The organism is Aquabacterium sp. A7-Y (genome assembly GCF_026153205.1).
Taxonomy (GTDB): Bacteria; Pseudomonadota; Gammaproteobacteria; order Burkholderiales; family Burkholderiaceae_C; genus Caldimonas.
In genome coordinates, this window is the sequence record NZ_JAPFBW010000024.1 from 57,672 (window position 1) to 110,967 (window position 53,296).

Here is a 53,296-nt window from a genome sequence, read left to right on the forward strand (position 1 = left end):
CGCTGCTGTGGATCGAGATACGGCGTCTCGCGCGGCGACAGCCCGAAGTAGTGCGGATCGAAGCCATCCACGTCGTCGAGAAAGCCGCCCCAGCGGGTGCTCATCGTGCCGGGCGTCGCGACATCCGGGTGGTAGAGCGCGTCGATGTTCCAGCGCTCCCGCGGCACCTCGCGCACCGCGTCCACGCCGTTGCGCAGCAGGTTCCAGAAGGCCTGCGGCCCGTCGGCGCCGGGGAAACGACAGCCGATGCCGACAATGGCGATGGGCTCGCTCGACGGCAGCGCGGCGGGCGACGGCAATGGCGCAAGCGCGGCGGCCGCCTGGGGAACGCCTGTGAGATAGGCCGCCAGCCGCCCCACCGACGGGTGGTCCCAGAACAGCGTCGGCGGGCAGGGCCGGCCGAGCCGGCGCTCGAGCTCGCCGCTCAACACGATCGCCTGGCTCGAGCTCAAGCCATAGCGTGCGAAGGGAACCGCCGGGTCGATCTCCTGCGGCGCCGCGCCGACCGTGTCGGCCAGCGCCTGCACCAGCCAGTCGGCCAGCTCGCGCGGCCCGCTGCCGTGCGCCACCGCCGCCTGGCTCGGGGCCGAGGGCGCCGGCGCTGTGGCGGCCTGCGTACGTCGCCAAATGTGCAAGGCCTGCAGGCGATCCTGCAGGAAAGCCTGACGGCTCGCGCGCCGCTGTATCTTGCCGCTGGAGGTCTTGGGCAGGGTGCCCGGCGGGATCAGCGCGACGGCATGCACCGGCAGCTCGTGCTCGGCCGCGACCGCCTGGGCCACACGCGCGGCGATCGCGTCCAGGTCGGGCGCCCCGTCGCCCCCCTGCCGGTTGAGATCCAATTCCTGCACGATCACGGCCTGCTCGCCGCCCTCGACCTCCACCGCGAAGGTGGCGCCGCAACCGGGCTTGAGCCTCGGGTCGCAGCGCTCGACCGTCATCTCGAGGTCCTGCGGGTAGTGGTTGCGCCCATCGATGATGAGCATGTCCTTGTGCCGCCCGGCCACGAACACCTCACCCTGGCGCAGGAAGCCGAGGTCGCCGGTCCTCAGGAAGGGACCCTCGCCGGTGTCGGCCAGGCAGGCGGCGAAGGTGTGCGCGGTCTCCTCGGGGCGCTTCCAGTAGCCCTGCGCGACACCGCGGCCGCGCATCCAGATCTCGCCGATGCGGTCGGGGGCACAGCGCAGGCGGGTCTGCGGGTCGACGATCAGCACCTCGGTGCCGAGCGCCGGGCGCCCGCAGCCGACCAGCCGGCGCGCGTCGGCACGTCCGGGGGCCGGCATCACACGGTCCTCCAGCAGCGCCTGCGGATCCAGCTCCAGCACCGCGGCTTCTTCGTCGACGGCACGGGTCGAGACCTTCAGGGTCGCCTCGGCCAGGCCGAAGCCGGGCGTCAGCACGGTCGGTTTCAGGCCAAACGGGGCGAAGGTCTGGTTGAAGCGTTGCAGCGTTTCGGCGCGGATCGGCTCCGCCGCATTCAGCGCCAGCCGCCAGCTGCCGAGGTCCAGCGCCTGCCGCTCCGCCGCGGTGGTGCGCCGCACGCAGAGGTCGAAGGCGAAGTTGGGCGCCGCGCTGTGGGTGCCGCGAAAGCGCGAGATCGCCTGCAGCCAGCGGATCGGGCGCTGCAGGAAATCCGACGGTGTCATCAGCACGCCGAGGTGGCCGACATACACCGGCTCCAGCACCCCGTAGATGAGCCCGAGGTCGTGGAAGATCGGCAGCCAGCTGACCGAGACGCTCTGCTCGGTCTGGTCCCAGCCGACGATCATGTCCTCCAGCGTGTGCAGCAGATTGGCGTGCGAGACCATCACGCCCTTGGGCGTGCTGGTCGAGCCCGAGGTGTACTGCAGGAAGGCCAGCGAGTCCGGCGCGGGCAACTCGGCCGGATGGGGGGCGGCGGCCCCCGCGGCCAGAGTGTCGAGCGCGATCCAGGCCTCCGCCGCCGCGTCCGCCGCCCCCGGCCGGGTCTCCAGATCGCCGGCCGCCTCGAGGAAGCGGGAGTTGCACAGCACCGCGGCGGCGCCGGCGTCCTCGATGATGGCGCGCAGGCGGGGCAAGGCCCGCTCCAGCCGCGCCGGGTAGGCCGCCGGCACGGCGACCATGCCGGCATACATGCAGCCGAAGAAGGCCGCGATGTAGTCCAGCCCGGCGGGCAGCATCAGCAACACGCGCGCGCCGGCGGGCGCGCGGGCGCCCAGGGCGGCGGCGATCTCCAGGGCACGCTGCTGCAGCTGCCCGTAGCTGAGGCGCTGTTCGTGCGCCTCGCCGTCCCCGAGGAACACGAAGGCCTCTCGGTCGCGCTGGTGCTGGGCGCGCCAGGACAGGATCTCGACCAGCGTGCGGGGATGGAACGTTCCGATATGCATTGTTGAACCCGTCGGTGAGAGGTGCGCCTTCAGGCGCCCGAGTCAAAGTGCGTGCGGCCCTGCTGTGGCAGGGACGCACGCGCCACCCGTCGCGGACCCGCACGCCTTCACGCGACGCCGGGCATCGCGGTCGAAGCGGCGCGTCCGGCGCCGGCCGTCAGTCAGTCAGTCAGTCAGGAATCCCGCCGTCGCTCAGGCCGACGAGGGCCGCAGCGGCGGCATGAAGGCATCGACGCTCGCGGGGTCGACGCGGAAATGCGCCCGCACCTCGGCGATCGGCGTGTCCCACAGCTCGGTCCATCGCACGCCGAACAGCGGCCGCGCGCGTTTGCCCATCAGCCAGCCCCTCACGATGGCGCGCATGCGGGCATCGCCTTCGGCATACGGGTGCTTCAGGGTCTGGATGATTCCGCCGCCGAGCATCAGGGGCGCCAGCCGGGTCGGCATCTGCGCGAGATAAAAACCGTGCAGCCCGAGCTCGCCGGCGACGTCGGCATCGAAGTCGGCGACGGTGTGCCAGATGTCGTGGGTTTCGAGCAGGTGGGCGCGGGCGTAGGAGGTTGCGTCCCGGGCCGGATGGATCGGGATGTCGTCAGCGTCCAGGCCGTTGCGGTCCAGGTGCTGGACGAAGGCGTGTGCCAGCGTGCCAGCCGGCTTGGCGCGCAAGGCCGGCAGATCGAGCGGCCCGAGGCGGGGCCGGTCTCGCAAGGCGGGCGCGAAGTTCGGGTCGTCGCCGATCTCGTCGGCCATGGCCTTCAGCAGCGCGGGTGTGAACACCGCGTCGCCGATGGCGACCACCGCGCCCAGATTGGACGGCTTGCGGAACAGCACGCCCATCGAATACACGACGCGCAGGACCCGGCGCAGCCTTTCCCGCCGGGTAAGACGCGCACTCAGATCGGGCAGAGGAGGGTTCACGCCGGCCAGCGTGACGCCATTTTGTGCGGGTGAATGTGAATATCCGTTCATACTCAGCTCATTGGCAGTGACGCAGCCCTGCCCCCGCAAATCCCGCACCGGCGACCAAATATCGACCGGAGGCGACTCGCGATGACAAAGCGATAAACCGAAACGAAAACATCGCGCGGCGCACTGATGCGCCGCATTCTTCCGGACGGGCCCGCGCCGAACGACTTGTTTTTGTCATCCTGCGTCCTGCACGACCCGCACGCTCACTGATGCACCCACTCCATGCACCGTCGCTGCACCCCACCGGGGCGCGGCCGACTTTCATCGCGGAGAAACTCTTGTTCTTGTGCGCCCGATGCCGCCACCCGCCTCGACAGCAGACAGCGAAAATCACCTCCGCACCGACGTGCGAAATAAGCGACAGCCCAGCGCCAAGCCCCAGCCGCATCCCCGTCACGCTGCCTGCGCAACCGCGACGGACGAGGCGCCTTACCGTGGCAAGGCCGTCATTTATTCGACATATTTACTCCTGCGCACTTTCGGTGTTGCCTCCGAGTGCGATACGAAGTTGATTCTAAATAAGTAAACGAAACGCCAACCCCTGGAAAGTCTGACAGCTTTCCGAGATGGCGGCTGATGAAATCCCCAAAAAGGCCCGAAAGGGCAGGTTTTGAGGCCAAGGCGCCCGGCGTCAGCAGACTGTAAGTCCGCGGCTGATTATCGAGCCGAACGGGCGGGGGCGCCCATTTTCGGGCGGGAACCCCGGCGGAGCGCCGGCGGTTCACCGCAAGGGTGCATATTGGCGAAACCGCGGCCCCGACCGAGGCCGCATTTCTTGAGGGGGTCGAGACCGGAGGATTCAGCGCAGAGGTGCGCGGAGATTCAGCGCAGACCGGACGCGGCGCGGGTCGGCTGCGCCGGATGCCGCCTTATGCCCAGCAGAGGGCAGCGACCGCGGCCAGCGCCGGCACGGCCTGGACGAAAAAGATCTTGCGGCTGACCGTCAGCGCGCCGAAGACGCCGGCGACCACGACGCAGGCCAGGAAAAACAGCTTGACTGCCGTGCCTGCCGGCCCGAGCGTCAGGCCCCACACCAGCCCGGCCGCCAGAAAACCGTTGTACAGCCCCTGATTGGCGGCCAGCGCCTTGGACGCGGCGGCGAACTCGGGCGTCAGGCCGAAGGTGCGACGCCCGAAGGGCTTGTCCCACAGGAACATCTCCAGCACCAGGAAGTAGAGATGCAGCAGGGCCACCAGGCCGACCAGGATCTTTGCGAGCACCATGCGCCTTGTTTGAAAAACACTTTTGTTTCTATTTGGCATGTTATTGTTTTTCGATCATGAGCACAACCAGCAAGACAGCAGCGCCGCGAAGCCCGGCCGGGCGCTCGCGCGCGGCGCCGCAGAAGCTGCCGCGCGGTGGCCGCCACCCGCTGACGCAGGCGGCGGTCGCCGCCTCGCAGCGCGAGCGCATGCTGCGCGCCATCGTGAAGGTCGTCGCCGACAAGGGGTACACCGCGACGACGGTCGCGGACGTCATCGGCGTGGCGGGGGTCTCGCGCCGCACCTTCTATGAACAGTTCGCGAGCATCGAAGCCTGCTTCCTGGCCGCCTATGACGACGGCCTGCAGGAGCTGCTGGCGGCCATCCGCGAGGCGATGCGCGGCGCGCCGAAGGGCGACTGGCGCGAACGCAGCCGGCTGGGCATTGCCGCCTACCTCGACGCGCTGGCGGCCGGCCCGCCGGGCGCGGCATGGACCTACACCGTCGAGGTACTGGGCGCGGGCCGCAAGGCGCTCGCGCGCCGGGCGGCCGTGATGGCGCAATGGACGGCGCAGTGGCGCGCCTTGCAAGAGATGCGGCGAGCCACCGAGGCCGAGGTGCCCGATGTGGAGGACGCCTGCCTGCTGGCCCTGGTCGGCGGCATCGAGGAGCTGGTGCGCGAATGCCTGCGCAGGAGGGGCGTGCGGCATCTGCCGGGCTTGGTGCATGTGGCGACGGATCTGTCGGTGCGGGTGCTGGGTGGAGCGCAGCCGGGCGGCTGACGGCTCCAACTCAAGGCGGGACTGAAGCAGATGCGGAGTTTCTATCTGGCCTACCGGGATCTACTCCGGAAACGTCACGCGGTGCGTGACCTTTCCAGCGCGGCGACCCTGATGGGTCGGCCGGACCCAGCAGGGATCCGGCTGCAATCCACGCTCGGGAAAACGCGGATATATCCACCCTCGCATGTCAAAGAATGTCAGACTTTGACAATAGGCCTACAATTTCAGGGTAGTCTGCTACCGAGAGGTTTGTCATGGGCATGAACGTGAATTTGACGCCGCAGCTGGAGGAACTGGTGCGACGCAAGGTCAGTTCTGGCATGTACACGTCGGCGAGTGAGGTCGTCCGGGAGGCCTTGCGGCTGATGGACGAGAAAGACCAGCTCCGCGAAGCCCAACTCGATCAACTGCGCCAGGACATCCGGGAGGGTCAGCACAGTGGGCCAGCGACGGCGTGGGATCCCGAGGACATCAAGCGAGCCGGCCGAGCGCAACGCACAGCCAGCGTCAAAGTCAGCGCGGGATAACCGTCGCGAGGTGCGAGTTCGTCCAAGCGGTCGCGCCGACATCGAGCAGTTGTGGCACTACATCGCGGACGACGACATCCCTCAGGCAGACCGCTTCGTCGATCGATTGGACGAGACCTTTCGTCTGCTCGCGCAACAACCCTTGATGGGAAGAGCCCGCGACGAGTTGGGGCAGGCAGTGAGAAGTCACCCGTTCCAGAGGTACGTAATCTTCTACGAGCCCTTACCGAGCGGGATCGCCGTCATACGGGTTCTGCATAGCGCTCGGGACGTAGTGACGCAATTCACTGCTGCGGACGAATAGCGCCTCCGCGCTCTTGAGCAACCAAACGCTCGCCGTCTTCCGCCGTGCTCCTAGCAGCAGCGGATCGCCGCCTCAGTCCGGCACCCGCTCGAACAACTCCCCCACACCCACGCCGAAAAACTTGCAGAGCTTGTCGATGGCGTCCAACTCCACCCGGGCGGCAGTCTCTTGGTAGAGCAAGGTGATGGTGTTGCGGTTGAGCCCGGTTTCCCGGGCCACATCGGCGATCTTCAGCTTGCGTTCGCCCATGAGCCGCGAAAGGTGGCACTTGATCAAGAGCCACCCCAAATGGAAAAATTAGATCCAGGATAGAAGAATTTGCTTGACACGCTCGTTCTGGGTTCCACAATGTCATCCTAGACATCAAAACGCCGCGCAAGACGACGTGAGCCGCTGCATTGTGACCACTTTCGGGAGGCCCGAGAAGTGCCAGAGCTTGCTTTTGCCTTTTCGGTAAGCGTGGACCATGGGCCCAACGCCGTCGGCCACGGTTTACCCGGCTTTGCCCACAGCGGCGGCCCGTTCACGACAGGGCCCATGCCTCAACCGGCCTTCTGGTTCCACCCCACCCTCGACCCCACGCTGTCACTGCCCACGCGCCGCGCGTGGTACCGCCGCCTGCAGCATCAACTCGCCGCCCTCGACCTCGCGATCGGAACGCACCGGGCCGTGTCGGTGGTGATCGGCGGCCGGCACGTGCTCGGCTCCAACGACCGGCAGCAGGTGTTGAGTTGGCTCATGAACGAGTCCCCGGTGTGGGCCGTGCAGAGCGGTGAGCTCCTGCTGCTGCAGCCCCAGGCCGGCCTGCTCGCCGGCACCGCGGCCCTGAACCTCTGGCTGGTCAACGGCCTCTCGCACTGCTGGCTGGCAGGCACCGGCCGCACCACGCTGTGCCGCATCGGCCAGGGCGCAACGCTCGCCCGTCGCATCGGCGAAGCACGCCGCGCGCTGCGCGCACGAAGATGACAGCAAGCTTAAAACACACCCCCCATTGGAGGGTGGCGATTAGCCATGGGGCGAATTAGCATGATTGCTAATGAACGAGATTTTCAAAGCCCTGTCGCACCCGACCCGCCGCGAGATCATCGGCCTGTTGCGTGACGGCCCGATGGCCTCGGGCGATATCGCCGGGCTGTTCGACATGAGCTGGCCGACCATCACGGGGCACCTGAACGTGCTGCGCGATGCCGGGCTGGTGGAGGTGGAGCGGCTGGGTGTCTCGATGCGCTACCGGCTCAACATCTCGGCCATCGAGGACGCGGTGGGTTTCCTGATGGACGTGCTCGGCACGGGCAAGGCCCGCGCCGGCGCCCGCCTCAGGCCGAAACGAAAAGGAAACGTCACGCCGTGACTCAGCCGCCTTCCGCTCCCCCGCCCCTTCCACCTGCTTCGTCCACGCCCCCGCGCCCATCGCCCCCCGGCCCGCTCGATGCCGCGGCCTGGGCCGTCGCCGGGCTGCAGCTGGTGTTGGCGCTGTGGGTCGCCGGCTGGGGCCCGGACGGTCCGCTGCCAATGCACTTCACGGGGACCGGCGAGGTCGACCGCTGGGGCCACCGTTATGAAGCCGTGGCCGTGCTGCTCGGTTTTGCGCTGCTCAACCTGGGGGTGCAGATCGGCTTGAGGCACGGGGCCGCGGGAAGCCTGCCAGCAGGCGGCCCCCCGCTGCCGCTGAGGGTGGCGCGTGTGGTCCTGCTGGTCGTGCTGACCCTCGTCAGCGCACTGTGCGGGGCGCTGGGACTGGGCCTGCTGACCCCGGGCGAGCCCCAGGTGCGGCTGATGCATGGGGCGCTCGCGCTCGGCTGGGTGGCGACGCTGTCGCTGGGCGCCGTGGTCGGCAAGGCGCGCCCCAACCCGGTGGTGGGCGTGCGGGTCCGCTGGACGCGGCACAGCCGCCTGGCCTGGGACAAGGCCAACCGCCTGCTCGGTCACCTCTATTTCCTCGGCGGCTTGACCGGGCTGCTCTTGATGCCGCTGGTCGACGTGTTCGATGGCTTCACGCTGCTGATGGTCGTCACGCTGGGCGGCGGCGCGCTCTCGCTCTTCGAGAGCTGGCGCGTCTGGCGCACCGACCCCGAGCGCACCGGCTGAGGCCGGGGCAAGACTGCTTGCCGTCCCTCCTGCCGGACCTGCGCCGCCGGGCATGCCGTGTGCCGATGCCTGGGAAGTGCCGCCGAGCGGGCCCGGCTGTTCTGGCCCTGCGCTGCGGTGTGTCCCCAACCCGGAACCCGACGCATGGGCAAGGAGGAACAATGAACAACGACGATGTCATCGGTGTACTGAACGACCTGGTCGAAACCAGCAAGGACGGTGAGTACGGTTTCACCTCGTGTGCCGAGCATGCCAAGTCGCCCGAGCTGAAGAGCTTTTTCACCGCACGCGCGGGCGAATGCCGCCGTGGCGCCGAAGAACTGCAGGCCCAGGTGGCCTTGCTGGGCGGCAAGCCCGACACCTCCGGCACCGCCGCCGGCGCGGTGCACCGCGGCTGGGTCGCGGTGCGCGGCGTGTTGAGCGGCTACGACGACCACTCCATGCTGGAGGAGTGCGAACGCGGCGAAGACGTGGCCGTCACGAAGTACCGGGCCGCGCTGGAAAAGCCGCTGCCGCCGGACCTGCGTGCGATCGTCGAACGCCAGCTGCAGGGCGCCCAGCGCAACCACAACGAGGTCAAGGCGCTGCGCGATCGTTTCCCCAGGAAAGCCTGACGAACCGACGGGGCGGGCCGGGGCCGGCCCGCCCCTTGTTTCATCCCTTGCATCTCGCGAAGTCGGCCTGCCGGCGCCACACCGTCAGCAGGATGCCGGCCACCAGCAGCCAGCCCGACGCGGGCTCGGGCACCGGTGTCATCAGGAAGGCGCGCACTCCCCCGTCGCGCATCACGCCGTCGCCGACGATCTGCCCGTGGTCGTTGATCGCGAAGGCCGACAACTCGCTCCAACTACTACCCGGCGGCAGCAGATCGCGCAGGAAGTTGAATCCTTGCTCCGTGGTATGGAGAAACCCGCCGCCTTCAGTGGAGCCCGGCTGCAGCTGGGCGTAACCCACCACCTGCCCGCGCGCATTGAGGTCTTCGCCGAAGAGGGTGTAGGCGTGGGCCGGCCCGACCGGCCGGGCGATGCCGTCGCTGCCGTAGAGGTAGGGCCGCAGATAAGTGTTCGCATCGATGTCGCGCACGTTCACCAGCACATCGCCCCGCTGGTTCACCGCGACGGCCGAACTCTCGCGGCCGCCGAAGCTGCCCAGATCGCGAAAACCGCCCGCCAGGGTGCCCACCACGGCGTGCCGGCCCGTGACGTTGTCCACCTCCGCATGCCCCACGATCAGGCCACTGTCGTTGATGGCGCGCAGGGCCACCCCTTGCGCACCGGGCAGGCCCGGCAGCTCCGACATGCCGGACAGCGCACTCCCGAGCCCGCCGCTGTAGACGAAGGCGGCGCTCGATCCCGTGTCACCCACGAGGTGTCCGACCACATGGCCGTGGTTGTTGAGGGCCTCGGCCGTGACCTTCACGGGCCTGTCGCTGGAACCCAGCGCCTGCAGGCCGGCGCCCGGGCTGTAGAGGAAGCCGCGGTGCCCACCGTCGTCTCCGGTCCGCAGGAGGCCGGACACCTGGCCGCGTTCATTGATGGCACTGGCGCGACTGCTCGGACCGCCCAGCGTGCCCAGGTCCTGCAAGACGCCACCGGGCGAGTGCAGGAAGGCATGTCCCGGGTCGCCGGGGCTGAACTGGGCCTCGCCCACGACCTGGCCCAGGTTGTTGATGTCGCGCGCGCGGCTCCACAGGCCAGGCGTGCCCAGGTCGTGGATGCTGTAGCTCGCGGCGGCCGCAGCGCTTGCGGCCGCCGCTGCCAGGCTCACCGGTCCGAGCACCCGGCACAGGCGGCCGGCGAGCCGACGCGGCGGAGGCCGGAAGAGCGCGGACGGTGGGGCTGTCGGGGCCCGGGGGCGCGGGCCGAAGTTGCGGGGAAAGTCAGGGAGAGGGGTCACGGAATCCTCCTGCGTCAGCACCGCCCCGTGCGGGGGCACGCAGGCGTCCGGCGGGGGGCGGCAGGGTCAGGGGAGACCGGTGCGAAGGCCGCAAGGCGGCCTTGCCTCGGCGCTCGGGGCGGGCCTCAGCGGGGGTCGCTGCGGCGCAGCCTATGGTGCTTGGTGTACGCAGCCAGCAGCCCTAGCCCCAAGGCCATCAGGACATGGCCGGGTGTACCGGGCAGCTCGGGCCCGGCAGCGGCAGCCGTGCTGCCGCACAACACGATGGCCGCCACGAGCCAGCGTGCCACCGGGTGGCATCGCGTGAAGCGGGGGCCGTGTCGGCGCGGAACGATGAGGGACGAACCCATCAGGTACTCCTGGGGAAGGTGGCGCAGGCTCGTGCGCCGGCCGGGCCGTGAAGCCCACTGCCGGCCGGCACACCGGGAAGGGCAGCACCACATGCGCCTTCCTATCGTTAACCCTAGCCCTTCCCAAGGAGGCCCGCCTCCCCTCCGGTGAGGGGTCGACCGACAGCAAGGACGCGACATGCACAGCAAGTCGGGATGCGGCCTCGCTGCCGGTCCTTCAAAGGTCGAAGAAGACGGTTTCGTGCGGGCCCTGCATGCGGATGTCGAAGCGATAGACGACACCCGACACATCGGTTTCGCGCCGTGCGACGAGCGTCGCGCGGCGCTCGGCGGGCACGCTTTGCAGCAGCCGGTCTTCGGCATTCGCCGCGGCTTCGTCGTCGAAGTAGAGGCGCGTGAAGGCATGCGAAAGCAGCCCGCGCATCAGCACGATGACCTCGATGTGCGGCGCCTCGCCCGGACCGGCGGAGCCGGGCTTGACGGTGCTGAAGTGGAAGCGCATCCCTGCATCGGTGCCGGTGCCGCAGCGACCAAAGCCGCGGAAGTCGAGCGCCGCGGCCTGCTCGGCCGTGGTGATCTCGCGGCCCAGCGCGTCGAGCTGGCCGATCTCGATCATCGCGTCCTTGACCGGCTGGCCCGCACCGTCGAGCACCTGCCCCAGGATGCGGATGTGCTCGCCGGCGGCCTGCGGCCCGGCCAGCACCGGCGTGTAGGCGCTGCCGTGGTCGTAGCGGTATTGCTGAGGGGTGAGCGCGACGGCGAAATAGGGACCGACGGTCTGCGACGGGGTTTGCGGCAGCAGGGTCTCGGGCGTGCTCATCGGCGAGCCTCCATCGGCGTTTCGCGCGCGCCGCGCAGCACGATGTCGAATTCATAGCCGAGCGCAACACCCGGCTCGGCGAGGTCCGGCTTGAAGCGGCTGACGAGCCGCTCGCGGGCGCCAGCCGGCGTGCCTTGGAAGATCGGGTCAAGCGCCAGCAGGGGGTCACCGGGGAAGTACATCTGCGTCACCAGCCGGCTGCCGAAATGCTCGCCAAACAGCGAGAAGTGGATGTGCCTGGGGCGCCAGGCATTGCGGTGGTTGCCCCAGGGGTAGGCGCCCGGCGTGAGGGTGAGGAAACGATAGCGCCCGTCGGCGTCGGTGACGCATCGGCCGGCCCCGAGGAAGTTGGGATCCAGCGGGGCATCGTGCTGGTCGGCCTTGTGCACATAGCGGCCGGCGGCATTGGCCTGCCAGACCTCAACCAAGGCCTGGCGCACCGGCCGGCCGCGCTCGTCGAGCACGCGACCAGTGACGATGATGCGCTCGCCCAGCGGCGGGCCGTTCCTGGCGGCGTTGCGCGTCAGGTCGTGGTCCAGCGCGCCGATGACCTCGGGCCCGTAGACGGGGGCGCGCAGCTGGCACAGGCGCTCCGGGACCGGCTGCAGCGGCAGGCGCGGGCCGCGCAACAGCGTGGACTTGTAGTCGGGCTGGACATAGGGCGGGTGGCTGCTCCAGTCGCGCGGCCCGAGCTCGGGCAGGCGGTCGGTCATCGGGGTCTCCTCATCGGTACGGGCCACTTGAATGATCACTCTCGGTCATGTACGTTCACGACGGCACCCTGATCCCTCATGCCACCGACACCCTGCTGAGCCCGCATCGTGTTGAGGCGCAGGGCCTGGCCGCTCAAAGCTTGCGTCGACGCGCCACCTTCTGCAGCAACTCGAACAGCATCGCGCGTTCGGCCTCGCTCAGCCCGCCCAGCGCTTCGCGCTCCATCGTCAGCGACAGCTCCTGCGCCTTGCGCGCCAGCAGGCTGCCCTTGCGCGTGAGTCGGACGTGCTGCGAGCGCCGGTCGACCTCGCTGCGGGTGCGGGTCAGCAATTCACGTTCGGCGAGCCGATCGAGCACGATGGTGATGTTGGGGGCGGACACCGACAGCGCTTGTGACAGCTGCTTCTGGGTGACGTTGTCGTTGTGGGCGATCAGCACCAGCAGGCTGAACTCCACCGGCCTGAGCTGCAGCGGATCGCCGATGTGGCGGAAGAAGGCCTTCTTGGCCGGCACATCGGCCTGCGCGAGATGGTGGCCGAGCAGGTGGCGCAGGCTGGAATCGTCCAGGATGGCTGAGGCGGGCCCGACGTCGGCGCTGGGAGACATGGGCGCGAGGCTTCAGGCGGCAGCGAGGAAATCCACCAAGGAAGCCGCGAAGCGGTGATCCCGCAGCGCGCTCATGTGGTCGCCGCCGACCAGGGTCAGCTGGGCGCCGGGGATGGCCGCGGCGACCACCTGCGGGCGCGCGGCCAGCGGATCGTGCCGGCCCGCCAGCACCAGCGTCGGCGCGCGGATGCGCTGCAGGGGCAGCGCCGCGGTCTCGACGGCCCGGGCGTGGGCGGCCATGGCCTTGTGGTCGGCGCCGTAGTGATCGGCGAAAGCGCGGAAGGCGGCCACGCCCGGGTTGCCGATGAAACGTGCATCGGGCGCGAGCATGCCGGCGGCCAGTGCCTTGCCGGCCAGCAGGCGAGCATGCGGCGTGGCTTCGATCAGGGCCGCGCCGACACCGCCCACCACCAGGCGCCTGACGCGGTGGTCGCGAGCGGCGGTCAGCAAGGCCACCGAGGCACCCATCGAGTAGCCCGCCAGGTCGATGCGATCCTCGCCGATCAGGTCGAACAGTTCGCGCAGGTCATCGGCCATGCGGGCCTCGCCATACCGCTCGCTGTCATGCGGCTTGTCCGAAGCCCCGTGGCCGCGCGCGTCGGGTGCGAAGACACGGCGGCCGGCAGCCACCAGGGCCTGCACGATGCCGGGCTTCACCCAGTTGCGGGCGGCATCGAGGATGTAGCCGTGCTGCAGCACCACCGGGGGCCGGCTGCGGTCGTTGCCGAACACCTGGTAGGCGATCGCGACGCCGTCGGACGAGACCAAACGGTTCATGTATTGCCTTTCTTGCCCAAGGCCGGTTATAGCTCAACCCCCTGGATATCGGGATAGGCCGCTCCCGGCGGTCCGGCGTAAAACCGCGCCTTCGCCCCAGGGCCCTGGCCCGGGTGCCGGCACAGCTGAAGAACAGCTCGCGTTCCGTCAAGGTTCTGAAACACTCCTTGCCGCCGGGCGCCAGGTAAAACCGGGCTGCACAGCACGCCCCGGCTGCGGCCGCAGGGCTGCGCGAGGGCCTGTCCCCTTGTCGGGGTAGACGCCCCATGCCGGCGGCCTCACCATGCCGCATGGCTGCCCCATCGTCCACGCCGGTGCTGATCGTCGGCGCCGGCCCCACCGGCCTGATGCTCGCCTGCCAGCTGGCCCGCCACGGCGTGGCGTTCCGGCTGGTGGACGGCAAATCGGGGCCGACCCGCGAGTCGCGGGCCCTGGGTGTGCAGGCCCGCACGCTCGAGCTCTACGACACCCTGGGCATCGCCGGGGAAGCGGTCTCCCAGGGACGCCCCACCTACTCGGCCAATCTCTATGTCGGCCTGCAGCGGGTGCAGCGCATCCCGCTTGGAGATGTGGGCCAGGACGCCACGCCCTACCCTTTTCTGCTGATCCTGGAACAGAGCCGCAACGAGGCCCTGCTCTACCAGACCCTGTGCGCCAGCGGCGAGACGGTCGACTGGGGCTGCCGGCTGGAGCGCTTCGAGCAGGACGCGGACGGTGTGGTCGCCGTCTTGCAGCCAGCCGGTGGCGGTCGGCCACAACAGCTTCGCGCCGACTGGCTGGTGGCCTGCGACGGCGCCCGCAGCACCGTGCGCGAACAGCTCGGCCTGGCGTTTTCCGGCGGCACCTACGAGCAGGTGTTTTACGTCGCGGACACCGCCGTCGACTGGCCGCTGCCGCACGGCGAGCTGACGGTCTGCCTGTCGCACCGCACCTTCGCCGCCCTCTTCCCTATGCCCGGGGAGCACCGCTACCGGGTGGTCGGCGTGCTGCCGCCGGGGTACGAAGGCAACGAGGCCGGGCTGCGTTTCGAGGACATCGAGGCGGCCGTGCGCCAGCAGATGGACGTGCCGGTGTCCTTCTCGGACACCCGCTGGTTCGCGAGCTACCGGGTGCACCACCGCTGCGTGGAGCGGTTCCGCAGCGGCCGCTGCTTTCTGGCCGGCGACGCCGCGCACGTGCACAGCCCGGTCGGTGCCCAGGGCATGAACACCGGGCTGCAGGACGCCTGCAACCTGGCATGGAAGCTGGCCCTGGTGGTTCGCCGGCAGGCCCCTGCCGCCTTGCTCGACAGCTATCACGAAGAGCGCTGGCCACTGGCGCAGCGGCTGCTGCGCACCACCGACGCGGCCTTCCGCTTTGTCGTCAGCAGGGAACCGCTGATGCGGGCCCTGCGGCTGCAGGCGGTGCCGCGTGTGCTGCCCGGGCTGCTGAGCCTCCCGGCGGTGCAGCAGCGGGTCTTCCGCGCCCTCTCGCAGATCGGCCTGAACTACCGCGGGCGCAGCCTGGCGGTCACGCTGGCCAGCGCCGGCCTGCAGGCGGGCGACCGCCTGCCCTATGTGCGCATCGAGCCGCCGCTGGCGTCCCGGGCGATGTCGGTCTACGCCTGGCTGCGGCCAGCCCGCTTCAACCTCCTGCTGCTGCAGCGACAGTCGGCCGGCCTGGAGGCCGAGGCCGGCCAATGGCAAGCCGAGCTGGAGGCGGCCTGCCCGGGCTGGTTCTCGGTGCACGCGCTGCCCGCCGAGCTCGGCGGCGCCGGGCTGCTCGCGGCGCTGAAAGTCGGCGACCGCGCGGTGCTGCTGGTCCGGCCCGACCACTACATCGCCTGGCTGGCCGACCGTTTCGACCGACCGGCGCTGCGGTCCTACCTGGCCGAGATGCTCGGTCTCCTGGCCCGCCCCTGACCCGGGCCCTCTTGTCGTAACTTCCTCAGAGGCGACTTACCGTCTGTCGCATGACTTTTCGCGAATCGCTCTTAGGCTCCGTCCGCCGCCCGCAAGCGGGTGGTGGAGGACAGGTTCGTTCCTATAACAGAAGGAAAAGCATGCGTATTCATCCGAAGCCGAAGCCGTCGGCATTGACACGTGCCCTGGCGGCGCTGGCCCTCGGCGGCCTCGCCTTCGCCGCGGCGCCCGCCCATGCCACCGCGGCGGCCTCGGCCAGCGCAGGGCCGCTGGAGTTCGAGGTGGTCGACCTGCGGCCCGACGACGGCCAGGCCGCGTCCTACCGGGTCGACCGCGGGACCTGGCGCCCGCTGGGCAGCGGGCCCTTTGTGTCGGGCACGCACGGCATCGTCGAGCACTGGGACGCGAGCCAGGAGATGCGGCATACCTACGAGTCGGATGAGGACGATGCCTTCCTCGCGCCGGTCGCGATCGAGAAGTCAGGCGCGGGACACTCGAGCTCGGCCTCGGCCAGCGAGACGGGCCTGAAGGTCAGCACCTCGCTCAGCAGCGCCGGCTCGTCGATGGCCTCGGCGGGCACCTGGATCGGCTTCTACCCGGGTGAGGTACCCGACGGTTACTTCGGCCTCGAACTGGCGCCGCACAGCCAGCTCACGGTGTCCTTCGACGCCGTGGTGCGCATCAGCGACGGCGGCCTCACGGACGGCGCGAACGAAAACGCGAGCGCGATGGTCGACTTCACCTTCGAGCCGGTCGAGCCCGGCGCCGGAAGCGGTCCTCACTGGCAGCGCCTCGCCGTGTCCTCGGGACGCGACGGCCTCTCCGAAGTGCAGCAGAAGAAGCAGCGCATGAGCCTGACCATCCTGAACGACAGCGACACCTTCATGCACGGCTCGCTGGACATCGACCTGGTTACGCTGGCCAACGTCGGCATATCGCCGGCACCCGAACCCGGCACCTGGGCCCTGATGCTCGCCGGCCTGGGCGGGCTGGCTGCCGTGGCCCGCCGGCGTCGCGGCTGAACCGGCTCGCGACCGGCGCATGCCGCCGTGTCGACGTAGTCGATCGAAACGGATGCATCGGGATATGGGCCGGCGCAGACCTGGTCCGAGCCCGGCAGCGCGTGCCGATGTCACAGCAGCAGCGCCTGGGTCGTCATGACTCCTGTCAACACCCGGGCCGCACGGTGCGGCCCGGCAAGCTCAGGAGATCCCTCATGACGTCCGCTGCCCGACTCGATCACCCGACCCTCGCACCCAAGGCCTACCAGGCCCTGGTCGCCCTGCACGCTGCGCTCGAAGGCGGCAGCCTGGGCACCCGGCTGCTGGACCTCGTCTACTTGCGCGTGTCGCAGCTCAACGGCTGCGCTTTCTGCATCGACATGCACTGGCGCGACCTGATCGCGCATGACGAGGACCCGCGCCGGCTGAATGCCCTGCCGGGCTGGCGCGAGGCGCCTTTCTTCACCGCACGCGAGCGTGCAGCGCTGCAATGGGCCGAGCGGCTCACCGGCCTGGTCGGGCGCGACCCGCATGCGCCCGAGGACGCCGAGTTCGCCGAGCTGCGCCAGCACTTCAGCGAGGTCGAGGCGGCCGAGCTGTGTTACGCGATCGCCGCCATCAACGCCTGGAACCGCCTCGGCGTCGGCCTGCGACCGCCCATCAGCGCCTGATCGTCAGAGCGGAACACCGCTTGCTGCCTCGGAAGAGTCGTTCCACAAGGAGACCTTCCGATGCACGAGACGGTGCAGAAGATCGCGGTGTTCCGGGCTCTCAAGCTCGGCGACCTCGTGTGTGCCACGCCCGCGCTGCGCGCGCTGCGCGAGCGTTTCCCGGGCGCGCACATCACGCTGATCGGGCTGCCCTGGGCGCGCGACCTGGCCAAGCGCCTGTCGGCCGACGAAGCCCGCTGGGTCGATGACTTCGTCGCCTTCCCGGGCCACCCCGGGCTGCCGGAGCAGCCGTGCAGCCGTGCCAGCTTCGAGGCCTGGGCAGCGCAGATGCGCGAGCGCCGCTTCGACCTCGCGGTGCAGATGCACGGCAGCGGGCGGATCAGCAACGGTGTGGTGCAGGCCATCGGTGCGAGGCGCACGGTGGGTTTCCATGCCGACACGCCGGCCGGCGAGATCGGCGATGCCGGCCGGCGCCTCTGGCCCTACCCCGAGGACCTGCACGAGATCCACCGCAACCTCTGCCTGGTGAAACACCTGGGCGGCCATGCACAGGACGACCAGGTGGCCTTCCCGCTGCTGGACGAGGACTTCGATGAACTGGCCCGGCATGCCGACCTGGACGAACTGCCTGTCGGTGGCTTCATCTGCCTGCACCCGGGCGCCCGCATGGCGAGCAAGCGCTGGGACCCGCGCCGCTTCGCAGCGGTGGGCGACGCGCTGGCCTGCAACGGCTGGCGCATCGTCCTCACCGGCGACGCCTCCGAGCATGCGCTGGCCGCCCAGGTGCAGGAGCACATGCACGCTCCAGCGCTGAACGCGGCGCGTGCGCTGTCGGTCGGCGCACTGGCGGCGCTGCTGTCGCGCTCACGCCTGCTGGTGAGCAACGACACCGGGGTGTCGCACATCGCCTCGGCGCTGCAGCTGCCCAGCGTGGTGATCTTTTTTGCCACCGACCCGAGGCGCTGGGCGCCATTGGACGGGTTGCGCCATCGTTGTGTCATGCGGGCAGAGGACCGCCCGGGCGGGGGCGTGAGCCCCGAGGAAGTGGTCGAGGCAGCCTGGCCCCTGTTGGCCCTGCCAGCGCCCTTGCGCGCTACAGGCGCCGTGAAGCGCCCTCGGGCGCGGGCCGCTCGTACAGAGGCTCAGCCAGTTCGATGACCTGCTGCGGCGTGACATCGTCGACGAAGGAGTCAGGGTGGCCGCAGTCCACCCCGATGCAGTGGCGGCCACAGGCGGGGCAGTCCAGCCGCCAGGACACCGCGGCGGCATGCCGCTCCACGCTCACGGGACCGTAGCCGTTGAGGTTGCCGATCCAGTAGACCACGGTGGTCGGCACCCCGAGCGCGCGGGCCAGATGGGCCGGCCCGGTGTCGTTGGAGACCAGCAGGCGGGCCCGCTCCAGCAGCCCCAGCAAGCCGCCGAGCGAGAGCCGGCCGGTGAGGTCGCTGGCGCGATATTGCATGCTTTGCAGCACCGCCTGCACGGTGTCGCCCTCGGCCTGGGTGCCGTTGACGGCGACCTCCGCGCCGAGCCGGGCGAAGTGGTCACCGACGCGGGCGAAATGCAGCGGCGACCAACAGCGTCGCGGGTCGCTGGCACCGGGCTGCAACACCACCAGAGGCTGCCGGCTGCGGGGCAGCACGGCTTCGGCCTCGGCACGGTCGCGCGGGGTGGCGACCAGGCGCGGCTCGACGTCCAGGCCATGCGCGCCGACCAGCGCGACGCCTTCGAGCAGGCGCAAGACCTCCGGATGCAACTCGCGCCAGGGCAGCGTGCGGTCCAGCGGAGCAGCGTCGGGCGACTGGAAACCGGCGCTGACGCGGGCCTGTAGGCGCCGCACGAAGGGATTGCTGTAGCGGCCGCCACCGTGCAGCTGCACGGCGACGTCGAACCGGCGCGCCTGCATGCGGGCGAAAAAGGCCGCGTGCCGAGCGCTGTCGTCCGGGGCGTCGTGCGGCACGCTGACCCCGGCGATGTCGGGCAACACCACGACCTCGTCGACCGGTGAAGGCCGGCCCGCGAGGAAAGCCGCATGCCAGGCCCGCCCGAGCAGCGTGATGCGCGCATCGGGATAGGCCAGACGCAAGGCCTCCAGCGCCGGCAAGGTCAGCACGTAGTCGCCCACCGCGTTGGCGCGCAGCACGGCGATCGAACGCACGTCGGGGACCCAGGCGCCGCGGCCCGCATAGAGGCCCTCGGAAGGTCCCGGCAGAGCGGCCGTCGGGCGCTCGGGCAGGCCGGCGGAGCGTTCCTGCGCGCTCATTGGGTAACCTCCCGCGCGGGGCTCATTGGATAACCTCCGTGCTGCGCACTGCGGTGCGAGCCCCTTCGGGCGGCCGGGCGGGGCTCATTGGATAACCTCCGTGCTGCGCACTGCGGTGCGAGCCCCTTCGGGCGGCCGGGCGGGGTTCATGCAAGCCCTTCGGCTGGCGCATGCGGCGCCAGCGCCCGGGGTGCGTCCACCTCGCGCACCGGCACCGTGGTGGGCAGCTCCTGGTGGTAGGCGCCGGAGGGCATCAGCCCGCAACCGCCGTAGCGGGCCATCACGCGCAGCTGGGCCAGCACGTCCTCGCCGCAATGCACCTCCGGCAGGTCGCGCCAGAAGCCGAAGCCGCCCACCGCGCACAGCTTGTCCCGGTCATACAGCACGCAGCCGCCGGTCCAGGCCACCTTGTAGAGGCGCGACGTGCCGGTGTCCGCGCACAGCCGGCGCTGCACGTGCCAGAGATTGGCGGCGTTGTGCAGCAGGTGACGCTGCCATTCGGGCGTGCCGGCCTCGATGCGCTCAGGCTGCACCGGCCCGTCCCAGAACTCCACCGCCTGCTGCTGCGGACGCACGTCGTCGCGGTAGGACAGCCCGATCACTGCGCTGCCCACGAAGCCGCAGCGCTGCTGCTGCAGTGCCGCCACCATGCGTCCGAGCAGGTCGGGCTCGAGCAGCACGTCGTCGTCGAGAAACAGCACCAGGGGCGCCGAAGCGCTCTCCAGCAGCACCTGCCGCTGCTGTGCCAGGCCGCGCCGCGGGAGGTTGCGCAGCAGCCGAACCTGGTGGCCGCGCGCCTCGAGCAGGCGCACGATGGATTGCGTCTCGCCGCAGTCGTAGCCGGCAGCCCCGTCGGACTGGTCGGAGACGACGACATCGAACGCGCGGAAGTCCTGCCCCACCAGAGTCGCCAGGGTGGCGGCCAGTGCCGTGCGCCGGTTGCAGGTGGGGATCAGGACATCGACCCGGGTGTCCGCCGTCATGAATTCAGCGGCATCTGGGCCGCCTGGCTGTCCTTCATCCCGCACAGATAGGGATTCAGCGCGGGGTCGTTGTACATCTTGAACTGCCGGTAGATACGGTAGGTGCAGCTGCCTTCCTGCATGCCGCGCAGCAGGCGGTCCAGGCACTCCAGCAGGTCACTCCGCTGGATCCGCAGCCGCTCCAGCTTCGAGGTACAGGCGACACGGTGGGCCTGGGACACCCCGACCCGGTCGAGTTGCAGGCCCATGTGGTGCTGCTTCAGCGCATTGATGGAGAGCCGGTCGATCATCGATCCGGCGGTTTCGCTGTTGACCCAGGCGTCCTCGCGCGGAGGATGGTCCTGCAGGCTTTGCAGCACGACTTCGTCGATGGCTTCGATCGCATCGTTGCGCAGCTGGTTGTAGCGGTCGATCGCCCGCTTGTTCTTCGCGATCTCGGCATCGGGAACGTCGGTGCGGCGCGCCTGGTCTTCCTCGTCCCAGAGCAGCGAGTTGTAGCGGTGGTTGGCAGCCACCCAGCGCAACACGCCGTCGGGATGCAGAGACTCGGGCCAGCCGGAAAGCTGGAAGGACGAGCACTGCAGCTGGTCGACGTCGTCCGCAGTCAGGACGATATCGGCCGCTGGCAGCCCCTGGTCGGCACGGGCAGCACGGTGCTGCGGTTCGGACCAAACGGATGCGGACATGCAAGAACCCCTTCACGGCAGCGGAGGTTGAAAAAGCAGACGGGCCAGCCGCGGCAGGCCCGTTCGTCTTCAACTCCTCAGCAAGCGTGATGCCGGGGCGAGGGAAGTCGCCCCGGGCGGGGTCAGGAGCTGGCCTGAGGCGTCAGTGGCCGCGTTCGCGGCGGCACGATGGTGGTGCGAGGCCCGAGCGCCGACAGGCTGATGCCGCCGGTCGCGAGCTTCTGCCGGAAGTCGCCCGGGCTGGTGTCGTACCAACGCCGAAACGCATGCTGCAGCGCGCTCGGCTCGGAGAAACCGAGCAGCACAGCCACTTGCGAGATCGACATGCCCTGCATCAGGTAGCGTGCCGCGGCTTCGCGGCGCACCTCGTCGAACAGGTCGCGAAAACGCTGGCCCTCGGCCTCCAGCACCTGCCTGAGCCGGCGCGGCGACTGTTTCAACAGCTCGGCAACACGGTCGAGCGTGACCTCCTCGCCACGCGTCAGCAACAAGGAGATCGCGGCGACCACGCGGTTCTCCACGCGCGCCTCCTGCTCGAGGCCGGCCTTGAGCTCGTCGGCCTTGGCGACCAGGAAGTGGTGCAGGTAGCTGTCAGCGGTGCGGAAGGGCAGGTCCAGGTAGCTGGCGTCGAAGGAGATGCTGTTCTCGCTGGCGCTGAACTCCACCGGGACCTGGAAGGTGCGTTCGTGTGCCGCACGAGAAGGCGGCGGCCCGTGCATGAATCGGGCGCCGGTGAGCTTGAGCGTGTGGCCGGTGAAACACTTGGCGAACCACAGCGCGAGCGACAGGAAGTGCTCGGCGAACCAGCGCGCCGTGTAGCGCGGGTCACGGCAGCTGTAGATGAAACGCGCCGTGTTGCCTTCGACGATGTAGTCGACGTCGTCGATCTCGGACACCAGGAAGGCGTACTTTCGCCAATGCTCGATGGCCGAGCGCATGTTGGCGCAGCGCATGCCGAGATGCGCCACGAAGTGCAGCTTGTTCTCGGGATAGTGATGGTGCAGTTCCAGCGCGATGGTGGGATGGTGCAGCCGGTCGGCCGCCATCTGCCAGAGCCGCTCGATCTGCGATACCGGCACCCGTGCATCGGGGTGACGCGTATTTTCCAGCGACATGCCGGTGGTGGCCTCGATCTCGGCTTCGGAAATGCCGTGACGCATCAGCAGGCGTATCAAGGTCACCGCGGATTCGTAGACCGCTGCCGTGGGTTCCCGGCTGCCGGTGGCACCGCGCCACCCGTTCGGCGTGCCTCTGGCCCGGGTGGGCCCGATCGGAAAGTTAGCTCGCATGGACGTTTACCTCGAAGCGGACTGCAAAGCATGTGAAGGGTCGGGGTGCGCTCACATCGGGGATTACCTGAGTGGACGAGCCGCGCCTGAATCCAGTCAGGCGGCACCCTCTCACCCAGGCTTTCCGCAGCGGGACACCGCACCCCTCGGACTCCGTCTCGCCGGCGGCCCACGGCCGCCGCAATGCTCAGAACGAATAGCCCACGCTCAACAAGACGACATAGGGATCGAGTTCCGACTTGATCTCGCGCCGGAAGGTCCCCAGGCTGCCTCCACGTCCCGCCGCTACCTGTTCAACGAGATTGTCCATCGCTTCGCGGGACACCTCGTCCGAGGGAATCTGGTTGACCGGATAGGGGTAGTCGTTGAGAACCGGGGAACTGCCGGACAGCATGGTGTTGCTCGTTGTCATCGTTGCCGTCGTGCGGACACGAACATAACCGAGGGTCAGTTTGACGTGCAGCCTTTCCGTAAGCGCATATTGCGCACCGGCGAAGAGTCCCAGCCCCCAGGACGGCTTCATCTTGATCTTGGTCGGCCCGCCGGTGTAGCTCTCCAGCGCCGGGGTGGCCTTGGCCTCGAAAAACTTGGTGTAGTTGAGGCCGATGCCGATCGACGGGCGGAATTTGTCGTCGAAGTCGCCGAAGTAGCGGTGCAGGATCAGGGTCGGCGGCAGCTGCTTGACGGTGGCCACCTTGCCGAGCCGCTCTATCGTGCCCTTGCCATAGATGTCGTGCTTGAAGGGCAGCGCCAGCAGCAGCCCCTCGACCGCCCAATGGTCGTCGAGAAACTTGCCGACGCTGCCGAAAACGGACACCGCGTTCTTCACGTCCACGGTCACGCCGCCCGGCGTACCGAACGACTCCACGCCGGGCGCCAGCAGCGGCAGGATGGGATGGTCGGAGGAGCGCAGTACCGGGCCGCTGAGGTCACGCACGTGGCCCGAGTTGTCGTTGAGCTTGAGCCCCGCCACGCCGGCGCGCACGAACCACCGCCGGCGCGGCTCGAGGCTGAGTTGCGGTGCTGGCTGGGCTGCGACCGACGCGGACGGGTCGACACCGGCCTGCGCCAGCGCCGCGGGCCGCCAGGCCTCCATGACGGAGTCGGATCCGGCATGGGCACCGGCGGCAAGGGTGGCAAGCGCCGCCAGGGCGAGCGCGTGAAATCCGGGCGTCGGGCGCGGCGAGGCGCGGCGCGGCAGGCGTGTCATCTCGGTAGTCTCCTGTTGTCGTGAATCGGATCGCGCCGCCGGGGCCTGCGCCAGCCCCGCCTTTTGGGCAGGTCTGACGCAGGAACCTGAAGCCGGCCTCGTTCGGGCCAGTGGGTGCCGGGTTGCGGTGCAGCGAAAGCGCTGGCGACCTGCCTGCCCCGGGAAGGGCTGCGGCCCCCTTCTGCTGCGCGGTCGAGGATGTCGGAGGCCTCTGGGAGCGGCAATGATCGAGGTGTCGGCGGCATCTGGGGCCACGACACTCGAATCACCGCGGTGGAGGCCCGTCCGGCGCGGACGCAGGCCGCTCAAGGGTTAGCAAATGTCGCCCGCGCTGGCGGGCCGCCTCCCAGCCTGCACGCCTGGACGCCCGGGCAAGTCGATTGCTAAAGAACCAAGGGTTGTCCCGAGGTACACCGCGGGCCCTTCCGGGTTGATGGTGGATGTGTCCTCGGGGGACGCACGCCCGACCTTGCATGAGAGGAAAGCTTCTGGATGAAAGCCCTGTCGCTGCCGCTCGGGCTCGCTCTGGCGAGCCTCGCCGGATTCCCGCAGCCCTCGTCGGCAGCGCAGCTTCTCGCGCAGACCGCCGTCGATCTGCGCAGCACCGGTGAAGCGCCGGCGCTGCCGCCCTCGACGACGCTGGACCTGCGGGCCTCGCTCTTGATCGGCAAATCGGTGCGCAACCTCCAAGGCGAGCATCTGGGCGAGGTGCGCGACCTCGTGCTGGATGTGAACAACCAGCGGGTGCATTACGCGGTGCTGTCGTTCGGCGGCTTCCTGGGCCTCGACCACCGGTTGTTCGCCTATCCGATCGCGCTGTTCCAGTCCAGCGGCCCCGGGAAGGAACTGCTGCTCAATCTCGACCGGGACCAGCTGCGCAAGGCGCCCGGCTTCTCACGCGAACACTGGCCGGATTGGGCCGACAAACGCTACCGCAGCGCCGTCGCCAATCATTTCGGGCCCACCGTCTCGCCGCTGGACCTGCCCGACCAGCGTCTGGTGCGCGCCAGCGAGCTGATGGACCGAAGCGTCGACGACGCCAGCGGTCAGGAGGCCGGCGAAGTCGAGGACATCATCGTGGACCTGGGCAATGGACGGGTGCGCTACGTCGTGCTCGAGGTCGAGGAACGCGGCTCGCACGACCGTCTGCTGGCGCTGCCCCTGCCGGCCTTCGCGGTGCCCGACAGCCAAGGCGATGACCTCAGGCTCAGGCTTCGGCGCGAGCAGCTGGAGGGGTCGGCCGAGCTGGGCGAAGGCCGCTGGCAAGAGCTGATGAACGACCCTGCCTACCAGCGTCAGCTCGACCGTTCACTGGAGGCGCTGACACCTGCGTCCTTGCCATCGCCGGCCTCCAAACCACGTCGTTGAGGCGCCGCGGCGGCGGTGCCCGCAGGCCGGCCATGGGCATACCGCATGCACATCCTCTCTGGCGACCGGGACTGAAGCCCTCAGGGTCGCTGCAGTGCCGGTCCGTCCACCCAAGAGGAGTACGTCATGCAGATGAGCGAAATGAAGCAACACATGGATCGCATCGAGCAGTGGCTCAGCCAGGCCGCACACGCCTGTGAGGCCTCGGACCACGTGCCTCAGGACTTGCGCAACTGCATCACCGAACTCGACCGCCGTTCCCACGAAGCGGTCCGGATGATGGAGACCGACGAGGACGAGCAGCACGTCCGCGAGTGGGTGACCCGCCTGGAAGCCCTGGGTGACCGGGCGATGTCTGCGTGCCGCCGCGCCGGCGAGATGGACGGCGAGATGAGCCAGGCGATCCAGCAGGCCCACGACGAGCTTTCGCAACTGAAGCACCAGCTTCATTGACCATAGCGCGGCCTCACGGCCCGCACTGAAGGAGAAAGATGCCTATGCACATACAGCTGAATACCGACAACATTCTCAGCGCGAACGAGTCCTTGGCACGAGATGTCGAAGCCATCCTCGACAGCGCCCTCGGACGTTTCGACGCGCGGCTGACCCGCGTCGAGGTCCATCTCAACGATGTGAACAGCAGCCAGAAGACCGGCCCCGCAGACATCCGGTGCATGCTGGAAGCGCGCGTGACGGGCAGTGAGCCGGTCGCCGTCACCGACCACGGTCCTACGGTGGACGTGGCGGTGCGGGGCGCCGGCGGCAAGATGCAGCGCGCGCTCGACTCCGCGCTCGGCCGTCGCAACGACCACCGCCACGACAAGCCGGATCTCGCTGCCGAGGTTTGAGGCGCGTACCCGGACGCGAGGAAAAAAGCAGGGCGGCCTCGGCCGCCCTGCTGTCCTTGTTTCAGGCCTGCGGCATCAACCTCGCGCGCCCTGCTGCGAGGACGATGCAGATGACTGTCGCTGATACGCGGAGTAGCCTTGCCCGGCCGGCTCGGTGCGCTGCGCCTCGCGCCCATCGTCCCGGGCACGAGGCGACCGGCCCTCACCGCTGCGAATCTCGATGCGGCGCTGTCCCCCGTCCTGCATGGTCGGCACCCTGATCTCGAGCACCCCATCGTTCATCGTGGCCTCGGCTCCTTCCAGGCTGATGCCCTCCGGCAAGGGCACCGTACGCACGAAGCGCCCGTACATGCGTTCAACGCGACGCAGGTTCTGGCCGTTCTCGCGGGTCATCTGGTCGCGCTCGGCGCGGCGCTCCCCGCTGATGGTGAGCTGGCCGTTGCCGATCTCGATCTCCACGTCCTCCTTCTGCACGCCCGGCAGGTCGGCGCAGATGCAGACCTCACCCTCCCGCTCGCTCACGTCGATGCTGGGCGACCACACCGGTGCCGCCTGCGCCGCCAGCGCGCGCCGGGTGGTGCCCGGAGCGCCCCACATCAGCGACTCCATCTCGCGGTCCATCTCTTCCGACATGCGCCGCATCATGCTCAGGGGCGCTTCCAGCGAGTGGAAGAAGTGCGTGAAGAAGGGCCCGGTCCCGAAGCCCATGGACATCGGGATGGCGCCCAGCGACCGGCTCATGATGTCGCTGGTGAAGCGCTCGGCCTCGCGGGTCATCGCGCCTGCGGTACTGCCGGCCCAGCGGGCTGCGAACTGGTGCGGCTCGCCCCGGTCTTGTCGCTGCTGCGAGTCGCGCCTCTCCTGCTCGCCCTGCTCGCCAGCCTGGCCCTGGTGCACCTCGCCGCGCCATGAGCCGCTCGCCTGACCGCGCCCCTCGATGAAGTGAGCGAAGCGCTGCAGGTCCTCTTCGGTGCGCGAGCTCAGCTCCTGCTCCTTGATGTTCTTGCCTGCGATGGTGCCGTAGTCCATCGTGAAGGCAACGCGGGTCCGCTGCTCGTCAAGCGGCGTGAAGCTCACGGTGGTGCTGCTTTTCGTGCCGTTGTTGCTGCGCCATGAAATGCTTTGATCGGGGATCTGCTCCGTGATCTCCGTGTCCCACTCGACGGGCTTGCCGCCGAGATCCATCGACCAGTGCAGATGGGTGTCGTCGATCTGCCTGACCTCGCGCACGTTCTGCATGAAGCGGGGGAACTCCTCGAACTGCGTCCATTGGTTGTAAGCCGTGTGGACCGGTACACCGACCTCGATGGATTTTTCAATCCTGGGCATGGTCACTCCTTTCCTGGGCTGCACAGGGGTGCGTGGAAGAAAAGTTCGAAAGCGACCCGAGCCTGGACGGTCGGCGTGACTGCAAGGCCACCGCTGTGCCGGCGGAGCAGGAGCGTGCCGCCATCCAGCGCCGCCACCGAACAGCGAGGTTTGCGGCAACTAACGTTCCGCGATGCACGGGACAGGCAGCCGGATAACGAGGCTCGGACCCGTAGCCGACCGGCAAAAGCGGGCACCGTTGCCGGCAGCTTTTACCGACAAGACAGAAAAATGGTGGAGAACTGCGCTCGCTGCAAGACGTCGGGCCGAGCGTGTCGCGGGCCTCAGGCGCCGCCAATGGCGGTGATCACCTTGCCGGTGCCGCTGCAGGCAACGCAGGGACGCCCGTCGAGAACGCCGCTGCCGCCGCATTCCCTGCAGACGTTCTCGCCCGTGCCGGGAGTGCCGGGAACGGCTTCGTCAGCAGGACGTCCGGTGTCGGACGAAGTGGGAGAAGATGGTGTGGATGACATACGGAAAACCCCTTGCTGAGTTTCAGCAAGGGGTGCACCCGTGAAGTCCCTCGCGCCGCCAAGGCGCAGAGGCCGGCGCTTCAGCGCGCAACGGCGATGCGGGAACTCTGCTGCTGACGCAGCACGCCGGGATCGGTGAGCGTCTCGCTGCGCGAAGGCAGTTCCTGCTTGACGGCCAAGGCCTGTGCGGTTTCGCTCCGCAGCGTCAAGCGCGTCAGTGCGTACAGCGGATCGGCGTCTTCACGGCAGAGCTCGAAGGTCTCCATGGCCGCGAGCATCGGGCCCTGGTAGCGCATCAGGCAGGCCGTGATCGACGACTCGACCGAAAGCTCATAACGGCGCAGCGTCTGACTCAGATGCGGACGCACGCGGGTGATCTGCAGAGAAGCGCCGGTCCATTCCGGCAACCCGACGATGCGCGGCGCGGGCCGCTCTTGCCCGAACAAGCCCTGTATCGACGCCTTGATGGCAAGCACCGCCAGGCTGTCGCAGCCGCTGGCATAGCGGGCCGGCAAGACGTTCTGGGCCGACGTGCCGAGTGTCGGACTTCTCAGGACGATCTCCAGCTTTCCGCTGGCGTCGCCCAATGGCCCGATCTGGATACGGTACTGGTCCGTTTCCTGTTGCTGGCCTTGCCCATAGCGCACGGCCAGCTCCACCACCAGCATCTCATGTCGATCAGATACAAATTCCACGAGTCTTCCCACAGCCTCCGGGCTGCCCGCGCCTTGAACCACACTCAATCACCGGTGCAGCGCAGAACTACCAGTGATTGCAAGATTTGCAGCAATTCGGTAACCGCCTCCACACGGTTCACGAAAAAATTGCCCCGAGTCCGGGTTGCCCAAAGAGGGGTGAGAGTCGGAAAGGAGGCACAAGCAACTCGGTAACGACACTCGGGGCAGAGCATAGGCAGCAAATGGCGTGCCTAACCCGCACAGTGCCTGGGTAGCCTGCCCATTCAGGTGGAGAGTTGTAACGCCGGTGCTGACGGGACCGGATTTCAGAAGCTCAAGGAGAAACCTGCTGCCTTGGATATAGGCCGACGGGGCCGGCCATGGAAAGCTTGTGGGTTGCTACAGGATAAGCAGACAGCGCGCCCGAGGGGCGCCCTCGACGCCTGTACGGACGCGTGAAGGCCACCGGCGCAACGGCCGGGTCTGGGTCGGGAAACGGGCAGGGAGGATGCGCAAAGCGGCAGGGGCGCCGCCTTGGAAGTCGCCCCCAAAGCGACATGGCCGCCCGGGGGATGCCGAAGAACTTACTTCTTCTGAACGGCGGCCTTGAGCGAGGCGCCGGCGCTGAATTTCACGCCCTGGCTGGCCTCGATGGTGATTTCTTCACCGGTGCGGGGGTTGCGGCCGGTGCGAGCCTGACGCTCCGTCACGGAGAAGCTGCCGAAGCCGATCAGCGCGACGGTGTCGCCAGCTGCCAGGGCCTTGCTCACATTGCCGATGAAGGAGTCGAGCGCACGGGCGGCAGCGGCCTTGGAGATATCCGCGTCGGCGGCGATGGCATCAACGAGTTCTGCTTTGTTCATGAGGGTCTGACTGGAATGAACGATGAAAATCGCGCGTCCCGGAGGGCGCACCGTAGAACCCCGCAGTCTAGCCGCTTCCGGCCCTGCCTCGGAAGTTCACTGGTTAAGAAGCTGTGAGACTGTTAAGCGCCAATGACGGCCTCCCAGGCGGGCTGGCGGGCTGCGCGGGGGCTAGCGCCCCCTCGCTCCCGCCCGCGCGGCACTCAGTTCGACAGGCCCTCCAGCGCGCCCCGCATCGCTGTGAGCGCCGTCATGTTGACGATGCGCCTGACGGTGGCCGAGGGGGTCAGGATGTGGGCCGGCGCGGCCGAGCCCAGCAGGATGGGGCCGACCGTGATGCCCTGGCTGCCGGTCATCTTCAGCACATTGAAGAGGATGTTGGCAGCGTCGAGGTTGGGCAGGATCAGGACGTTGGCCGTGCCGCTGAGCGTGGTCTCGGGCAGGAAGCTGTGGCGCACCGATTCGCTCAGCGCGGCATCGCCCTGCATTTCGCCGTCGGCCTCGACATCCGGCATGCGAGCGCAGAACAGCTCGCGCGCAGCGCGCATCTTGAGCGCCGACGGCCGCGTGCTGGAGCCGAACATCGAATGTGAAAGGAAAGCGACGCGCGGCGTCAGGCCGAAATGGCGCACCGACTCAGCGGCCATCGCGGCGATCTCGGCCAGTTCCTCTGCGCTCGGATCCTCGTTGACGAAGGTATCGGCGATGAACAGCGTGTACTGGTCCAGCACCAGCGCGTTGAGCGTCGCGAGCGAGCGCACGCCGGCGCGACGGCCGATCACGTCGCGCACGTGGTCCAGGTGCTGCTCGAAGCGCCCGACCAGCCCGCACAACATGCCGTCGGCATCGCCGAGGTGGACCATCAGAGACGCGATCAGCGTGTTGGAACGCCGCACCGCCGCCTTGGCCATCTCCGGCGTGACGCCGTCGCGGCCCTTGAGCCGATGGTAGGCCTCCCAGTATTGGCGGAAGCGCGGGTCGTCCTCGGGGTCGGTCAACTCGAAGTCCACCCCGGGCTTGAGCCTCAGCCCGGCGCGTTCGATGCGCTGCGCGATCACCGCCGGACGGCCGATCACGATGGGCTTGGCCAGGCCTTCCTCGAGGGCGATCTGGACCGCGCGCAGCGTGCGCTCGTCCTCACCCTCGGCGAAGGCGATGCGCTGCGGCGCACGCCGTGCCGCCATGAACACGGGGCGCATGAACAGCCCGGTGTGCGTCACGAACTTCAGCAGCGATTCGCGGTAGGCGTCGAGATCGGCGATAGGCCGGGTCGCCACCCCCGACGCGGCGGCGGCACGCGCCACGGCCGGCGCGATGCGCAGGATGAGCCGCGAGTCGAAGGGCTTGGGGATCAGGTACTCGGGCCCGAAGCGCATCTCCTCGCCGGGGTAGGCGCTCGCCACCTCGTTGCTGATCTCCGCCTTCGCGAGGCTGGCGATCTCCTGCACGCAGGCAACCTTCATCTCCTCGGTGATGCGGGTCGCACCGCTGTCGAGCGCGCCGCGGAAGATGTAGGGGAAGCACAGGACGTTGTTGACCTGGTTGGGATAGTCCGAGCGACCGGTGGCGACGATGCAGTCGGGCCGCGCGGCCTTGGCGATCTCGGGGCGGATCTCCGGCTCGGGGTTGGCCAGCGCCAGGATCAGCGGTCGGGCGGCCATGGTCTTGACCATGTCGGCGCTCAGCACGCCAGCCGCGGAGCAGCCGAGGAACACGTCGGCATCCTTCACCACGTCGGCCAGCGTTCGGGCATCCGTGCGTTGCACGTAGCGCCGCTTAGACTCGTCGAGCCGATCCTCGCGCTGGTGGTGCAGCACCCCCTTGGAGTCGCACATGAAGACGTTGTCGCGATTCACGCCCAGCCGCACCATCAGGTCGACGCAGGCGATGGCCGCGGCGCCGGCGCCGGAGACCGCCAGTTTGACCTCGCCGAGCTTCTTGCCCACCAGCTCCATGCCGTTGATCAGCGCCGCGGCCGAGATGATGGCGGTGCCGTGCTGGTCGTCGTGGAAGACCGGGATGTTGAGGCGCTCCTTGAGCTGGCGCTCGATGTAGAAACACTCGGGCGCCTTGATGTCCTCGAGGTTGATGCCGCCCAGCGTCGGCTCCAGCGCCGCGATGATCTCGACCAGCTTGTCCGGGTCCTTCTCGGCGAGCTCGATGTCGAACACGTCGATGCCGGCGAACTTGCGGAACAGGCAGCCCTTGCCCTCCATCACCGGCTTGCCGGCCAGCGGCCCGATGTCGCCCAGGCCCAGCACCGCGGTGCCGTTGGTGACGACCCCCACCAGGTTGCCGCGGGACGTGTATTCCGCCGCCAGCGACGGGTCCTCCTCGATCGCCAAGCATGCATAGGCCACCCCGGGCGAATAGGCCAGCGACAGGTCACGCTGGTTCACCAGCGGTTTGGTCGGCATCACCGCCACCTTGCCGCGCGTCGGCAGCCTGTGGTATTCGAGCGCGGCTTCGCGCAGCGCCTGTTCGGCGGGTGAGAGATCGGAGCGGGCCATGCTTGCCTCCTTATTGGATGTCTGCAACGGTTCCCGCCCGGCCTGCCAGCCGCTGCCGGCCGGGCGCCGGGCCGGGCGGGAGAGGCGTGCAGTCTACCGGCCCCGACAGGCCGCTCCGTGTCGCCGCAGTCACACCGGGAAGTCAAAAGACCTTTCGCGCTCCGCCCAGCAATCGCGCCTTCCGGGCCTGGCCCGGCGCCTCGCGCGTGCCCCCCGCGGGCACCGCGGCTGCTGGACAGCCAGGGATGACACCGTCCGCCCTCCCCGTCCAGCCCGGGCTGCCCGACCTTCCACGGCTCGGCCCGCTGCAACGCTCTGCCGCCTCGCGCCTGGCCTTCCAGTGGCGGCCTGCCAGCGAGGCCGCCGCCGGGCCCCGCCCGCTGCTGGTGCTGCTGCATGGTGCCGGCGGCGACGAAACCAGCCTGCTGCCGCTGGCGCAACGGCTGCCAGCGCATCTGCACCTGGTGCTCGTGCGGGCGCCGCGGCGCATGCCGCGCGGCGGCTTCTTCTGGTATCCGGTGCACTTCCAGGACGGCGATGCCGAGATCGACCTGCAGCAGGTCGAGGCGGCCCGCGTGAGGCTGATGCGCTTCATCGACGAGTTGCAGCGCCGCCTGCGCTTCGATGCACGCCAGCTCTACCTGCTGGGTTTCAGCCAGGGCGGCGCGCTGGCATCGACCTGCGCGCTGACGTCGCCGGAGACGGTACGAGGCTTCGGCATGCTGAGTGGGCGCCTGCTTTCTCACCTCGAACCCCGGCCCGGCGAAGACCAGCGCCTGGCCCGGCTGTGCGTTTTCCTCGGTCACGGCCGACAGGACCCGGTGCTGCCCATCGCTCATGCCGAACGCGCCGCGCAGGTCCTGCGCCGCTGTGGCGCGCAGGTGAGCTTCCATCCCTACGAGGGCGGCCACGAGCTGTCCCGGCCCATGTTCGACGACATGGCGGCCTGGGTGGGGCGGCAGTGCCTGCCGCCGGCCGGTTCAGTGCAGCCTCAGCCCTGAGGTATAGGGCAGCAGGCCGCCCAGCCAGCGCCGCAGCAGGTGAGCCGGCCGCGCCGCGAAGTCCAGCAGGGTCGCATCGATGCCGCCGGCCGATCCGCCCCGGCGTCCGTCCGGCGACAGCCGCTCGACCCGCCATTGCAAGGGCATGAGCCCGCGAAAGCGCACCTTCCAGATCGTCTGGGGGTCGAAGCGGGCCCGGTAGGTCAGCGCAAAGCGGTCGGTGCCGGGATCCGCGCTCAGCTCCAGGCTCTCCGGCACGAAATCGTTGACGCTCACTCTGCAGCGGTAGTGCTCGCTGATGTAGAAGCCGGCCTCGCTTTCGAGGTGGCGGCGCGCATCGAGATCGATGCGGTCGAGCAGCACCAGCGTTGCCAGCACGACCTCGCAGGCCAGCACCGTCGGAGGCTGCTCGGGTAGTGCGCTGAACAGGCGCAGGCTGGCAGTGACGCCGAGTTCGCGCAAGGGACAGGTCCAGGCGCCGACGGCGGGGTCCCACGCAAGGTTCAGGTGTTTATAGGTGAAGCGACCGGGCGCGGCCGGCGCTTCGGGCGGGGGGGTGGCGGTCATCGAGCAGTCCTCGGGGTCGGACGCCCGCGCGTCCGCTGCGGCATGCTACGAAATGTACGACCCGATTGGCATCCCCACTAGGGGTGATGTGAGCCCGCACCATCCGCGTCAACTGGGTGACAGCCGAAGCTCGATCACGGCTTCAGAATCCAGGCCATCGGGATGCCTCGCACTCCCCGCCAAGGCCAGCGCCACTGGAGTGCAGCAACTCAGGACAGGTCGACCCCCTGCAGGCTGACGCGCGTCTGCTGCGCATCGGGGTCGGTGACCACGTGGATCTCGGCACCCGAGCTCAGCCGGTACACCGAGTGCACCGGCAGGCCGTCGGCGACGGCCTGCCAGTTCCGCTCTTCCTGCTCGGCCGAGAGGTCGCCGAAATCGCCGCGCTCATGCCGCTGGATCAGGCTGGTCTCGGTCGTGCGGGCCGCGATCAGCGCGACCATGGCCGCCGGGGTGCGCACCACGAAACCGCTGTCGATCACCGGCCTGAAAGCGGGCCTCGTTCGAACACAGGCAGGGCCTGAGACTTGGGATGCGGTCGCGGCGTCCATGGCGGTCTCCTCGAGGGCTATTTCCGGACGCGCCGGAACAGGCTGCCGCCGGCGATCAGAGCGAGCACGAACAGCACCAGGAACACGAAAAACAGGATCTTGGCGATGCCTGCGGCACCGGCCGCGATCCCGCTGAAGCCGAGTGCGCCGGCAACCAGGGCGATCACGGCGAAGATGACGGCCCACTTCAACATGATGAGCTGCTCCTCTGGACGTTGCCGCGCGGAGTGCGCGGTAACTTCATCATCTTCCCGGCGGGCCCCGGGAGCTGTCAGCCGCCGTAGCTTGGTGCGTCGGCCCCGTCCTACAGCGCGGCCCTGCCTGCATCAGGCCATCTCGCGCTCCAGCTCCAAGCGATAGCCCACGCCATACACCGCCTGGATGCGCGGGCCGCTGCGAGGGTCGGCAATGAGTTTGCGGCGCAGCTTGTAGATGTGCTGTTCGATGGTGCGCTTGCAGACCTCGCTGGAACGTCCCCACACGCGTGCCGACAGCGTGTCCACCGTCACCACCCGCCCCTGGTTGACGAACAGGGTCCAGGCCAGTGCGAACTCTCGGGCGGTCAGGCTGATTTCGCGGCCCCCCTTCTTCAGCACCAGGCTGCAGGCATCCAGCGAATAGTCCCTGACCTTCAACTGCGTCTCGCTGAGGGTGCGCCGGCGCAGCTGCACATGGGCTCGCACCCTCGCGACCACATCAGCCGCACCGTCGCTGAGAAGCGCATAGTCGTGGGCCCCATGATGCAAGGCCCGTGACAGGCCTGCGCCCAGCCCGGTGCCCACGACGATGCGGGGCAGCTGGCTGGTGCTGTGGAGCTGCAACATGGCCAGCCAATTGGGCAGTTCTTCCTCGCTGTCCTCCAGCACCACGGCATCGAAGGGTTCCTGGCGCAGCGCCCCGATCAGGGCCGCAATGCCGCGGAAGCCCGCAGGCCGCATGCCGCCTTCCTGCAGTGCCGTCAGCACGATGGTCTCGACGCTGGCACCGACGAACAAAGTGGCGATCTTCATGGTCTCGTCCGAGTCTGCGCCGGACCTTCCGCCGTCAGGGCGGGCCGGTTCGCGGCGCTCGTGAATGCTTCAGCCTCCTGCATGCATGCGTGCATGCTGCAGCTACATCCCACGGTGTCCGCCGCACCGCCTCTGGCTCCTCCTGTTCTTGATGTTGTTAGACCTTCATGCAGATCTGCACGATTGGTGGGCCCAGACTATGGACTCGTCCCATCAGCGTCAAGCCGTATCTGTGCAGTTTTGTTCCCTCCATCCACAAGCCGACACAAGGAATGCAGACCGGTTGCGATGGCTTATCCGAAGCTGACAGCGACACCCTGCAAAGAGGGATGAACGGTCGTACCGCAGCGGGCCCTTCGGCTCAGCGTTGCGCGTACCGGGTGCCGTACAGGGAGAGGATGCGACGCACGTAGTCGCGTGTCTCCCGATAGGGCGGGATGCGCCGTCCATAGCGGGCCACGGCGCCCTCGCCCGCGTTGTATGCGGCCAGCACCAGCTCCAGGTCGCCGTCGAAGAGCCGCGTCAGGTCGCGCAGGTAGCGTGTGCCCACATCGATGTTGACCGCGGGGATCAGCAGCTCGGCGATCGAGTGCACGCCATAGCGGGCACCGGTGGCCGGCATGATCTGCATCAGGCCGAGAGCGCCCTTGGGCGAGCGCGCCGTCGCGCGGTAACCCGACTCGACATGGATCAGCGCCGCCACCATGTCGGGGTCCAGCCCATGCCGGCGGCTCGCGTCGAGCACCAGCTCAGAATAGGCCGCGGGCACCGTGAGCCTCGAGACGCCCGGCCCACCCGTCATCGACGAGGCCTTCGCCCGCACCGACGCGCGCAGGCGCGAGGCGGTTTCGCTCCAGCCCGGCAGCGCCTCCAGCGCATCGCGCGCGCTCACCGGCGCAGGAGCGGGCGGCGGCAGTGCCTCAGCCACCTGAAAGGCCACACAACGCGGCGCTGCGTGTCCGAACATGCGTGAAAGATCCTGCGCCACCACACGCTCGGTACCGTCGAGCATGGTGCAGAGATAGCGTGTCACGGGCTCGCCCGCGTGCGCCTGCAGGTGCGCGTGTGAAGCGATCGCGAGCAGCGGCCACGCCAGCCAGCTGCAGCGGCGCCGGGGCCGGGTCTGCGTCATCGTCGACTCTCCTGTGCAAGGCGCAGCCGCCGAGACGCTGGCGCGTCGGCGCTTGCCCGAGGCCACTGTGCAGGGCGCCCGGGTCGCGGGCGCGCGGGCGCCGAAGCTGCGTCGGGCCCGGCGAAGGCCGCTGTGCCGGCCGCGCCGATGCGGCAGTTCGTTGCGGCCCACGGCGCTTCGCCAGCACGTCCGGGCGCGAGCCGGGGCGCTCCTAAGGTTGCGGCCATGACGACCCAGGAGCGACCATGAGCATCCCTTCCTTCCGCCCCGCAGCGAGCCCCTCCGTCGGCCCCGTGACGCCGGCCCAGCCCGGCGCCCCGGCACAGGCCTTCGACCCCTCGGCGCAGCCGCAGGCGGGCGGCGCGCCCGACCCGGCGCTGCAGCAGAACTTCCAGCAGTTGATGATGCAGACGGCGCAGGGTTTCTCGAGCCAGATGCAGAACACGATGCAGGAGACCATGCAAAAGCTCGGCGGCGAGGAGGACGAACCTGACGAAGGCGATGAGCCGCTCTGAGGGGGTGGCCCGCATGAGCGCAAGCACCTTGAGCCGCCGCGCACGCCGGGCCACCCTGGCCCTGCTCGGTGCCGGCACCTTGGGCCTGGCCGCCGCCGTGCTGCCCGGCCCCACCGAGGCCGCACCTCGCGAGACGCAGAGCCAGAACGCAACCCGCCGCTGGGGCCAGCCGCGTTTCGCCTACCGCGCCGAAGGCAAGCGTGTGGCCGAGGTGCTGCAGGACTTCGCCGCCAGCCAGGGCTTGCCGGCCGTCATCGCCGAAGGCGTCGACGGGCTGGTCAACGCCAACTTCGACACCACCCCCGAGGTGTTCCTCAACGCGATGTCCAAGGCCTACGGGCTGCTCTGGTACCACGACGGGACCGCGCTCTACTTCTACCCCGCCAAGGCGGTGCAGAGCCGGCTGTTCCGCCTCAAGGGCTTCAGCCAGGAACAAGTGCAGGAGCTGCTGGACTCGCTGCAGGTCGGCGACCGGCGCTACCCGCTGCGCTTCAACGAGGCACAGCAGACCCTGCTGGCCTACGGCCCGCCGCGCCATGTCGAGCTGGTGCGCGCAGCGCTGGAGACGCTGGACACCGGCGCGCAGGAAGGCAACCGCATGGTGGCGCGCGTTTTCCCGCTGCGCTTCGCCTCGGCCAGCGACCGGGTGCTCGGCGACGCCACCATCCCCGGCGTCGCCTCTACCCTGCGCTCGTTGTTCGGCGCGCCGCCCACTCCGGAGGCCGACCCTCGTGCGGCCGCCAAGGACCCGCGTGCGATGGCCGGCAAGGTCAAGGCGATGCGCTCGATGTACGGCAGCGACCGCCTGGTCCCGGAGCTGGAGCACAAGACGCCCGACCCTGCGGCGGCCGATCCCAGCGGCAAGCCGCCGCTCGGCTCCTCCACGCGCGGCCTGCGCAGCCCGGTGGACTTCGAAGAGGACCAGCCCAGCTTCGAGGCCGACGAAGGCACCAACGCGGTGGTGATCTACGGCCGCGCCCATCGCATGGACGAGTACGCGGACGTGATCCGCAGCCTCGATGTGCGGCCCAACCTGGTTGAGCTCGAAGCGATGATCGTCGACGTCAGCCACGACAGCGTCGAGTCGCTCGGCATCGACTGGTCGGTGCGCGGCAGCAAGGGCAGCTTCTCGGTCGACGCGCCCGGCGGCGGCATGCCGGACGCCAGCCGGGGCGCCGGCCTCAGTCAGGGTGTCTTCAACATCCAGACCCTGCTGACCGACGCCGGCCGCGAACTGCTGATGCGCATCCACGCGCTGCAGGCCCAGGGCAAGGCGCGTGTGGTCGCCAAGCCCAAGGTGCTGGGCGTGGCGAACCGGCCCGCGGTGATGAAGGAAAAGCGCATCGCCGCCGTGAGGGTGTCGGGCAACCTGGAGGCCAACCTCTTCCAGGTCGAGGCCGGCACTCTGCTGCAGGTCACGCCCCAGATCACCACCCAGAGCGGCGCCCCGCAGATCAAGCTCTCGCTCTACATCGAGGACGGCAACTTCGAGGCGCGCCAGGTCGACGACATTCCGGTCGTCAAGCGCACCGAGATCCGTACCGAGGCGCATGTGGCCGACGGCGAGAGCCTGCTGATCGGCGGCATCACGATAGAGGCCGATACCACCGATACCAGCGGCGTGCCGGTGATCTCCAAGATCCCGGTCATCGGTGGGCTGTTCCGCTGGCAGGGCTCGCGCAGCACGCGCAGCGAACGCCTGTTCCTGATCACGCCCAAGCTGGTGCGCAGCATCGACCAGCTGCCCTCGGCGCCGGCCGGTCCCATCGATCCGCTCGCGCTGCCGCCCGCGGCGCCGGCCTCCGCCGTGCCCGCTGCGCCCCCCGTGGTGCCGGTGCACGCGAACGAGCCGGGCGCCTCCACCCCCTTGCCCGGGGCTGCGGCCTCGGGCCCGGCACCTCGCTGATTCGCACGCCATGAAGCAGCTTCGCATCCTCACCGGACGTCACGCCGGCGCCCACATAAGGTTGACCCAGACCCGCTACCGCATCGGTCCCGACGACGAGGCCGACCTGCAGATCAGCGACTGGAACAGCCCGCCCCTGGTGGCGACTCTCGAAGAAGGACAAGCCGTGACCCTCCTGTGTCTCGATGCCTCCGGCGCGACCACGACGCCCGCCGGCACGCTCGAGGACCTGCAACCGCGCCGCTTCGGTGACGTGGTCCTGTGCATCGGCCCGGAGCAGGCGCGCTGGCCGAGCGACATGGCGCTGCTGGAGCGCCTGGTGCAGGAGGGAGCGAAGGCGGCCGCTGCGGCGCGCCCCAAGGGTCGTCGTGGCGCACTGATCGGCGTGGCGGCGCTGGGCGCAGCCCTGCTGGCCGGTGGGCTGGCGCTGGTCGGGCAAACCGCCCGCGATGCCGAGGCCAAGGCGCCGCCCGAGCCGCTGCTGCGGCGCGTCGAGCGCGCGGTTGCCCACAGCGGCGTGAATGGCGTCGGGGTGCGCGCCCTGGGCGGCCAGATCGAGGTCGACGGGCTGCTGCCCGGCGCGGCCGAGGTCGCGCGGCTGCGTGCCGCGCTGGCCGGCTTCAGCGGTGAGCCGATCGCGCACCGCTACGCCTCGGCCGCCGACGTGGCGCAGTCCATCGCCGATGCGCTGGGTGACAAGCGGCTCTCGGTGGCCTACGCCGGCGACGGCGTGTTCGCCATCGACGGTCAGGCCGCCGACCTGCTGCGAGTGCGCGACGCCGCGCAGCGCATCGCCACCGACCTCGGGCCGCTGGTGCGCCGCCTGGAGGTGGCCGCCACCGAGCTGCCCTCGCCTGAGCGGGTGCCGGTGGGCTCGATGCTGGCCGGCGACGACCTGCAGTACGTGCAGACCCGCGACGGCGTCAAGCACCTGTCGCTCAAGCCCCTGTCTCTGCCCGAGGAGACACACCGTGAACGGACCGGGAGCGGCGCTTCGACGCCCCGGTCTCCATCCCTCAACTGAACGGAGGACCTTATGGAAGCACAAGCAGAGAAGACCGTGTTCGACGACCTCGCCCAGCTCGAGAAGACCCTGACCGAGGACACCAGCGGCGATCGCGCCCGCGCGATGCTGGGCTATTTCGACGAGGTCGCGCGCGCCAGCGAAGCGATGCTCTCGAAGCAGGTCGTCGATGCCGAGCGCCAGCTGGTCTCGCACCTGATCGAGGGCTTCCGCGCCGCGCAGCGCATCATCCGCCACGTGTGGGAGACCCTGCACACGGCCTCGCTGGCCGCCTGAGCGCGCAAGGAGCACGACCATGCAAGCATCCCAAGGCGGCACGCCGGCCACCGGCGACTACCCCATCGTCTACCGCAACCTGATGGCCGTGGCCCTGCTGGGCGCGGTCTACAAGGCCCGTGACGACGCCGAGACGGTGAGCGCGGCGGTCGAACGCACGCTCGACGACCCGCTGCAGTTCCGCCTCTACCGCGCGATCGCGCAGGGCATTGGCGGCGATAGCGAGTTCGCCAGCAGCACCCTGGGCCACCACCTCGAACAGCACCCGGAGGACGACGGCGCCAAGGTCGCGCTGGCGGTCTCGATGATGCTGGCCGGCAACCCCGACTGGAAGCAGTGGATCGACAACGTGCTGGCCACCAGTTCGGACCAGACCGCGCGTGAGGCGGCCAACGGCGTGATCGGCTACCTCCGCGCGCTGAAGCTGCACTGATCCCCCGAGGGGCAGGTCCCGCGCGCGGGGTCGGCCTCGAAGTCGGCGGCACCTGGCCACAGGTCCGTCCCCCGGAAGCTTTGCTTCCACATCCCCACCCACTGAAAGGAAACACGATGGGTATCAGCACGAGTTCCGGCGTCAACGGTTTCATGGGCGGCGCCACCCAGCTGAGCTCCGCGGCCACCGGCCAGGCCGGCGACGTCGGCGGAGACATGATGGGCCAGATCCAGCAGACGGCTGCGATGCAGATGAAGTTCCAGACCGAGATGGGCCTGATCCAGATGATGGTCAAGATGAACGAAGCCCTGGCGAAGATGTTCAAGTCCATCGGTGAAGCCATCAAGGGTCTGGCCTGACGCGGCCTTTTGATTGAAAGGAACCGTCATGGGACAACCTGCAATCGAGGGCGTCGGAGGCCCGTCCAAGCTGGGCGGCGCCGAACGCTACGCCGCCAATCTCATGCTCGACATGATCGAGCAGGCCATGCAGCAGTCCGGCCTGCCGCAGAGCGACCAGACCCGCAGCGCGCTGCAGGGGCTGCGCGACGAGCTCAACGGCAACCAGAAGAGCGCCAAGGGCCAGGTCGAGCCCAAGGGTGGCGAAGGACCGGGCGGCCCCAAGGGCCCTGAAGGGGCAGAAGGCCCGAAGGGCCCGGGCGAGGCCGAAGGCGAAGAAGGCAAGGGCCTGATCGACATGCTGATGAAGCTGCTGCAGATGCTGATGCCCCTGCTGCAGCAACTTCAGCAGGGCAAGCAGGGCGGCGCCAACGGCACCGCCAGCGAGGTGGCCAACGGCCTGCCCGGCGGGTCCGGTTCGCCGCTGGGCGGCTCGGGCAACTCGTCAATGGACAGCCTCGGCAATCTCTTCACCAGCTACGGCGAGATGTTCGAAGGCATGAACAAACAACTCAAGCCCATGCTCGGCAACGCGGCTTGGAACTGAAGGAATTGAACATGAGCATCAATGGACTCCAACAGAATCCCGCGGCCCTGATGATGCAGGCCGCGACCACGGCGTCTCCGCTGGGCCAGGCCAGTCAGCTGGCCGGCAGCATGGCTCAGGTCCTGCAGTCGCTCAGCGGCCTGCTGCAGGCGCTCGCACCGCTGCTGCAGAAGCTCGGCGGCGGCCAGGCCGGCGGCATGGGCATGGCCCCGGGCGCCGGCGCGCTGGGCCAGGGCATGCCGGCAGCACCGGGCGGCCCGCTCGCGGGCGGCGCCCCGACCATGATGCCGGCCCTGCCCGGCGGCATGCCGGGCGGCGGTTTCCCCGGCACCGGCATGCCCCCCGGCGGCTATGGCGGCGCGCCCAACACCGGCCTGCCGAACGGCGGCATCCAGGCCGGCACCGGCTTCGGCGGGCAGCAGGCGGCGATCCCGATGGACAACGACCGCGCGGTGCGCGAGCTGGCACGCAACTTCAGCACGCTCAAAGGGGGTGACGAGAAGATCAGCGTGAAGGACCTGAAAGCCATCGCCCAGGGCAACATCCTGGACGGCAAGCTGTCGGCCAACCACACGCCCGAGCTCAAGGCCGCCGCGCAGCACATCCTCAACAACCCGGCCCTGCTGCGCCAGCTCGACACCGCCGACTCGGTCAACTCCAAGGGCGTGGGCAAGGCCGACGGCAAGATCGGCCTCGGCGACATCAACGCGATGCTGCAGCGCACCGGCCCGGCGGTGGGCGAACAGCAGACCCTGCAGACGCTCGCGAAGTACGGCGACCAGCTGTTCAACAACAGCAGCAAGACCTTCAACAAGCAAGACATCCAGACCATCGCCAGCACCGGCAAGATGCCCAACGGGGCCACCGCGCCGGCCGACCTGCAGGCCGCCGCCAAGGACCTGATGGCGCGCCCCGAGCTGTACAACAAGCTCGACAACGCGCTGAAGATCCGCACCGAGGGCAAGGCCGATCAGCGCGGTGACGGCAAGGTCAGCGTCGAGGATCTGAAGCTGGCCATCTCCGGCCCGCAACAGATGACCACCGCCCAGGTCAAAGCCCCGGTGATCGGCCAGGTCGAAGTCGGCACAGCCCGGAGGTAAGGCCATGAGCATCACCGCAATGAATGGCGGCGGCATGGCCCTGGCCAGCGCCGGCATGCAGCTGGCGACCAGCGCGATGGACGTGATGTCCAGCGGGCTGCAGCTGGCGGCCCAGCTGAAGCAGAACCTCGGCAATGCACAGTCGCAGCTGCCCTATGGCGGCAACGGCACGCAGAGCGCCTCGCAGATGCCCTCCGGGGCACCCGCGATGGCAACGCCGGCGCTCGGCGGCCCGGCCCAGGGCGGGCCGGCCGGCGCAATGAACGGCATTGCCGGCATCCTGCAGAGCCTGATGCAGTTGCTGCAGATCCTGACCCAGATGCAGGGGATGGGCCAGGGCGGCGGCATGGGGGCCCCCGGCATGGGCGGCGGCATGAACGCGCCGGCGCTCGGTGTCGCCAACCAGTTCCCGCAGGCTGCCGCGATGCCACTGGCCGCGCCGCAGATCGGCATGCCGCAGGCGGGCATGCCGATGCAGCAGGGGTATGCGATGACGCCCGACACGGGCATGGCCGGCATGCCGTCGGCCCAGCAGCAGTCCTACAACTGGGCCATGGGCTATGCCAACGCGTTCACCTCGCAAAGCGATATGAAGAACCTGATGCAGCTGCACATGATCTTCAACACCGGTCGCAATCACCTGTAGCGACCTCGGCCCCGGACGGCCGGCGGGCCGTTCCGGGGTTCTTTCATCAGCTGTGCCGCTGCAAAGGAGGAGCGCACCATGGACGCAAGATTTCAACGCAAGGACTTCGTCGCCGGCCTGGTGGAGATCATCAGCCAGGGCATCTCCAACAACCGCCTCGAGGACGCCGAGGCGGTGCTGTGCGCGGCCCGGGCGCTGCGCCCGAGGCTGGCCGAGCTCGACACCTTCGACGCCTGGATCGCGATCAAGCGCGGCTTCTGGCCGGACGCCATCCGGCTGCTGCGCAACCTCGACGCCACGGCCAGCAACTGGGGCCTGGGCAAGGCACTGCTCGCCTTCTGCCAGTTCGCCACCGGCGACGCGGCCTGGAGCATCAGCGCGCACGAGGTGCTGCAGAACAGCCAGAACGCCGAGGCGGTGGGCCTGGTCAAGCTGCTGCTGAACCAGGAGGACACACCGGCCGACCCGGCGCCCGAATCCACGCTCGCGGCAGGTCAGCCGCCGGTGTCCCAGGCCGCCTACCTGCGCGCCTGAGTCTTGCCCCGTCCCGAGGTAGCCAGGAGACATCTCATGATCGAAGCGATCCCCGCCACGCTGGCGGCCGGCCCGGTGCTGGACCAGGCGGCCGCGCACAGCCCCGGTACGCAGGCGCTCTCCGAGCGCTTCCAGCACCTGATGCAGCAGGCGCCGGAGGCGGCGGCGCCGGTGCCGGCGTCGCAGGGGCCCACCCCGGTGAGCCAGTTCATCCGCGCCCAGGAGGAGGTAATGCGCCAGACCTATGCCGACGTGCGCGCCTTCACCGCCCAGGCCCCCGGCATGGACATGCACGAGATGGCCTCGCGCCACATCGACCTTTCCTATCAGCTGTCGATGGTGCAGGTGCAGTTCAACGCCGGCGTCTACGTTGCGCAGAGCGGCAAGAGCGGCCTGCAGACCCTGATGAAAAACCAGTGAGATTCGGGAGCCCGCCATGAACCGCCGCTGTCCCCGTCCCGCGAGCCTGGTGCTCGGCGCCTGCCTGCTGCTGGCGCTGGCCGGCTGCAAGACCGACCTGTACACCAAGCAGACCGAGGCCGACGCCAACGAGATGGTCGCGGCGCTGCTCGAACGCGGCGTGCGCGCCGAGAAGAAGACCCCCGATGCCGGCAAGACCTGGAGCATCGTGGTGGAGCAGGACGAGGTGGTGCAGGCGCTCGCGGTGCTGCGCGCCAGTGGCCTGCCACAGGACAAGCGCGTCAGCCTCGGCGACATGTTCAAGAAGGAAGGGCTGATCTCCACGCCCACCGAGGAGCGGGTGCGTTTCATCCACGGCGTCTCCCAGGAGCTGTCGGACACGCTGTCGCGCATCGACGGCGTGGTGATCGCCAAGGTGCACATCGTGCTGCCGAACAACGACCCGATGGCGACCGAGACCAAACCCTCCAGCGCCTCGGTGTTCGTCAAGTACCGGCCGGAGGCCAACCTCAGCGCCCTGACCCCGGCGATCAAGAACCTGGTGGCGCGCAGCGTCGAAGGCCTCGCCTACGACAACGTGACCGTCACGCTGGTGGCCGGCGCGCTGCTGCCGCCGCCGCCGGTGCAGCCGGCCGACCGCGGCCCCTCGGCCTGGACCTGGGGCGGCGCAGCGCTGCTGCTGCTCCTGCTCGGCATGGGCGCGCTGGTGGCACTGCGGCCCGCCTGGCTGCCGGCCGGGCTGGCGCGCCGCCTGCCCGGCGGCCGGACCGATGCGGCGGCGCCGGGGGCGGCATGAACGCCCTGGACCCGGCAGCCCTGGCGGACTGCGCGCTTGCCTTCGAGGCCAAGCTCGACCGCCTCGCCGAGGACCTGCATGCGGACTGGCAGCGTGAGGAGGACGCTCCCTGGCCCTTGCTGCGCCGCCTGCCCGAGGGACCGGCGCGCCGCCACGCCGCGCGCCGCCTCTTCGCGAGCCGGTGCGGCGGCCCGCCGGCACTGCCGCGCCTGCTCGACAGCGCCGGGCGCTGGGCGCTGCTGGCCCGGCCGGCCTTGACGCGCCGGCTGTGTGCCCTGGCCATCGTGCGGCGGCCCGGCGTGTTGCGCTGCTGCATCGAGAAGCCGGCCCGCCAGGGTTTGCGTGCAGCGCTGGGCGAGTGGTTCGAGCGCATCGAGCAGACCGCCGAAGGCGGGCGCAGCGTGAGCGCCCGGGTGGCGCACTGGTCGCCGATGCACTGGGCCTGCGTGGGCTACTGGGACTGGGTGGGCCAGCTGCAGGCCGATGACGGCGCCTTGCGCCGGCTGGTGCGCCTGTCGCTGCCGCGCGGCCTGCTCGGCACCGCCAAGGCACGCGAAGCGGCACCGGCCGAGCTGGCGGCCGGCGCGGCGCTGGCCTGGATCGAGCAGCAGGAGCAGGAGCAGGAGGACCCGGCCATGGAGGACGATACGCCATGCTGATCTGGTTGAAACCCGGGCCGGCCGGCCCCGCCGGCGTTCCCTACGGCATCCTCAAGGCCGCCACGGTGCAGACCACGCTGCGCCTCAACAAGGCCCGCGAAGACCTGGAAGCCCAGCGCCAGCGTGTGCTGGCCACCGCCCGGGAGGAAGCCCAGGCCCTGCTCGCCGCGGCGGGCGAGGAGGCGGTGCGCCTGCACGCCGAGTCGCGCGAACGCGGCTACCAGGACGGGCTGCGTCAAGCCGCGCTCGACTGGCACGAGCAACAGACCGGCCAGTCCTTGCAACAGGCCCGCTCGGTGCAGACCCTGCACGCCCGGCTGGCCGAGCTGGTGACCTCGGCGGTGGAGCGCATCGTGCACACCGAACAGCGCGGCGCGCTCTACCAGCGAGCGCTGAAAAACGTGCAGCAGCTGACCCGCGGCGCGACCTCGCTGACGCTGCGTGTGGGTCCGGCCGACTACGAGGAGGCGCAGGACGGCATCGCGGCGCTGTCGTCGCTCGCGATGGACGGCCTCTCGGTGGAGGTGCAGGTCGACGCCGCCTTGCGCCCCGGCAGCTGCATCTTCGAGTCCGAGCTGGGCGTGCTGGACGCCAGCCTGCAGACCCAGCTCGACGGCCTGCGCGCCGCGATGGAGCGCGCGGTGCAGCGCGCCGTCGCCGACGGCTCGCCCGACACGCCCTGAGGCCCACGCCGATGAACTTGCAGGAGCTGACCCAGTGGATGGAGGCCGAGCTGGCCAGCGCGAGCATGGTGACGCGCGCCGGCAAGGTCAGCGAGGTGGTCGGCACGCTGATGCGCGTCAGCGGCCTTGAAGCCAAGCTGGGCGAGCTGTGCCACCTGCTCGACGCAAGCGGTGAGGTGATGCAGGTGGCCGAGGTGGTGGGCTTCTCGGGCGGACGCACCATCCTCTCGCCCTTCGGCTCCATCCTCGGCGTGAGCGCCGGCAACACCCGTGTCGTCGGCACCGGGCAGGTGCTGTCGGTGCCGGTCGGCGACCGGCTGCTCGGCCGCGTCATCGACAGCCTGGGGCAACCCATCGACGGCAAGGGTGAGATCCGCTGCAGCGAGCAGCGGCCGGTGTTCGCGCTGCCGCCCAGTCCGATGGACCGGGCCCTGATCGAGCACCCCTTGCCCACCGGGGTGAAGATCATCGACGGCCTGCTGACCCTGGGCCAGGGCCAGCGCATGGGCATCTTCGCGCCCGCCGGCGTCGGCAAGTCCACCTTGATGGGCATGCTCGCGCGCGGCACGCAGTGCGACATCAGCGTGATCGCGCTGATCGGCGAACGCGGCCGCGAGGTGCGCGAGTTCATCGAGATCATCATGGGCGAGAGCGGCATGGCACGCTCGGTCGTGGTGTGCGCAACCTCCGACCGCTCGTCCATCGAGCGCGCCAAGGCCGCCCATGTCGCCACGGCGGTGGCCGAGTACTTCCGCGACCGCGGCCTGCGGGTGCTCCTGATGATGGACTCGCTGACGCGTTTCGCGCGCGCCCAGCGCGAGATCGGCCTGGCCGCCGGCGAACCGCCGGCCCGGCGCGGTTATCCGCCCTCGGTGTTCGCCGAGATCCCGCGCCTGCTGGAGCGTGCCGGCATGGGCGCGACCGGCTCGATCACCGCGCTCTACACGGTGCTGGCCGAAGACGAGAGCAACAGCGACCCGATCGCCGAAGAGGTGCGAGGCATCCTGGACGGCCACATGATCCTGTCGCGCCGCATCGCCGCACGCAACCAGTACCCGGCCATCGACGTGCTCGGCAGCCTGAGCCGGGTGATGTCGCAGATCGTGCCCGCCGAGCACCAGGGGGCCGCCGGCAAGCTGCGCAAGCTGATGGCCAAGTACGACGAGCTGGAGACGCTGTTGCAGATGGGCGAGTACAAGCCCGGCAACGATCCGCTCGCCGACGAGGCAGTGCAGAAGATCGAGGCCATCCGCGCTTTCCTCAACCAGGCCACCAGCGACCTCTGGCCCTTCGAGAAGACCTTGCAGGCGCTGACTTCGATGGTGCAGGCATGAGACATCCCCCCCCGGCCGCGGCGCCGGGCCGTCCTGACTTGGAAGGTCGCGGGGCGTACCCCGCCAGCGGAGTGCGCTCATGACCACGGCGAAGTCCCTGAAGACCTTGCTGTGGGCCAAGCGGCGCCGCGTCGAGCAGGCCGAGGCCGCGGTGCAGGCCCAGCAGGCGGTGCTGGGCGCCTGCCGGACCCGCCAGGCCGAAGCGGCCCAGCACGAAGTGGACTGCGGCCTGGAGCAGCAAGCCTGCTATGACAAGCTGACCACCCACTGCTCCGGCGAGGCCGGCTTCGACGCGGCCGACCTGGTCACCTATCAACATCTGCTGGACACGCTCAAGACGCGCCGCAACCAGGCCGTGCAGGTCCTGCAGCAGGCGCAGCAGCAGACCGCCGAGGCCGAGCAGCAGCTCGGCCTGCTGCGCCAGGCGGTCAAGCGGGCGCAGCAGCAGGTCGAGCACATCGAAGCGCGCCGGCAGGCCCTGCTGCAGGCCGAGGAACTGGCGCAGGAAGACAACCAGGACGAGGAGTCCGAGGAAGCCGCCGTGGCACGCCTGCTCGCCGCGCGCGCGCAGGAGGCGGCGTCGGGAGCATCACATGCATGACCTGCTGTCGCGGCCGGAGTCCATCATCCAGTACGGCGAAGCCCTCAAGAGCCTGATGACCCTGCTGGCGCTGTGCAGCCTGCGCGGTTATGCGGCAATGCTCGTCATGCCGCCCACCAGCGACCAGAGCCTGCAGGGTGTGGTGCGCAACGGCCTGGCGCTGATGCTCGGGCTGTTCGTCGCCTGGGGCCAGCCGCTGCACGTGGTCGAAGGCATCGGCACGCCGATGCTGCTGGCCCTGCTCGCCAAAGAGGCGCTGCTGGGCCTGCTGCTCGGCTTCGCTGTGTCGGTGGTGTTCTGGGTCGCAGAGGGTGTGGGTGCGCTGATCGACAACCAGGCTGGCTACAACAACGCCCAGCAGACCAATCCGCTCAACGGCGAGCAGAGCACACCGGTGGGCAACCTGGTGTCGCAGCTCGCGATCGCCGGCTTTTACCTGCTGGGTGGCATGGTGGTGCTGGTGGGCCTGTTGTTCGAGTCCTTCCTGTGGTGGCCGCTGGACGGACTGGCGCCGACCTGGTCGGACGCGCTGGAAACCTTTCTGAGCGCGCAACTGGGCCGCTACATGGAGTCGGTGGTCAAGATCGCGGCGCCGGTGCTGCTGGTGCTGGTGCTGATCGACCTGGGCTTCGGCATCATCGGCAAGACCGCCGACAAGCTGGAGCCCAACAGCCTGGCCCAGCCGGTCAAGGGCGCGGTCGCGCTGCTGATGCTGTCGCTGCTGGTGGCGATGTTCTTCGAGCAGACCCGCCCCGCCCTGGCCCTGAAGCCGCTGGCGCAGGAGCTGGCGCACTGGCTGAAGGCGCGGCCTTGAGGCTCGCGGTCGCCGAGGGCCGGCGCTGTTTTTTCAGCCGTTCGGCGGGGCCAGCAGCCCGGCGCGGATCTGTTCCTGCAGCCACTGCACGAACAGCACATCCGTCAAGGTGTAATCGCCGCGTCCCTGCTTGATGATCCACCCCTTGTCGGCCAGGGATCGAAGCGCCCGCTGCATGAGCGTCTTGGCGATGGGCTCGCCGGTCAGCACGCTGCCGATGGCCTTCAGCGTGTCTTCGGAGAAGAGCTGGCTCTGCCCCGAAACGAGGGCCACGAGGATGGTCTTCTGCAGGGGAATCAGCCGCGCGAACTGGTCTTCATAGCCGCTTTCACGAGCGGCTTCCGCCACCGCCTCCTGCATGGCCCCGGCATGGCTGAGGGCGGGATGGAGGATGCGAAGGTTCAGGTAGTCGCGCACGAACTTCGGGCTGTGCCCGAGCTCGGCAAAGGCTTGCCGGATGTCCGGCAGGGCGATCGCGTGCCTGGGGAAGTGCTGGCGGACGATCGCCGCGAGGTGCTCGACGAAAGCATCGCCGAGGGGTGGCAGCGGCACCCGCGTGAACCAGCGGTTGAAGGCTTTTTTCTCGCCGGTCACCAGGACCTCGTAGGAGGCGGCCGACGAACTCGTGGCAACGACCTTCATGCGCTTGCGGTGCGTGTCCAGAAGCGATCGCAAGCTCCACGAGACCGCGCTCGCCCCTTCGTCAGCGAGCTTGTGAACCTCATCGAGCAGGAACAGCACCGGCTTGTCGATGCGCGCCAGCTCCAGGAACGCCGCTCGCAGCGAGCCTCGCCGTTCGGTGCGATCGAACTCGACCTCGCCTCCCAGTTCGCCGCTGGCCACATTGCCTTTGGCCGAGAGCTTCTTGATGCGCGTCTCGCCGACCTTGCGGAGGCGGCCCACCAGGCCCTCTGCGCCCTCGGCCGCAGCACCGACGCTGCTCGCCAGCAGGTCCTCCAGATCACCGGTGCTTGCGGTGAGGTTGATGTAGATCGGAAGGTAGCCGTCCCGCCGCGCCGCAGGCGCGAGGTCGTCCAGCAGGAAGGTGGTCTTGCCGCGCCGGCGCGGTTCGATGATGGCGACTGCCGACACCAAGCCGACGGCCAAGGTTCGAATGATCTGCGCGGCGGGCTCTGAGCGTGGGTAGTGCCAGATGTCGTGCACGCCGGGATCTCCAAGTATCGCTTGAACTGCCAAGTATACATTTGGCCGATACTTGCCGATACTTCACCGGCACAGTGTGCCCGTCCGATGGCTCTGCGGGGTCGCGGGCGCGGTTTTCCGTGCCATGCCGGCCCCCCCGACCAAAGGGGCACGCATGGCGTTTTCACGCAAGAAATTGCACGCCCGCCCCCCTAACTTGAGAGGGTCCCTACGGACCGGCGCCCGCTGCAGCCGCGGGTGGCGACGCCGTCAGCTCGCTCCCCCCGCGGCGCAGCGGAGGACCCATGGACATGACAAGCCGATATCCGGCCGGCCGTGCAGGTTTGCGCGGCGGCTGGCCCGCCCTCACGACGCTGGCGCTGTTCGTGCTGGCGGCCTGCGGCGGCGGCAGGCAGGACGACAGCAGCGCCAGCGACGGCGCCTCCGGGCGGGCCACGGCCGGCAGCCGCGCGAAGGCGGCGTCCCGCTCGCCTCGCGGCGCCGGCCCGACCCGCGAGGCGCCGCTGGCCTCGGTCATCACCCCCCTGGAGGACGCGCTGATCGGTGTCCTGCCGCCCACCGCGGACGCGCCGGAGCGCGGCATGTGGTCGGCCCTGGCGCCGTGGCCGCTGATGGCGGCGCACGCCAACCTGCTGCCGGACGGCCGGGTCATGAGCTTCGGCACCGCCCCGCCCGATGTCGTGCAGGCCTACACCCTGCACTTCGACATCTGGTCGCCCGCGCTGGGCTTCGCCGAGGGGGCCCACCGCACACTGCCCAACCCCACCACCGTCAACAGCTTCTGCAGTGCCAGCACGATGGGGCCGGACGGCATGCTGCTGATCGTCGGCGGCAACAACCCCGCCCTCTACAAGACCACTCAGTGGGACCCCGACCGCGACCTGCTCATCGCGCGTGCGGCGCAGCCGAGGCAGCCGCGCTACTACGCCACGCTGGTGCGCCTGAGCGACAACCGCATCCTGATCGTCGGCGGCAACAACCATCCGCGCGAGCCCCTGGAGTACGCCGAGACCCCGGAGGTCTTCACCGCCGCCGAGGGCTGGCAGCCGCTGCCCGGTGCCACCAGCGCCGAGCTGTTCGGGAAGTTCGACGCGCGCTGGTGGTATCCGAGGGCCTACGTGGGCCTCGACGGCCGCGTCGTCGGTGTCTCCAACGACCGGATGTGGCGGCTCGATGCGCACGGCGCAGGGCGCATTGAATCGCTCGGCCCGACCGGTCACCGGCTGGGCGTCAGCGGCATGAGCCTGATGTACCGGCCGGGCCGGCTGCTGCTGGCCGGCGGCGGCTCGCTGCACAACACCGATGCCCTGCCTGGGACACGCCAGGCGACCCTCATCGACTTCGGGCCGCCCTCGCCTCAGGTCATGCCGGCCGAGCCGATGGCCCGCGCGCGCAACTGGGCCAACGCGGTGGCACTGCCCGACGGACAGGTGCTGGTCACCGGCGGCACAGCGGTGGGCAACCACAGCGATACCGCCATCTTCGAGGCGGAGCTGTGGAATCCCGACACCGGGCGCTGGCGCACCCTGGCGCCGGCCGCGGAGCGACGCCTCTACCACTCGGTGTCCCTGCTGCTGCCCAGTGGCGCGGTGCTCAATGCCGGCGGCGGCGCCCCCGGGCCGGTGTTCGCGCAGAACGCGCAGGTCTACTTCCCGCCCTACTTTTTCCGCCGCACCGGCGGCCGCGTCGAGTGGGCGAGTCGCCCCGCCTTCACGCGCGTGGCGCCCTACTTCGTCTACGGCCCCGCGAGCGACAGCACCGTGGTGCTGGCCGACACGCGCCCGATCGCCTCGGCCGCCCTGGTGACGATCGGCATGGTCACCCACAGCCACGGCACCGACCTGCGTTATGTGCCGCTGGCGTACACGCAGCGCGGGCGCGAACTGACCCTGCACCTCAGCCGGCTCGACAACCGGGTGGTGCCGCCGGGGCACTACCAGCTGCATGTGGTGGACCGGCAGGGGGTGCCCTCGCCGGCAGCCATCGTCGAATTCCGTCATGACCCGCGCAACGTCGCGCCGCAAGGCACGGCCAGTCAGTCCAGCACCTGGCGTGCCGTCAACGCGGCCGGCGTGGCGCTGGACGGCCGGCTCGACAGCTACACCCACACCTCGCCGGGGCGGCCGGATCCGAGCTGGCGGCTCGACCTGCCGGCGACACGCGGGCTGTCGCAGATCTCGCTGTTCAACCGCACCGGCCGCTGCAGCGGCACCGACGACTGCCGCACCCGGCTGCGCGACATCACGGTGACGGTGCTGGACGGGGCCGGACTGCCGGTCTGGACCTCGGAGCTGCTGAACCCGGAAAACCGCCTCGGCTCGCCCGACCGTCTGCATGTGGACCTGACGCACCTGGCCGGCACCGCGGTGCGCGGCCGCAGCATCGTCGTGCAACGGCGCTCGGACCCCGACGGCTCGGGCAGTGGCGGCGTGACCAGCGAGCCCGAACGCGACGTGCTGTCGCTGAGCGAGGTGCAGGTCGAGGAAGGCCCGGTCAATCTTGCGCTGCACCGCGCGGCCGCGCAGTCGAGCACCATCGCGCCGGGGGTCGCCGCTCTGGCCGTCAACGGGGACCTGACCACCGAATGGCGCGCCGGCGGCGTGACGCACACACAAGAGAGCCTGCAGCCCTGGTGGCAGGTGGACCTCGGCCGCATCGAGCGGGTGGCGGGTGTGCGGCTGTGGAACCGCTCCGACGTCTGCTGCGCCGATCGGCTCTCGGACTTCCATGTGCTGCTGTCGGAGCAGCCCTTCACGAGCGAAACGCTCGAGACCGAACGCGTGCGGCCGGGCGTCACCGACCTGCACGTGACGTCGCTGAACGGGCAGCGCGCCATCGATCTGGCGCTGCCCCCGGGGCGTAGCGGGCGTTACCTGAGGGTGTGGCTCAGGGGCCGCAACTCCTTGTCGCTGGCCGAGGTCGAGGTGTTTGCGCCGGCGGCGCCCTGAGCGAGCTGTGCTGTTCAGCCCTGCCGCAGCACGGCCATCTCGTCGGCAGGCCGCACCGGCAGCGCCGCCTGGGCCTTCCACAGGTGAGCCGTGTTGAGCACGATGGGCAGGACAAATCCGGCCAGCAGGCCGGCGGCCGGGCCCCAGGCGCCGAGCAGCGCGAGCAGCCCGGCCGCGAACCCGGTGGCCACCAGGCCACCGGCGTTTGCAAGCAGTGCCGCCAGCAGCCCGTGGCGCCAGGCCCCGCCGGCCAGCACATACAGCGAGAGCCCGAAGATCGCCAGCATCGGCAGCGCGAACAGCTGCCCGCCCAGCAACAGGACCGCGAGCGACAGCCCCAGCCCCACCATGTTCATTCTGCGCAGTCTCACCTGCATGCCCTCACCTCGACTGTCCCTCTGTGCCGTCTTGCCGGCCGTTTCCGCCTCGGGCGCGGAGCCGCCGCGCCCGGCTTGCCGCGCCGGCGGCAGCGGCCGGCGCACGGTCGTGAGTGTCGGGCCATCGCAGCGCCGTCGCCATCACCCGTTTCGGTGGATCGTGTCGCGCAGGCGACGGATTCAGCGCGGCGGCGCCTGGGCTGGGGCCTGCTCCGCCGTGCGTTCGTCGTCGACCTGCTGCCGCGGCGGCGCGCGGCCCACGCCCAGCATCACCGCCACCACCACGGTCGCCACGACGGCCGCGAAGCCCCAGGCGATGACGGCGAGCAGCGCCCCTTCCTGGGCGTCCTC

General features: G+C 69.4%; 60 protein-coding genes (2 of these 60 only partly in view). 33 read left to right on the top strand and 27 right to left on the bottom strand.

Features of this window, described 5'->3' with window-relative positions; all coding sequences use genetic code 11:
• The 3 genes from OOT46_RS20585 to OOT46_RS20595 all read right to left on the bottom strand — a co-directional run.
• Positions 1-2,363 carry the beginning of a type I polyketide synthase gene (locus tag OOT46_RS20585; RefSeq protein WP_265405506.1) on the bottom strand. Its footprint begins 5,152 nt before the window's first position, so 2,363 of the gene's 7,515 nt are visible here — the first part of the coding sequence; the start codon lies at positions 2,361-2,363; the stop codon falls past the left edge of the window.
• A gap of 192 nt (positions 2,364-2,555) precedes the next feature.
• Positions 2,556-3,332, bottom strand: coding sequence for a Coq4 family protein (locus OOT46_RS20590; protein WP_265405507.1), 777 nt, complete (start codon positions 3,330-3,332; stop codon positions 2,556-2,558).
• Between the two features lie 869 nt (positions 3,333-4,201).
• The gene (locus OOT46_RS20595) at positions 4,202-4,555 is read right to left on the bottom strand and encodes a DUF1304 domain-containing protein (protein WP_265405508.1); all 354 of its coding nucleotides are present in this window, start codon (positions 4,553-4,555) and stop codon (positions 4,202-4,204) included.
• A 56-nt stretch (positions 4,556-4,611) separates the two neighbouring features.
• Between OOT46_RS20595 and OOT46_RS20600 the strand changes: the two genes are divergently transcribed.
• The 3 genes from OOT46_RS20600 to OOT46_RS20610 all read left to right on the top strand — a co-directional run bounded on the left by OOT46_RS20600 (position 4,612) and on the right by OOT46_RS20610 (position 6,147).
• Positions 4,612-5,316, top strand: coding sequence for a TetR/AcrR family transcriptional regulator (locus tag OOT46_RS20600; protein WP_265405509.1), 705 nt, complete (start codon positions 4,612-4,614; stop codon positions 5,314-5,316).
• A 254-nt stretch (positions 5,317-5,570) separates the two neighbouring features.
• Positions 5,571-5,843, top strand: a complete 273-nt coding sequence (locus OOT46_RS20605; RefSeq protein ID WP_265405510.1) for a type II toxin-antitoxin system ParD family antitoxin — start codon at positions 5,571-5,573, stop codon at positions 5,841-5,843.
• Between the two features lie 10 nt (positions 5,844-5,853).
• Positions 5,854-6,147 (top strand): type II toxin-antitoxin system RelE/ParE family toxin, encoded by a 294-nt coding sequence (locus OOT46_RS20610; protein ID WP_265405511.1) that lies wholly within the window; start codon positions 5,854-5,856, stop codon positions 6,145-6,147.
• 72 nt (positions 6,148-6,219) lie between these two features.
• Here the strand turns inward: OOT46_RS20610 and OOT46_RS20615 are convergent, their stop codons facing one another.
• Positions 6,220-6,423, bottom strand: coding sequence for a helix-turn-helix domain-containing protein (locus OOT46_RS20615; protein ID WP_265405570.1), 204 nt, complete (start codon positions 6,421-6,423; stop codon positions 6,220-6,222).
• 261 nt (positions 6,424-6,684) lie between these two features.
• Here OOT46_RS20615 and OOT46_RS20620 point away from each other — a divergent pair, with 261 nt between their 5' ends.
• The 4 genes from OOT46_RS20620 to OOT46_RS20635 all read left to right on the top strand — a co-directional run bounded on the left by OOT46_RS20620 (position 6,685) and on the right by OOT46_RS20635 (position 8,849).
• Complete coding sequence (locus OOT46_RS20620; RefSeq protein ID WP_265405512.1) at positions 6,685-7,113, top strand: hypothetical protein; 429 nt, start codon at positions 6,685-6,687, stop codon at positions 7,111-7,113.
• A gap of 70 nt (positions 7,114-7,183) precedes the next feature.
• Positions 7,184-7,498, top strand: coding sequence for a metalloregulator ArsR/SmtB family transcription factor (locus tag OOT46_RS20625; protein WP_265405513.1), 315 nt, complete (start codon positions 7,184-7,186; stop codon positions 7,496-7,498).
• The gene (locus OOT46_RS20630) at positions 7,495-8,235 is read left to right on the top strand and encodes an SdpI family protein (RefSeq protein ID WP_265405514.1); all 741 of its coding nucleotides are present in this window, start codon (positions 7,495-7,497) and stop codon (positions 8,233-8,235) included. The genes OOT46_RS20625 and OOT46_RS20630 overlap by 4 nt, the downstream gene beginning before the upstream one ends.
• A 161-nt stretch (positions 8,236-8,396) precedes the next feature.
• Positions 8,397-8,849, top strand: coding sequence for a PA2169 family four-helix-bundle protein (locus OOT46_RS20635; protein WP_265405515.1), 453 nt, complete (start codon positions 8,397-8,399; stop codon positions 8,847-8,849).
• Between the two features lie 40 nt (positions 8,850-8,889).
• On the opposite strand, the gene OOT46_RS20640 is transcribed toward OOT46_RS20635, so the two are convergent.
• From OOT46_RS20640 to OOT46_RS20665, 6 genes are all read right to left on the bottom strand, one after another.
• Entirely contained in the window at positions 8,890-10,131 is a 1,242-nt protein-coding gene (locus OOT46_RS20640; protein ID WP_265405516.1) for a PEP-CTERM sorting domain-containing protein, read from the bottom strand.
• A gap of 125 nt (positions 10,132-10,256) precedes the next feature.
• Positions 10,257-10,481, bottom strand: a complete 225-nt coding sequence (locus OOT46_RS20645; protein WP_265405517.1) for a hypothetical protein — start codon at positions 10,479-10,481, stop codon at positions 10,257-10,259.
• A 217-nt stretch (positions 10,482-10,698) separates the two neighbouring features.
• Entirely contained in the window at positions 10,699-11,301 is a 603-nt protein-coding gene (pcaG, locus tag OOT46_RS20650; protein WP_265405518.1) for a protocatechuate 3,4-dioxygenase subunit alpha, read from the bottom strand.
• Positions 11,298-12,014: a protocatechuate 3,4-dioxygenase subunit beta gene (pcaH, locus tag OOT46_RS20655; protein WP_265405519.1), complete on the bottom strand. Its 717-nt coding sequence runs from the start codon at positions 12,012-12,014 to the stop codon at positions 11,298-11,300. The genes pcaG and pcaH overlap by 4 nt, the downstream gene beginning before the upstream one ends.
• Before the next feature lie 133 nt (positions 12,015-12,147).
• Positions 12,148-12,621, bottom strand: a complete 474-nt coding sequence (locus OOT46_RS20660; protein ID WP_265405520.1) for a MarR family winged helix-turn-helix transcriptional regulator — start codon at positions 12,619-12,621, stop codon at positions 12,148-12,150.
• 12 nt (positions 12,622-12,633) lie between these two features.
• Positions 12,634-13,398: an alpha/beta fold hydrolase gene (locus tag OOT46_RS20665; RefSeq protein ID WP_265405521.1), complete on the bottom strand. Its 765-nt coding sequence runs from the start codon at positions 13,396-13,398 to the stop codon at positions 12,634-12,636.
• A gap of 290 nt (positions 13,399-13,688) precedes the next feature.
• Here OOT46_RS20665 and OOT46_RS20670 point away from each other — a divergent pair, with 290 nt between their 5' ends.
• From OOT46_RS20670 to OOT46_RS20685, 4 genes are all read left to right on the top strand, one after another.
• A complete protein-coding gene (locus OOT46_RS20670; RefSeq protein WP_265405522.1) occupies positions 13,689-15,299 on the top strand; it encodes an FAD-dependent monooxygenase in 1,611 nt (536 codons plus the stop codon).
• 140 nt (positions 15,300-15,439) lie between these two features.
• Complete coding sequence (locus OOT46_RS20675; RefSeq protein WP_265405523.1) at positions 15,440-16,321, top strand: PEP-CTERM sorting domain-containing protein; 882 nt, start codon at positions 15,440-15,442, stop codon at positions 16,319-16,321.
• Positions 16,322-16,515: 194 nt separating this feature from the next.
• On the top strand, positions 16,516-16,971 hold the full coding sequence (locus OOT46_RS20680; protein ID WP_265405524.1) for a carboxymuconolactone decarboxylase family protein: 456 nt from the start codon (positions 16,516-16,518) through the stop codon (positions 16,969-16,971).
• 60 nt (positions 16,972-17,031) lie between these two features.
• Positions 17,032-18,129: a glycosyltransferase family 9 protein gene (locus tag OOT46_RS20685; protein ID WP_265405525.1), complete on the top strand. Its 1,098-nt coding sequence runs from the start codon at positions 17,032-17,034 to the stop codon at positions 18,127-18,129.
• Here the strand turns inward: OOT46_RS20685 and OOT46_RS20690 are convergent.
• From OOT46_RS20690 to OOT46_RS20710, 5 genes are all read right to left on the bottom strand, one after another.
• Complete coding sequence (locus OOT46_RS20690) at positions 18,065-19,234, bottom strand: glycosyltransferase family 9 protein (RefSeq protein WP_265405526.1); 1,170 nt, start codon at positions 19,232-19,234, stop codon at positions 18,065-18,067. The two genes, OOT46_RS20685 and OOT46_RS20690, sit on opposite strands and share 65 nt — an antisense overlap.
• Positions 19,235-19,380: 146 nt before the next feature.
• The gene (locus OOT46_RS20695; protein ID WP_265405527.1) at positions 19,381-20,217 is read right to left on the bottom strand and encodes a glycosyltransferase family 2 protein; all 837 of its coding nucleotides are present in this window, start codon (positions 20,215-20,217) and stop codon (positions 19,381-19,383) included.
• Positions 20,214-20,903 (bottom strand): DUF4254 domain-containing protein, encoded by a 690-nt coding sequence (locus tag OOT46_RS20700; protein ID WP_265405528.1) that lies wholly within the window; start codon positions 20,901-20,903, stop codon positions 20,214-20,216. The genes OOT46_RS20695 and OOT46_RS20700 overlap by 4 nt, the downstream gene beginning before the upstream one ends.
• Positions 20,904-21,025: 122 nt before the next feature.
• Positions 21,026-22,192, bottom strand: coding sequence for an AraC family transcriptional regulator (locus OOT46_RS20705; RefSeq protein ID WP_265405529.1), 1,167 nt, complete (start codon positions 22,190-22,192; stop codon positions 21,026-21,028).
• A gap of 187 nt (positions 22,193-22,379) precedes the next feature.
• Entirely contained in the window at positions 22,380-23,402 is a 1,023-nt protein-coding gene (locus tag OOT46_RS20710) for an OmpW/AlkL family protein (RefSeq protein WP_265405530.1), read from the bottom strand.
• A gap of 492 nt (positions 23,403-23,894) precedes the next feature.
• On the opposite strand from OOT46_RS20710, the gene OOT46_RS20715 reads away from it, so the two are divergent.
• From OOT46_RS20715 to OOT46_RS20725, 3 genes are all read left to right on the top strand, one after another.
• The gene (locus tag OOT46_RS20715) at positions 23,895-24,770 is read left to right on the top strand and encodes a PRC-barrel domain-containing protein (protein WP_265405531.1); all 876 of its coding nucleotides are present in this window, start codon (positions 23,895-23,897) and stop codon (positions 24,768-24,770) included.
• A gap of 126 nt (positions 24,771-24,896) precedes the next feature.
• Positions 24,897-25,223 carry a hypothetical protein gene (locus OOT46_RS20720; protein WP_265405532.1) on the top strand — a complete coding sequence of 109 codons (327 nt, stop codon included), beginning with the start codon at positions 24,897-24,899 and terminating at the stop codon, positions 25,221-25,223.
• Positions 25,224-25,267: 44 nt separating this feature from the next.
• Entirely contained in the window at positions 25,268-25,618 is a 351-nt protein-coding gene (locus OOT46_RS20725) for a ribosomal subunit interface protein (RefSeq protein WP_265405533.1), read from the top strand.
• A 75-nt stretch (positions 25,619-25,693) separates the two neighbouring features.
• Here the strand turns inward: OOT46_RS20725 and OOT46_RS20730 are convergent, their stop codons facing one another.
• The 4 genes from OOT46_RS20730 to OOT46_RS20745 all read right to left on the bottom strand — a co-directional run bounded on the left by OOT46_RS20730 (position 25,694) and on the right by OOT46_RS20745 (position 31,509).
• Positions 25,694-26,947 (bottom strand): Hsp20 family protein, encoded by a 1,254-nt coding sequence (locus OOT46_RS20730; protein ID WP_265405534.1) that lies wholly within the window; start codon positions 26,945-26,947, stop codon positions 25,694-25,696.
• Positions 26,948-27,539: 592 nt separating this feature from the next.
• Positions 27,540-28,127: a hypothetical protein gene (locus OOT46_RS20735; RefSeq protein ID WP_265405535.1), complete on the bottom strand. Its 588-nt coding sequence runs from the start codon at positions 28,125-28,127 to the stop codon at positions 27,540-27,542.
• A 593-nt stretch (positions 28,128-28,720) separates the two neighbouring features.
• Complete coding sequence (locus OOT46_RS20740; RefSeq protein WP_265405536.1) at positions 28,721-28,999, bottom strand: HU family DNA-binding protein; 279 nt, start codon at positions 28,997-28,999, stop codon at positions 28,721-28,723.
• A gap of 203 nt (positions 29,000-29,202) precedes the next feature.
• The gene (locus tag OOT46_RS20745; protein WP_265405537.1) at positions 29,203-31,509 is read right to left on the bottom strand and encodes an NADP-dependent malic enzyme; all 2,307 of its coding nucleotides are present in this window, start codon (positions 31,507-31,509) and stop codon (positions 29,203-29,205) included.
• Between the two features lie 245 nt (positions 31,510-31,754).
• Here OOT46_RS20745 and OOT46_RS20750 point away from each other — a divergent pair, with 245 nt between their 5' ends.
• Entirely contained in the window at positions 31,755-32,510 is a 756-nt protein-coding gene (locus tag OOT46_RS20750) for an alpha/beta hydrolase (RefSeq protein ID WP_265405538.1), read from the top strand.
• On the opposite strand, the gene OOT46_RS20755 is transcribed toward OOT46_RS20750, so the two are convergent.
• The 5 genes from OOT46_RS20755 to OOT46_RS20775 all read right to left on the bottom strand — a co-directional run bounded on the left by OOT46_RS20755 (position 32,490) and on the right by OOT46_RS20775 (position 35,770).
• Positions 32,490-33,077 carry a hypothetical protein gene (locus tag OOT46_RS20755; protein ID WP_265405539.1) on the bottom strand — a complete coding sequence of 196 codons (588 nt, stop codon included), beginning with the start codon at positions 33,075-33,077 and terminating at the stop codon, positions 32,490-32,492. The genes OOT46_RS20750 and OOT46_RS20755 overlap by 21 nt on opposite strands.
• Before the next feature lie 209 nt (positions 33,078-33,286).
• Positions 33,287-33,559 (bottom strand): plasmid related protein, encoded by a 273-nt coding sequence (locus tag OOT46_RS20760; RefSeq protein ID WP_265405540.1) that lies wholly within the window; start codon positions 33,557-33,559, stop codon positions 33,287-33,289.
• A gap of 86 nt (positions 33,560-33,645) precedes the next feature.
• Positions 33,646-33,822 (bottom strand): DUF1328 family protein, encoded by a 177-nt coding sequence (locus OOT46_RS20765; protein ID WP_265405541.1) that lies wholly within the window; start codon positions 33,820-33,822, stop codon positions 33,646-33,648.
• 132 nt (positions 33,823-33,954) lie between these two features.
• The gene (locus OOT46_RS20770) at positions 33,955-34,638 is read right to left on the bottom strand and encodes a response regulator transcription factor (RefSeq protein WP_265405542.1); all 684 of its coding nucleotides are present in this window, start codon (positions 34,636-34,638) and stop codon (positions 33,955-33,957) included.
• 361 nt (positions 34,639-34,999) lie between these two features.
• Positions 35,000-35,770: a lytic transglycosylase domain-containing protein gene (locus tag OOT46_RS20775; RefSeq protein WP_265405543.1), complete on the bottom strand. Its 771-nt coding sequence runs from the start codon at positions 35,768-35,770 to the stop codon at positions 35,000-35,002.
• 245 nt (positions 35,771-36,015) lie between these two features.
• Here OOT46_RS20775 and OOT46_RS20780 point away from each other — a divergent pair, with 245 nt between their 5' ends.
• The 17 genes from OOT46_RS20780 to sctT all read left to right on the top strand — a co-directional run bounded on the left by OOT46_RS20780 (position 36,016) and on the right by sctT (position 48,456).
• Positions 36,016-36,285 (top strand): hypothetical protein, encoded by a 270-nt coding sequence (locus OOT46_RS20780; protein ID WP_265405544.1) that lies wholly within the window; start codon positions 36,016-36,018, stop codon positions 36,283-36,285.
• Positions 36,272-38,191 (top strand): type III secretion system outer membrane ring subunit SctC, encoded by a 1,920-nt coding sequence (gene sctC / locus OOT46_RS20785; RefSeq protein WP_265405545.1) that lies wholly within the window; start codon positions 36,272-36,274, stop codon positions 38,189-38,191. Before OOT46_RS20780 ends, sctC begins: the two co-directional genes overlap by 14 nt.
• 10 nt (positions 38,192-38,201) lie before the next feature.
• Positions 38,202-39,215 (top strand): HrpD5 family protein, encoded by a 1,014-nt coding sequence (gene hrpD5, locus OOT46_RS20790; RefSeq protein ID WP_265405546.1) that lies wholly within the window; start codon positions 38,202-38,204, stop codon positions 39,213-39,215.
• 12 nt (positions 39,216-39,227) lie between these two features.
• Entirely contained in the window at positions 39,228-39,491 is a 264-nt protein-coding gene (locus tag OOT46_RS20795; protein WP_265405547.1) for a hypothetical protein, read from the top strand.
• 19 nt (positions 39,492-39,510) lie between these two features.
• The gene (locus OOT46_RS20800) at positions 39,511-39,924 is read left to right on the top strand and encodes a hypothetical protein (RefSeq protein WP_265405548.1); all 414 of its coding nucleotides are present in this window, start codon (positions 39,511-39,513) and stop codon (positions 39,922-39,924) included.
• 116 nt (positions 39,925-40,040) lie between these two features.
• Positions 40,041-40,283 carry a hypothetical protein gene (locus OOT46_RS20805; protein WP_265405549.1) on the top strand — a complete coding sequence of 81 codons (243 nt, stop codon included), beginning with the start codon at positions 40,041-40,043 and terminating at the stop codon, positions 40,281-40,283.
• 28 nt (positions 40,284-40,311) lie between these two features.
• Positions 40,312-40,869: a hypothetical protein gene (locus OOT46_RS20810; protein WP_265405550.1), complete on the top strand. Its 558-nt coding sequence runs from the start codon at positions 40,312-40,314 to the stop codon at positions 40,867-40,869.
• 11 nt (positions 40,870-40,880) lie between these two features.
• Positions 40,881-41,969: an HrpF/NolX family T3SS translocon protein gene (locus OOT46_RS20815; protein WP_265405551.1), complete on the top strand. Its 1,089-nt coding sequence runs from the start codon at positions 40,881-40,883 to the stop codon at positions 41,967-41,969.
• 4 nt (positions 41,970-41,973) lie between these two features.
• Complete coding sequence (locus OOT46_RS20820; protein ID WP_265405552.1) at positions 41,974-42,615, top strand: hypothetical protein; 642 nt, start codon at positions 41,974-41,976, stop codon at positions 42,613-42,615.
• 78 nt (positions 42,616-42,693) lie between these two features.
• Positions 42,694-43,149 carry an HrpB1 family type III secretion system apparatus protein gene (locus OOT46_RS20825; RefSeq protein ID WP_265405553.1) on the top strand — a complete coding sequence of 152 codons (456 nt, stop codon included), beginning with the start codon at positions 42,694-42,696 and terminating at the stop codon, positions 43,147-43,149.
• Between the two features lie 36 nt (positions 43,150-43,185).
• Complete coding sequence (locus OOT46_RS20830; protein WP_265405554.1) at positions 43,186-43,569, top strand: hypothetical protein; 384 nt, start codon at positions 43,186-43,188, stop codon at positions 43,567-43,569.
• A 16-nt stretch (positions 43,570-43,585) separates the two neighbouring features.
• The gene (gene sctJ / locus OOT46_RS20835) at positions 43,586-44,365 is read left to right on the top strand and encodes a type III secretion system inner membrane ring lipoprotein SctJ (protein WP_265405555.1); all 780 of its coding nucleotides are present in this window, start codon (positions 43,586-43,588) and stop codon (positions 44,363-44,365) included.
• On the top strand, positions 44,362-45,024 hold the full coding sequence (locus OOT46_RS20840) for a type III secretion protein HrpB4 (RefSeq protein WP_265405556.1): 663 nt from the start codon (positions 44,362-44,364) through the stop codon (positions 45,022-45,024). Before sctJ ends, OOT46_RS20840 begins: the two co-directional genes overlap by 4 nt.
• Positions 45,018-45,707, top strand: a complete 690-nt coding sequence (gene sctL, locus OOT46_RS20845) for a type III secretion system stator protein SctL (RefSeq protein ID WP_265405557.1) — start codon at positions 45,018-45,020, stop codon at positions 45,705-45,707. The genes OOT46_RS20840 and sctL overlap by 7 nt, the downstream gene beginning before the upstream one ends.
• 11 nt (positions 45,708-45,718) lie before the next feature.
• Positions 45,719-47,041 carry a type III secretion system ATPase SctN gene (gene sctN, locus OOT46_RS20850; RefSeq protein ID WP_265405558.1) on the top strand — a complete coding sequence of 441 codons (1,323 nt, stop codon included), beginning with the start codon at positions 45,719-45,721 and terminating at the stop codon, positions 47,039-47,041.
• A gap of 79 nt (positions 47,042-47,120) precedes the next feature.
• Positions 47,121-47,642 (top strand): YscO family type III secretion system apparatus protein, encoded by a 522-nt coding sequence (locus tag OOT46_RS20855; protein WP_265405559.1) that lies wholly within the window; start codon positions 47,121-47,123, stop codon positions 47,640-47,642.
• Positions 47,635-48,456: a type III secretion system export apparatus subunit SctT gene (gene sctT / locus OOT46_RS20860; RefSeq protein ID WP_265405560.1), complete on the top strand. Its 822-nt coding sequence runs from the start codon at positions 47,635-47,637 to the stop codon at positions 48,454-48,456. The genes OOT46_RS20855 and sctT overlap by 8 nt, the downstream gene beginning before the upstream one ends.
• A gap of 33 nt (positions 48,457-48,489) precedes the next feature.
• On the opposite strand, the gene OOT46_RS20865 is transcribed toward sctT, so the two are convergent.
• Positions 48,490-49,620 (bottom strand): hypothetical protein, encoded by a 1,131-nt coding sequence (locus OOT46_RS20865; RefSeq protein ID WP_265405561.1) that lies wholly within the window; start codon positions 49,618-49,620, stop codon positions 48,490-48,492.
• A 290-nt stretch (positions 49,621-49,910) separates the two neighbouring features.
• On the opposite strand from OOT46_RS20865, the gene OOT46_RS20870 reads away from it, so the two are divergent.
• Complete coding sequence (locus OOT46_RS20870; RefSeq protein WP_265405562.1) at positions 49,911-52,568, top strand: discoidin domain-containing protein; 2,658 nt, start codon at positions 49,911-49,913, stop codon at positions 52,566-52,568.
• A gap of 14 nt (positions 52,569-52,582) precedes the next feature.
• On the opposite strand, the gene OOT46_RS20875 is transcribed toward OOT46_RS20870, so the two are convergent.
• Both OOT46_RS20875 and OOT46_RS20880 read right to left on the bottom strand, forming a co-directional pair.
• Positions 52,583-52,945, bottom strand: coding sequence for a hypothetical protein (locus tag OOT46_RS20875; protein WP_265405563.1), 363 nt, complete (start codon positions 52,943-52,945; stop codon positions 52,583-52,585).
• Positions 52,946-53,125: 180 nt separating this feature from the next.
• Positions 53,126-53,296: the final stretch of a hypothetical protein gene (locus OOT46_RS20880; protein WP_265405564.1), read on the bottom strand. 606 nt of this gene lie beyond the right edge of the window; 171 of the gene's 777 nt are visible here — the last part of the coding sequence; its start codon lies beyond the right edge, outside the window; its stop codon occupies positions 53,126-53,128.

What these genes read in the sequence shown, in the direction of transcription:
- OOT46_RS20730 (WP_265405534.1), bottom strand. Translation starts at nt 26,947, where the DNA reads ATGCCCAGGATTGAAAAATCCATCGAGGTCGGTGTACCGGTCCACACG.
- sctN (WP_265405558.1), top strand. Translation starts at nt 45,719, where the DNA reads ATGAACTTGCAGGAGCTGACCCAGTGGATGGAGGCCGAGCTGGCCAGC.
- OOT46_RS20620 (WP_265405512.1), top strand. Translation starts at nt 6,685, where the DNA reads ATGCCTCAACCGGCCTTCTGGTTCCACCCCACCCTCGACCCCACGCTG.
- OOT46_RS20690 (WP_265405526.1), bottom strand. Translation starts at nt 19,234, where the DNA reads ATGAGCGCGCAGGAACGCTCCGCCGGCCTGCCCGAGCGCCCGACGGCC.
- OOT46_RS20715 (WP_265405531.1), top strand. Translation starts at nt 23,895, where the DNA reads ATGAAAGCCCTGTCGCTGCCGCTCGGGCTCGCTCTGGCGAGCCTCGCC.
- OOT46_RS20625 (WP_265405513.1), top strand. Translation starts at nt 7,184, where the DNA reads ATGAACGAGATTTTCAAAGCCCTGTCGCACCCGACCCGCCGCGAGATC.
- OOT46_RS20705 (WP_265405529.1), bottom strand. Translation starts at nt 22,192, where the DNA reads ATGCGAGCTAACTTTCCGATCGGGCCCACCCGGGCCAGAGGCACGCCG.
- OOT46_RS20635 (WP_265405515.1), top strand. Translation starts at nt 8,397, where the DNA reads ATGAACAACGACGATGTCATCGGTGTACTGAACGACCTGGTCGAAACC.
- OOT46_RS20745 (WP_265405537.1), bottom strand. Translation starts at nt 31,509, where the DNA reads ATGGCCCGCTCCGATCTCTCACCCGCCGAACAGGCGCTGCGCGAAGCC.
- OOT46_RS20855 (WP_265405559.1), top strand. Translation starts at nt 47,121, where the DNA reads ATGACCACGGCGAAGTCCCTGAAGACCTTGCTGTGGGCCAAGCGGCGC.
- OOT46_RS20795 (WP_265405547.1), top strand. Translation starts at nt 39,228, where the DNA reads ATGGAAGCACAAGCAGAGAAGACCGTGTTCGACGACCTCGCCCAGCTC.
- hrpD5 (WP_265405546.1), top strand. Translation starts at nt 38,202, where the DNA reads ATGAAGCAGCTTCGCATCCTCACCGGACGTCACGCCGGCGCCCACATA.
- OOT46_RS20660 (WP_265405520.1), bottom strand. Translation starts at nt 12,621, where the DNA reads ATGTCTCCCAGCGCCGACGTCGGGCCCGCCTCAGCCATCCTGGACGAT.
- OOT46_RS20695 (WP_265405527.1), bottom strand. Translation starts at nt 20,217, where the DNA reads ATGACGGCGGACACCCGGGTCGATGTCCTGATCCCCACCTGCAACCGG.
- OOT46_RS20805 (WP_265405549.1), top strand. Translation starts at nt 40,041, where the DNA reads ATGGGTATCAGCACGAGTTCCGGCGTCAACGGTTTCATGGGCGGCGCC.
- OOT46_RS20600 (WP_265405509.1), top strand. Translation starts at nt 4,612, where the DNA reads ATGAGCACAACCAGCAAGACAGCAGCGCCGCGAAGCCCGGCCGGGCGC.
- OOT46_RS20875 (WP_265405563.1), bottom strand. Translation starts at nt 52,945, where the DNA reads ATGCAGGTGAGACTGCGCAGAATGAACATGGTGGGGCTGGGGCTGTCG.
- OOT46_RS20815 (WP_265405551.1), top strand. Translation starts at nt 40,881, where the DNA reads ATGAGCATCAATGGACTCCAACAGAATCCCGCGGCCCTGATGATGCAG.
- OOT46_RS20605 (WP_265405510.1), top strand. Translation starts at nt 5,571, where the DNA reads ATGGGCATGAACGTGAATTTGACGCCGCAGCTGGAGGAACTGGTGCGA.
- OOT46_RS20840 (WP_265405556.1), top strand. Translation starts at nt 44,362, where the DNA reads ATGAACGCCCTGGACCCGGCAGCCCTGGCGGACTGCGCGCTTGCCTTC.
- OOT46_RS20590 (WP_265405507.1), bottom strand. Translation starts at nt 3,332, where the DNA reads ATGAACGGATATTCACATTCACCCGCACAAAATGGCGTCACGCTGGCC.
- OOT46_RS20870 (WP_265405562.1), top strand. Translation starts at nt 49,911, where the DNA reads ATGACAAGCCGATATCCGGCCGGCCGTGCAGGTTTGCGCGGCGGCTGG.
- OOT46_RS20765 (WP_265405541.1), bottom strand. Translation starts at nt 33,822, where the DNA reads ATGTTGAAGTGGGCCGTCATCTTCGCCGTGATCGCCCTGGTTGCCGGC.
- pcaG (WP_265405518.1), bottom strand. Translation starts at nt 11,301, where the DNA reads ATGAGCACGCCCGAGACCCTGCTGCCGCAAACCCCGTCGCAGACCGTC.
- OOT46_RS20750 (WP_265405538.1), top strand. Translation starts at nt 31,755, where the DNA reads ATGACACCGTCCGCCCTCCCCGTCCAGCCCGGGCTGCCCGACCTTCCA.
- OOT46_RS20830 (WP_265405554.1), top strand. Translation starts at nt 43,186, where the DNA reads ATGATCGAAGCGATCCCCGCCACGCTGGCGGCCGGCCCGGTGCTGGAC.
- sctC (WP_265405545.1), top strand. Translation starts at nt 36,272, where the DNA reads ATGAGCCGCTCTGAGGGGGTGGCCCGCATGAGCGCAAGCACCTTGAGC.
- OOT46_RS20680 (WP_265405524.1), top strand. Translation starts at nt 16,516, where the DNA reads ATGACGTCCGCTGCCCGACTCGATCACCCGACCCTCGCACCCAAGGCC.
- OOT46_RS20770 (WP_265405542.1), bottom strand. Translation starts at nt 34,638, where the DNA reads ATGAAGATCGCCACTTTGTTCGTCGGTGCCAGCGTCGAGACCATCGTG.
- sctT (WP_265405560.1), top strand. Translation starts at nt 47,635, where the DNA reads ATGCATGACCTGCTGTCGCGGCCGGAGTCCATCATCCAGTACGGCGAA.
- OOT46_RS20595 (WP_265405508.1), bottom strand. Translation starts at nt 4,555, where the DNA reads ATGGTGCTCGCAAAGATCCTGGTCGGCCTGGTGGCCCTGCTGCATCTC.
- OOT46_RS20700 (WP_265405528.1), bottom strand. Translation starts at nt 20,903, where the DNA reads ATGTCCGCATCCGTTTGGTCCGAACCGCAGCACCGTGCTGCCCGTGCC.
- OOT46_RS20725 (WP_265405533.1), top strand. Translation starts at nt 25,268, where the DNA reads ATGCACATACAGCTGAATACCGACAACATTCTCAGCGCGAACGAGTCC.
- OOT46_RS20645 (WP_265405517.1), bottom strand. Translation starts at nt 10,481, where the DNA reads ATGGGTTCGTCCCTCATCGTTCCGCGCCGACACGGCCCCCGCTTCACG.
- pcaH (WP_265405519.1), bottom strand. Translation starts at nt 12,014, where the DNA reads ATGACCGACCGCCTGCCCGAGCTCGGGCCGCGCGACTGGAGCAGCCAC.
- OOT46_RS20810 (WP_265405550.1), top strand. Translation starts at nt 40,312, where the DNA reads ATGGGACAACCTGCAATCGAGGGCGTCGGAGGCCCGTCCAAGCTGGGC.
- OOT46_RS20720 (WP_265405532.1), top strand. Translation starts at nt 24,897, where the DNA reads ATGCAGATGAGCGAAATGAAGCAACACATGGATCGCATCGAGCAGTGG.
- OOT46_RS20740 (WP_265405536.1), bottom strand. Translation starts at nt 28,999, where the DNA reads ATGAACAAAGCAGAACTCGTTGATGCCATCGCCGCCGACGCGGATATC.
- sctJ (WP_265405555.1), top strand. Translation starts at nt 43,586, where the DNA reads ATGAACCGCCGCTGTCCCCGTCCCGCGAGCCTGGTGCTCGGCGCCTGC.
- OOT46_RS20675 (WP_265405523.1), top strand. Translation starts at nt 15,440, where the DNA reads ATGCGTATTCATCCGAAGCCGAAGCCGTCGGCATTGACACGTGCCCTG.
- OOT46_RS20735 (WP_265405535.1), bottom strand. Translation starts at nt 28,127, where the DNA reads ATGCTGGTGGTGGAGCTGGCCGTGCGCTATGGGCAAGGCCAGCAACAG.
- OOT46_RS20665 (WP_265405521.1), bottom strand. Translation starts at nt 13,398, where the DNA reads ATGAACCGTTTGGTCTCGTCCGACGGCGTCGCGATCGCCTACCAGGTG.
- sctL (WP_265405557.1), top strand. Translation starts at nt 45,018, where the DNA reads ATGCTGATCTGGTTGAAACCCGGGCCGGCCGGCCCCGCCGGCGTTCCC.
- OOT46_RS20825 (WP_265405553.1), top strand. Translation starts at nt 42,694, where the DNA reads ATGGACGCAAGATTTCAACGCAAGGACTTCGTCGCCGGCCTGGTGGAG.
- OOT46_RS20755 (WP_265405539.1), bottom strand. Translation starts at nt 33,077, where the DNA reads ATGACCGCCACCCCCCCGCCCGAAGCGCCGGCCGCGCCCGGTCGCTTC.
- OOT46_RS20820 (WP_265405552.1), top strand. Translation starts at nt 41,974, where the DNA reads ATGAGCATCACCGCAATGAATGGCGGCGGCATGGCCCTGGCCAGCGCC.
- OOT46_RS20780 (WP_265405544.1), top strand. Translation starts at nt 36,016, where the DNA reads ATGAGCATCCCTTCCTTCCGCCCCGCAGCGAGCCCCTCCGTCGGCCCC.
- OOT46_RS20800 (WP_265405548.1), top strand. Translation starts at nt 39,511, where the DNA reads ATGCAAGCATCCCAAGGCGGCACGCCGGCCACCGGCGACTACCCCATC.
- OOT46_RS20685 (WP_265405525.1), top strand. Translation starts at nt 17,032, where the DNA reads ATGCACGAGACGGTGCAGAAGATCGCGGTGTTCCGGGCTCTCAAGCTC.
- OOT46_RS20670 (WP_265405522.1), top strand. Translation starts at nt 13,689, where the DNA reads ATGGCTGCCCCATCGTCCACGCCGGTGCTGATCGTCGGCGCCGGCCCC.
- OOT46_RS20775 (WP_265405543.1), bottom strand. Translation starts at nt 35,770, where the DNA reads ATGACGCAGACCCGGCCCCGGCGCCGCTGCAGCTGGCTGGCGTGGCCG.
- OOT46_RS20710 (WP_265405530.1), bottom strand. Translation starts at nt 23,402, where the DNA reads ATGACACGCCTGCCGCGCCGCGCCTCGCCGCGCCCGACGCCCGGATTT.